Source organism: Streptomyces sp. RB17 (assembly GCF_009604455.1).
GTDB lineage: Bacteria > Actinomycetota > Actinomycetes > Streptomycetales > Streptomycetaceae > Streptomyces.
The window spans coordinates 167,071-222,920 of the sequence record NZ_WEGL01000005.1 but is presented as its reverse complement, the minus strand read 5'-3'; the positions used below and the strand labels follow the sequence as shown (position 1 = coordinate 222,920).

Sequence of the window (55,850 nt, the reverse complement as noted above, 5' to 3'; positions counted from 1 at the left end):
TACGATGCCGCGCTCGGCTGCGGCCGCAGCCGGCGGCACGGTCACGACGGGTACGGGCCCGGACCGTGCTCCGGGCCGCTCCGGGCGATCCGTGTCAGGTCGGTCACCAGCGAGTCGAGCCACGACTCGGTCGCGTAGTACAGGCACGGCGCGCCGGGCGGCTCGGTCACGGACCCGACGAGCTCCGGATCGATCAGCGGAATCCGCCCGGTCGGGGTGTCCGACCCGGGATCCAGCGCCGCCGAGATCAACAGCATCCGCCCGGCCACCCGGTCCCCCAGCCCGCTGACCGAATCGGCCGCCACGGAGCCGAGGCCGGTCAGCGGCGGCGCCAACAGCCGTTCGGAACCCCACAGGGTGTGATGCCCCGCCATCAGCGTGGCCTGCCAGTCCACGCTGCGCGGAGCGGGCCGGCGCGGCGCGCCGCCGAACGGTGCCGGCTCGCTCTGGAACTGCGCGTACGCGGACTCGGCGAGGATGACCGCGCGCTGCAACGAGTGGTGTCCCGGCACCCCGGACGGCGCGGTCACCGCGCCGCCGCCCGCCACCGCGGCGCCGGTCGCCACCACGATCTCGGCCGCCCTGCGCAGGAGTTCCGCCGTCGCGTGACGCAGTTCGTCATGGGCGCCGCGCGGCCAGGCCAGCAGTCCGAAGACGGCGCCGATCGCGCTGCCGACCAGCACGTTCAGCACCCTGACCTCCGCCAGCCGCCAGGTCGGCGGGGCCAGCTGGGCGAAGACCAGGGCCACGAGCACGGTGAACAGGCCCTGTGCCCAGCCGACGCCCTTGACCGGCCCCACCGTGAAGGCGAACAGCATCCACACCGGCAGGACGACGGCGTAGACGGCGGTGTCGGTCCCGGCCAGGCTGAGCGCCGCGGCGGTGACGAGGGCCCCGGCCAGGGTGCCCGCGAGCGCCCGACGGATAGTGTCCCAGGTCTCGTCCATGGTGGTGCGGGTGAGGGTGAGCGTCGCCAGCGTGGCCCAGAATCCATGGGGCAGCGTGTCCACCCCGGCCACGAGCCGCGCCGCGGTCAGCGCCAGGGCGATGCGGGCCGCGTTCTGGAAGCACACCGACCGGCGCCCGGTGTGGCCGCGCAGGCGGTGCCACCACAGGACAGGCGCCCATGTGCCCGCGTACCAGAACCGGCCTCGCGCGGCCTCGATCGCGGCATGCCTTCCGTGTACGGCCAGATCGGCCGCCGTGGCCATGGCGAACGCGGCGTCGGCGATCTCCAGTACGTCGGCGTGCCGGCGCAGTACGGCGGGCGGGAGGTCCGGCGGGCGAGCGGTTCCGGGCGCCGGAGTCCCGGCGGGGGCCGGGCCCGCGGACACTGCCGACAGGTGTGCACGGGCCTTGACCAGGTCCTCGTACGGCTCCACCGACGACGGGCCGCCGCCCAGGCACTCCGCGGTCGCGGTGGCCAGCCGCGCGACGGCCTGCAGCACGGCGGTCACCTCGGGGCCCGGCTGCCCGCACGGCGCGGCGGGCAGTTGCGCCAGGCGGCTGAGGAGCGTGCGCGTGGCGAGGCCGGTGTGGGCGAGGGCCCGGTCGCGCATCCCCGCACCGGCCGGCCGTTCGGCCTCCGGCACGGTCAGGGACCGCAGGCACCAACCGGCCTCCCAGGCCGCCCGGATGTCGCGGTCGGTCAGGGCGTACGGCGGTGCGGCGAGGAGGGTCGCGCCGTGTGCGGCGGTCCGTACGGCGTGGGCGGCCCGTTCCCGGTACGACGGCGGGCTGGGCTCGGGGAAGATCAGCGCCTCGGCGGCGATGAAGAGGACCAGTCCGGTGGTCGTCCCGATCAGGCGCTCGCCGAGCGTGCCGGGGGCGTAGGGCGGGAACGACGGGAGGATGTACAGGAGTTGCAGGCCCGGCGCCGCCCCTGCCGGGCGTGGACCGCCCACGGCGGCGAAGGCCAGCGCGAAGCCGACCGCCAGCATGCCGACGACGGCGCTCCAGGTCCGCACCGAAAGATACGTGCCGACGACGACCAGCAGCCAGCACACCGGCAGCAGCCGGAGCACCGTCGCGGCCCGCTGCCGGCCGGTGCCCGGGATCTTGGCGAGTCCGCCCAGTGCCACGGCCGCGAACAGGGCGTAGGTGGCCGCCACGGGACGGTCGAGGCCGTAGCGGAAGAGGTAGAAACCGGCCGCGGCGACCAGCGTCACGCGTACCGCCCGGCGGCCCGAGACGGCGTAGTCGGCCGGAATCCGACGGCCTGGGACACCACCCACCCCTCCAGAATCACCCACCACCGAAGCCCAGGCATCTCACCGCTGATGGCCAGGCCCGTCACCGCTGACGGCCCGGCACCTCACCACCAACGCCCGACACCCCACCCCCGAACGCCCGGCACGTCACCACCAACGCCCGGCATCCCGCCACCGGGCGTTCGGCGGAGGGCAGCAGCGGGCGGTCACCCCGGGGTGAACCGGATCGGCGTACCGGCCGCGGCCTGCGCGGCAACCGCCAGGGCGGCCTCGGCGACGACGCCGATCACCGGGTAGCCGCCGGTGGTCGGGTGATCGTGCAGGAACACCACCGGGCGCCCGTCCGGGGGCACCTGCACCGCGCCGAGCACCATGCCCTCGCTGGGCAGCTCGCCCGCCGACACCCGCTCCAGCGCCGGGCCCTCGGTGCGCAGGCCGATCCGGTTGCTGCGCTGCGACACGCGGTACGTCGCCGAGGTGAGGGTGCGCAGCGCGCCTGGGGTGAACCAGTCGGCGCGTGGGCCGAGCCGCAGCGGCAGGGTCAGTTCGGCCGGCGGCCCGGGCCAGGGAGCGCTGTCGGGGAGCGCCGGCTGCCGGGCGGGAGCGCCCAGCGGAAGGACGTCACCGTCGCGCACCGGCGCCGGGCCGAGCCCGGAGAGCAGGTCCGTCGAACGGCTGCCGAGGACCGGCTCGACGGCGATGCCGCCGGCGACGGCGACGTACGAGCGCACGCCCGCCGTCACCCCGCCCACGTCGAGTACGGCACCCGCGGGCACCCGCACGGGCACGCCCCAGGCCACCGGCCGGCCGTCCACCCGCACCGGGCAGGGTGCGCCGCCGACCACGACGCTCACACCGCGGTCGGGGCGCAGGGCGCAGCCGGTCAGGGTGGTCTCCAGGACGGCGGCGCCGGGGGCGTTGCCGAGCAGCAGATTGGCCAGTCTCAGGGCGGCGGCGTCGAGGGCGCCGGAGCGGGGGACGCCCAGGTGGGCGTGGCCGCGCCGGCCGTGGTCCTGGACCGTGGTGAGGGCGCCGGACCGTACGACGGTGAGCTTGGCCGTCACGGTGTGCCGCCCTCCGCCACGAACCGCACGCGCGTCCCCGGTGCGAGCAGGGCCGGCTCCTCCCGGCCGAGGTCCCACAGCGGTGCCGGGTCCGGCATGGTTCCGATCAGCTGCCAGCCGCCGGGGGTGGCGCGCGGGTACACCGCGCTGTAGGGGCCGGCGAGCGCGAGAGCGCCGGCCGGGACCCTGGTGCGGGGGGTGTCGCGGCGCGGTACGTGCAGTTCGGCGGGCAGGCCGGTGAGGTAGCCGAAGCCGGGGGCGAAGCCGCAGAAGGCGACGCGGAAGGTGTGGGCGGAGTGCCGGGCGGCGACCTCGTGCACGGCGACGCCCCACAGGGCGGCCACGTGGGCCAGGTCGGGTCCGTCGTAGCGTACGGGGATCTCCACGACTCCCCTGTCGTCGGCGGCCCGGGCCGGCACGTCCCAGTGGGAGATGTGGCGGGCCAGCTCCGCCGGGTGGCCGACACCATCCACGAGCACGGTACGCGCGCCCGGCACGATCTCCGCGACGGGCGGCAGGCTGCCCGCCGCGCGGCGCCGCAGGAGTTCGGCGTGGAAGGCCGCGGTGTGCTCGGCGTCCGGCAGCTCGACGAGCAGCGCGTGCCGCCCGGCGAGGCGCACCTGCATGGACCGGCTCTGTGTCATGCGAACGCCCCGACCTCGATCCCGGCCGCCTCCAGGGCTGTGCGCACCCGTGCCGCGATCCGGGCGGCGCCCGGGGTGTCGCCGTGGACGCACAGGGAGCGGGCGGCCACGACGACCGTCGTACCGTCGACGGCCTCGACCGCACCGTCCACCGCGAACGCCAGCGCGCGCCGGACCACCGCCTCCTCGTCGGTCACCACGGCGTTCGTCTCGCGCCGCGAGACGAGCGTGCCCGCCGGGGTGTAGGCGCGGTCCGCGAAGGCCTCCGGTACGGCGGTCAGTCCCGCCTTCTCGGCCGCAGCGAGCAGCTCCGAGCCCGGCAGGCCGAGCACCGACAGCGCGCCGCCCGCCAGTTTCACGCCCTCGACCACGGCCGCGGCCTGCTCGGCGTCGTGCACGGTGCGGTTGTAGAGCGCGCCGTGCGGCTTGACGTAGGCCACCTCGGCCCCGGCGGCCTGGGCGAAGACCCGCAGTGCCCCGATCTGGTAAGCCGTCTCGGCCGCCAGTTCGTCGGCGGGTACGTCCATGGCCCGGCGGCCGAAACCGGCCAGGTCGCGGTAGGAGACCTGCGCGCCGATCCGGACGCCGCGTTCGGCGGCGAGCTCGCAGACGCGCCGCATCACCGCGGGGTCGCCCGCGTGGAAGCTGCAGGCGACGTTGGCGCTGGTCACGACGGAGAGCAGGGCGTCGTCGTCGGTGAGGGTCCAGCGGCCGAAGCCTTCACCGAGGTCCGCGTTGAGGTCGATCACGCCCCACAACCTAAGCGATTGTTGAACGATCCGACAAGGGATTGATTTACCGACCGCCCCCTTGTTCGATCGTTGAACGATCCCCTAGGGTCCCTGCATCCCTCACGGATCCGGAGCCCCCGGATCCGCGCCGCTCGGGCGTCCCGCCCGCTCACGCCTAAGGCCACCGCATGATCGTTCTCCTCGGCGTCGTCGTGGTGATCCTCGGATTCGTCACGCGCCGCAACCCCGTCCTGGTGGTGGGTGTCGCCGGTGTCTTCACCGGACTGATCGGCGGAATGAACCCGCTGGAGGTCCTCGCGGCCTTCGGCCGGTCCTTCGCCGACAGCCGCTCGGTCACCGTCTTCGCCGTCGTCCTCCCCGTGATCGGCCTCCTGGAGCGCTACGGCCTGCGCGAACAGGCCCGCAGGCTCATCGGCCGGCTCGGCGGTCTCAGCGCCGGCCGGTTCCTCACCGTCTACCTGCTGGTCCGCCAGATCACCGCGGCGTTCGGCCTCACCAGCATCGGCGGTCCCGCGCAGTCGGTACGGCCGCTCGTCGCGCCCATGGCCGAGGCCGCCGCCGAACGCTCGACCGGTGCCGCACTGCCCGAGCGACTCCGGGAGAAGGTGCGTTCCTACGCCGCGTCCGCCGACACCGTGGGCCTCTTCTTCGGCGAGGACTGCTTCATCGCGATCGGCTCGATCCTCCTGATCACCGGCTTCGTCGACTCGACGTACCACCAGAACCTCGAACCGACCCAGCTGGCCCTGTGGGCGATCCCGGTCGCCGCCTGTGCCTTCCTCGTCCACGGTGCCCGCCTGCTGCTCCTGGACCGGCAGTTGCACCGGGAGATGGCACTCGCCACCGCCGAACACGATCTGCCGCTGCCGAAGGAGTCCAACAAGTGATCAAGGTCGAATGGCTCTACTGGCTGGTGGGCCTCGTCTTCGTCGTCATGGCCGCGCAGATGGCCGCCGACCGCAGCAACCCCAGGCGGTGGACGTCCGCCGCGTTCTGGGGCCTGCTCGGCCTCACCTTCCCCTACGGCACCGGCGTCGCCAACGCCACCGCGAAGAACGGCGGCTGGACCCTGCCCGCCGAACCGCTCGGCGTCGCGGTCCTCGCCCTGATCGTGCTCGCCGGATTCAACTTCCTCGGCAAGGGCGTGCCGGTCACCAGCAGCACCGACGAACGGGAGGCCTCCGCGACCCGCCTGGGCAGCAGGATCTTCATTCCCGCCCTGACGATCCCGCTGGTCGCCATCGTCTGCGCCTCCTTCCTCGACACGTCCGGACTGTTCGAGACCGGCAAGGCCACCCTCCTCGGGCTCGGCGTCGGCTGTCTCGTCGCGCTCGTCGTCGGCATGCTGGTCACCGGCGAGCGGAAGCTGTCGGTGCCGCTCCACTCCGGGCGCTCCATGCTGGAGGCGATGGGCTCCGCCCTGCTGCTGCCCCAGCTCCTCGCCGTACTCGGCTCGATCTTCGCGCTGGCCGGGGTCGGCACCCAGGTCGGCAAGATCGCGCACGACGTCCTGCCGGACCACTCCAGGTACCTCGCCGTCATCGCGTACTGCGTCGGTATGTTCCTGTTCACGGTCATCATGGGCAACGCGTTCGCCGCGTTCCCGGTGATGACCGCGGCGATCGGCTGGCCCGTCCTCATCGGGCAGCTGCACGGCAACCCGCCGGCGGTCCTCGCGCTCGGCATGCTGGCCGGCTTCTCCGGCACCCTGTGCACCCCGATGGCCGCCAACTTCAACATCGTCCCGGCGACCCTGCTCGAACTGAAGGACCAGTACGGCCCCATCAAGGCCCAGATCCCGACCGCCCTCCCGCTCCTGGTCTGCTCCACCGCGATCATGGCGCTGTTCGCGTTCTGAGTGCCCCTACCGTCGACTCCCGCGAGGAAGTGCCATGACCCGCGTGCTGATCACCGGTTTCGCCCCCTTCGACGGCCAGACGGTCAACCCGTCCTGGCAGGCGGCCTCCCTCGTGGCCGCCGAGCCGCCAGCCGGGCTCACGGTCACCGCCGCCGAACTCCCGTGTGTCTTCGGCACGTCCGTCGACACCCTGCGCGACGCCATCCGCGCGTCCACGCCCGACCTGGTCCTGTGTCTGGGCCAGGCGGGCGGCCGGCCCGGCGTCACCGTCGAACGCGTCGGCGTCAATGTCGACGACGCGCGTATCCCCGACAACGCGGGCAACCAGCCCGTCGACGAACCCGTGGTCCCGGGCGGCCCGGCCGCGTACTTCTCCACCCTCCCCGTCAAGGCCTGCGTCGCCGCCCTGCGCACGGCGGGCGTGCCGGCCGCGCTCTCCAACACGGCCGGCACGTTCGTCTGCAACCACGTCGCGTACGGTCTCGGCCATCTGATCGCCACCGAATTCCCGTACGTCCGCGGCGGTTTCGTGCATGTACCCTGGGCGCCGGAACAGGTCACCGACGGCACCGCCCCGGCCCTGGAGCCCGCCACGGTCGCCCACGGACTGCGCGCCCTGCTGGTCAGCGCCGCCGGCACCCTGACGGAGCACGACCTGAGGGTCAGCGAAGGGGCCACCCACTGATGCCGCTCGCCGCACACGCGGCCGGTTTCGCCCGGCTCGCCCTGGCCAACGTCACCCGTGAGTACCCCAATTTCCCCGCTCACCTCGTGACGTCACCGGAGGAGCGGGTACGTCCGAGCACGCTGCACCCGGCCTTCCACGGCGCCTACGACTGGCACTCGTCGGTCCATATGCACTGGCTGCTGGTACGTCTGCTGCGCCGCCACGGCGCCACGCCCGCCTTCCCGGAGACGGCGCCGGTCATCGCCGTACTCGACCGGCACCTCGCTCCCGACAACATCGCCGTCGAAGCCGCCTATCTCCGCGCGCACCCCTCCTTCGAGCGGCCGTACGGCTGGGCCTGGCTGGTGGCGCTCGCCGCCGAGTGCCGAGCGTACGGGGGCACGGCCGGCACGCGCTGGGCCGAGGCCCTGGCACCGGCCGTCACCGCCGTGGACATGCTGCTCGCGGACTGGCTGCCGAAGGCCACGTATCCGGTGCGTCACGGGAACCATCCCAACAGCGCCTTCGCCCTGGGCCTTCTGCTCGACGCGGGCGAACTGCCCGCCGCGACCACCGAGGCCGTACGGCAGCGGCTCCTGACCTGGTTCGCGGACGATCGCGACGCGCCCGCGCACTGGGAACCGTCGGGCCAGGACTTCCTGTCCCCGGCGCTCACCGAGGCCGACGCGATGCGCAGAGTGCTGACGGGGGAGCGGTTCGCGTACTGGCTCGACCGCTTCCTGCCCGCGCTGCGCTCCGGTGCCCCGTGCCCGTTGCTGGACGTGCCCGTCGTCTCCGACCACGCCGACCCGCAGATCGGCCATCTGCTGGGGCTCACCCTCAGCAGATCCGCCGCGCTGCGCTCGGTCGCCGCCGCGCTGCCGGACGGAGGGGTCCGTACGCGCTTGGCCGAGGCCGCCGAGGCCCACCTCGTGGCGGGCCTGCCCGCCGTGGAACGCGCCGACTTCACGACCGACCACTGGCTGGCCACCTTCGCGGCGCTGGCCCTCGACCCGGCATCCGGTCCCGCCCCGGCCCGCATGTCCCGCTAGCGCCTGCTGTCGGCGACGCGCTCCACGACCGGGCGCCAGGCCCGGAGCGGAGCCACCGCCAGGCCCACGACCTTGCCCGCGTCGTCGGCGCGGCGCAGGGCGATCGCCGCCGGGAAGTCGGGGTCCGCCTCGAAGGCGGCCGCTTCCGCCGGGGTCATGGGACCGCCCTGGCGGCCGAGTGTCCGGGCGCTCTCCGGTGACAGCACCAACTGCGGGTCTGCGGCCGCCAGATAGCGTTTGGCCGGAATGTGCGCGGCGACCAGACCGGCCACCCGCGGCCCCAGCAGGCCCTCGACCGCGGCCGCGGCGTGTGCGCCGTGTCCCGCTTCGTCGGCGGGCACGAGGTAGTGGCCGATGTCATGGACGAGCCCGGCCACCTGCAGCTCCTCGTCGTCCGGGTGGCTCACGGCGAGCAGGGCGGCCACCTGGAGTCCGTGGTCCAGGATGTCCACCGGGTCACCCGACCGGTCCGGGGTGTCCCAGGTGTCCGCACAGTCGGCCAGCAGCGCCATGAGCTCGTCCACGGAGGGCAGGGGTTCGTACGTCATGGGGCCCAAGGTGCCGCGCCGAGACGTACGGCGGGTGTCGGCGGCGTGTACGGCCGCATCGATGCGCTGCCGTAGGGCCGGCCGCCGAGCTCGACGACCGGCCGGCCGGGGTCGGTCAGCCCAGTTCGGTGTCCAGCCAGCGCAGGACGTCGGGGGTCACGGGGTCGGTGATGTCGGCGAACTCCTCGTGTTTGTTCAGGAATTTGGCCACGTACGGGCAGACGGGCACGATCCGCTTGCCGGACTCGCGCACGTCGGTGAGCGCCTCCTGGACCAGGCGGGAGGCCAGGCCCTGTCCGGCGAAGGCCTCGTCGACCTCGGTGTGGTAGAAGACACGCTGGTCACCGCGGTCGCGGTAGGCGGTCAGTCCGGCGCGCTCGCCGTCGACCAGGATTTCGTACCGGTTCTTGACCGCATTGCGCTCGACGGTCGGAGCGGCGGAGGGCTGGCTCATGGGATGCCTTTCGGACGGGGGTCGGTACACGCGTCGGACGGTTCAGTGGCGCGGTGGATTCCTGCGCGGTGTGATGACGGCGTTCGGCAGGGCCGGGGCGGGCAGGCGGTCCCCCGGATACCCCTCCACGACGCCGAACCGGTCGGAGGAGTTCTGCCAGTCCTCCCGGGCCTTGGCGATGTCCTCGTGGCTGCGCCCGATGAAGTTCCACCACATGACGATCTCCTCCTCGAAGGGGGTTCCGCCGAGCAGCACCGTCCGTGCGACGCCGTCCGACTCGTTCGTCAGCGTCAACGCGTCGGCGCCCGGCGGGACATAGCCCAGCTCCGACGGTTCCACCAGGGTGTCCGCAAGCCGCACCTCCCCCCGGTCGACCAGGAGGCCGTGCTCGAAGCCGGGGTCCACGGCGAGCGTGAGGGTCGCGCGCGGCTGCAGCACGATCTCGGCGCCGAGCAGGGGCGTGAAGGTCGGCACCGGAGAGACCCGGCCGGCGAGGGAGCCCAGGAAGACCCGGATCTCGGCCCCGTCGGTCAGCACCGGCTCGGGTGTGTGGTGCTGGAAGTCCTTTTCGGTGTCGCGGTGTTCCTCCGGCAGCGCCACCCACAGCTGTACGCCGTGCAGGATCGTGGTCCGCGGGGTGGAGACCTCCGAGTGGCTGATGCCGTACCCGCCCGTCATGAGGTTCAGCTCGCCGGGCCGCACGAGCGCGTGGTTGCCCATGCTGTCCCGGTGCTCGATCTCCCCGGTGAACAGCCAGCTCACCGTCTGCAGCCCGGTGTGGGGGTGCGGGGCGACGTCCATGCCGCCCGTCACCGAGACATCGTCGGGGCCGTAGTGGTCGGCGAAGCACCAGGCGCCGATCAGGGTCCGGGCGCGCTGCGGCAGTGTCCGGCGCACGGTCATCGCCCGGGGACCCCCGAGGGGGACGTCGCGCGGGGTCAGTACGTCGACCCGGGCCGCCTCGGTGGGCCGCTCGGCGTCCACCGCGCCACCGCAGCGCAGTTCCGTGGGTTTCGTTTCGACGTTGCTCACCGTGGACCGCCTCCGGAGGGGTAGTTCTATATTCAACTATCATGCCATGATCATGGCCCGTCCGCACGGATCTCCATCGATGCCGAGATCCGCCTCGCCCGGGCGCTCGCAGTTCTGACCAAAGTACGCGTTCCGGTGGAAACCGTCCGCCGCGGTCACCGAAGCCGAGCCTCGGTCATCTCCAGTAGAGATGACCGACATCCCGAATCATCGCGATCAAAAGGGAAGCGAGGGGGCGCCCCCGGCGCTTGTGCCCAGGAGAGCAGCGAGGAAGCTGCTCGATCGTCGCCAGCCATCCCGCCGAGCCGGCCTCCCCGGCTCCCGGCCCCGAAGAAGGTCCACGTGCCCCAGTCCTGCGAACTCCGGAGCTCGCACCAGGGTGCGACCGGCGCCGCGCCCGCACACGGTGTGCCCGGCCGGCTGATCGCGCTGCTGGCCGTCGCCGCCGGCATGACGGTCGCCAACCTGTACTACGCCCAGCCCCTGCTGTCCTCGCTGCGCGAGGTCTTCCACACCAGTACGGCGGCGGCCGGCTGGCTGATCACGCTCACCCAGATCGGCTATGTGATCGGCATGCTGTTCCTGGTCCCGCTCGGCGACCGGCTTGAGAAGCGGGGCCTGATCACCGCTCTGCTGACGGTCACCACGGTCGCCCTGGTGACGGCCGGGCTGGCACCGGACTTCCCCGTGCTGCTGATCGCGTCCCTGATCAGCGGCGCCACCTCGGTCGTCGCCCAGGTCCTGGTCCCGTTCGCCGCGAGCCTCGCCCCCGACCACGCCCGCGGCCGGATCGTGGGCCGGGTGATGAGCGGCCTGCTCACCGGGATCCTGCTCTCGCGGACCCTCAGCAGCCTGGTCTCCGACATCGCCGGCTGGCGCGTGGTCTACCTGGGCTCCGCCGTCCTGATGGCCGTCCTCGCCGTGACCCTGCGCTCGGCGCTGCCCCGGCACGCGCCCACCACGACGATCCCGTACCTCCGCGTGCTGCGCTCCACCGTGCAGCTGATCCGGACCCACCCCGCACTGCTGCGCCGCGGCCTGTACCAGGCGGCGATGTTCGGCGCCTTCAGCGCCTTCTGGACCACCGTCTCCTACCTCCTCACCGGCCCCGGGTTCCACTACTCCCCCATAGGCGTCGGTGTCTTCGCCCTGGTCGGAGCCGCCGGTGCGGCCGTGGCCCCGCTCGCCGGACGGTGGGCCGACCGCAAGCTGACCCGGCCGATGACGGGCGCCGCGTTCGTCCTCGCCGCACTGGCCTTCGGCATCGCAGGCTTCGGCGGGCACCACATCGTCCTGATCGCCCTCGCCGCCGTCATGCTCGACATGGCCGTCCAGGCCACCCTGATCCTCGGCCAGCACACGATCTACCAGCTCGACCCGCACGCCCGGGCCCGCCTCAACAGCGCCTTCATCGCCACCTTCTTCCTCGGCGGCGCCCTCGGCTCCCAGCTCGGCTCGCTGACCTACCACTCCGGCGGCTGGACGGCGGTGACGGCCCTCGGCGCAACCCTGCCCGTCCTCGCGCTCCTGTACTGGCTCACCGAACACCGGCAGGAAAACCGGAACCGCACCCAGGACGCCGCATGAGGGATCGCAACCGCGGAGGTCCGGGCCCGGCGAACGGCGCCCGTCCACCGGCCGCCCGCATACCATGCAGCGAAGATCGATGCCCTGCGTACGGGCACTGCGTCACCGGGAGCGGATGATGGACCTGCGGCAGATGGAAGCCGTCGTCGCGGTGGCGGACGCGGGCGGGTTCACGGCCGCGGCGAGGCGGCTGCACGTGGTCCAGTCCGCCGTCTCCGGCACGGTCCGCGCCCTCGAACGCGAGCTGGGCACCCCGCTGTTCACCCGGAACACCCACCGGGTGGCGCTCACCCCGGCCGGCGAAGCCTTCGTACCCGCGGCACGGGCCGCACTGCGCGCCGCCGAGCTGGCGCGCGAGGCGGTCGACGCGGCCAAGGGCGAGCTGCGCGGGCGGGTGACCGTCGGCATCATGCAGGGCGTCTGGGCGGGACTGCACCACGCGCTTGCCGCACTGCGCTCGGAGCATCCGGGGGTGGTGGTCCAGCTGCGGCAGGCGGCGGTGACCGACATCCGGCAGGCGTTGCGCGAGGGCACGGTGGACCTGGCGGTGGTGGCACTGGACCGCCAGCAGCAGCGGGGGCTCGTGACCCGGCTGCTGTCCCGCGAGGAGATGGTCCTGGTCGTCGCCCCCGGCCGGGATCTCACCGGCGGCACTCCCGAGGGCACCGTCGAACCGGAGACGGTCGCGCGGTTGCCCCTGGTGGACTTCACCCCGGGCTGGGCGATCCGCCACGCCGTCGACCGGGCCTTCCGTGCCGCCGGCGTCGACCGCACCACGACCTTCGAGGTGAACGACATCGTGGCCGCGTCCGAACTGGTCCGAGGCGACCTGGGCGTCTGCATCATGCCCCCGTCCATCGCCGGCCGATTCCCCGACCTGACGACGTATCGGTTCACCCGGCACGCACCGAGCTGGAAGGTGATGGTGGTACGTCCCCACGGTGAGCCGCCCGCGGCGGTCGCGGCGTTGCTGCGGCACATCACCTGACCGACGGACGGCGGTGGGACGAGCCGGCGGAGTCGAGGTCGGTACGCAGCACGGCCCGCCGCCCGCGCAGTTCCCCCTTCTCCATCCGGGCGTGCACGTCCGCGGCCGCGCCGAGCGGGAACACCTCGATGCCGCGCGGGCACAGAGCACCCTGAGCGAGCAGGTCGTTGACGTACGCGGCGGCTTCCGCGAGTTCGCCGGATGTCGCGTGGGAGATCACGAACCCCACGATGGAGCGGTCGTTCATGTACAGCGCCCCGGCGGGCAGCACCGGGCGGGTCCGGGCGCCGGCCAGCAGCACCACCCGGCCCCTGCGGGCGAGCAGGTCGACCGTGGTCTCCAGGTCGTTGACACCGGCCGTGTCCAGGTACAGGTCGAGCCCCGACGGCGCCGCGCCGCGGATGCTCTCGGTCAGTTCCGGGTCCCGGTAGTCGAACACCTCGGCCGCGCCCAGCTCCGCGCAGTACGGCGCGTCGTGCGCGCCGGCCGTGGCGAGGACGCGGGCGCCGGCCCGCACCGCCATCGTCACCAGGGCGCTGCCGACGTTGCCCGCGGCGCCGGCGACCAGCACGGTCTCGCCCACGCGGAGCCGGCCATGGACGAACAGAGCCAGATAGGCGGTCGCCGCCGGATGGAACGCCGCCACCGCCGCGTACGGATCGACTCCCGCGGGCAGGTGGTACAGCCGGTCGGCCGCCACCACCGCCTGCTCCGCCGCCGCGCCCTGCCGCCCTCCGTGTCCGAGGCTGTTGCACCACACCCGGTCCCCGGCGCGGAAGCCGGTCGCACCGGGGCCCGTCCCGGCGACCATGCCGACCAGATCGCGGCCCACGACGAAGGGAAAGTCGACCTGCGTGCGGAAGAGCCCCGACCGCACCAACGTGTCCACCGGGTTGACCGCGGTGGCCAGGACATCCACCAGCACGTCGGTGGGGCCGGGGCGGGGCGCCGCGATCTCGCCGTACCGGATGACGTCGGCGGGTCCCAGCTCCTCGATGTACGCAGCACGCATGGCACCAGATGGTTCCACCTCACCATGGAAACCGCTCATCCGAGACCCGCGGCCGGGAGCTGTCGAACACGCCGGTTCCCGATCGACGAGAGAGTGAAGGGTCGGCCTCGACAACCCGGGGGCGACGGCGCCGAGCCCCTCTTCGAGTGGATCCACAACCTGGCGAGCCGGCGGGAGCGCCAGGGCATGACCGGCGGGGAGGAGAACCGCGACTCCGAGCTGATCCGGGAGTGGTTCGACGCCACCGGAGCCGTGGTCATGGGCCGGATGATGTACGGCACGGGCGAGGAGTTCTGGGGCGCCGATCCGCCGTTCCGGACCCCGGTCTTCGTACTCACCCACCGCCCGCGGCCGACCCTGGTGAAGGAGGGCGGTACGACCTTCACCTTCGTCACCGACGGCATCCACGGCGCCCTGGACCGGGCGAAGGCCGCCGCGGGCGACAGGAACGTCGACATCACGGGCGGGGCGAGCACGGTGCAGCAGTACCTCCGGGCAGGGCTCGTCGAGAAGTTGCAGCTCCACGTGGTTCTCGCGCCGGGCGCGTCGACGGCCGGCGCGGTCAGCGCCTCGGCTCCGCGCTCTCCACGCCGAGCGCCCAGGCCCCGTAGGCCGTCCCGGTGGTCTCGAAGGAGAAGATCACATGGGACGCGGCGGTGTTGACGTCGCGCCAGAACCGCTGGACCGGGTCGGACTCGAAATGGCCCGTGGTGCCGGTGCCCCGGAAGAGCCGTTCGACGGCCGACACCGACAACTCGACCGCCAGCGCGAGGTCCCGCGGGCCACGGACCGCCGCCTCGCCCTCCTCGGTCTCCTCGATGCCGTCGGCGACCCGGGCGGCCCGCTGGACGAGGAGTTCCGCGGCGTCCACCTCCCCGGCCGAGCGCGCCAGGTCGGTCTGGACCGACGGCTTCTCGCGCAGCGGGGCGCCCCGCCGGTCGACGCGCCGCAGGTTCTGCTCGGCCGAGGCACGCACCGTGCCGCGCGCGGCACCCACCACCGGCACGGCGAGCGGCAGCGCGTTCACCGCGTTCACGGGGACCGTGTGGCAACGGGCCTCGGAGGCGGTCGCCCGCCCCGCGTTGATGTCGAACCTCGACAGGGTCAGATGCTCGGGCACGAAGACGTCGTCCAGGACCATGGTGTCGCTGCCGGTCCCGCGCATGCCCAGGGTGAACCAGGTGTCCTTCACGGTGATGTCCGCCCGCGGCACCGCGAAGAACCGCACCTCGCCGCGCCCGTCGGGGCCCACCGTGCCGGGTACGGCGGAGCAGGCGAAGACCCAGTCGGCGAAGCGCACCCCGCTGATGTACTTCCACTCACCGCTGAGCCGCCAGCCACCGGAGACGGGCTCGGCCTTCCCGGCCGGCATGAGCGCGCCCGCCATGAGGGCGTCCGGCCCGTCGCCCCAGAGCACCTCTTGCCCTTCGACGGGCAGGAACGCGCCGTACCGGGCCGCGTAGGCGGACAGCGAGGCGGCCCAGGCGGCCGAGGCGCAGCCCTCGCCGACCAGGGCCACCGCCGAGGTCATGTCCACGAACCGGCCTTCCGTACCGCCGAAGGCCGCGGGGACGAAGTGCCGGGCGAACCCGGCCTCTCGCACCGCCTCGACCACCTCGGGCGCAAGGCACCGGGCGGCCTCCGTCTCGTCGCTGCACCGCGCCGCGATCTGCGCCACGCGTGGAGCACCGGCGACCACCGTCGCCACGCTCGGCCTCTCGGCAAGGATCGTCGCTGTGCTGTCGCTGAGCATATGTTCGCCACCTCCGTTGGGATGGCCGCAGTCTCTCCGGCCGCGCCCGCGAGAGACCGCACCCGAGCCGGGACCGGCCCGTCGATCACCCGACCGGCTTCACTTCACCCGCATCCGGTTCGCCCCGGGCCCCGTGGTGGCGGGCCGTGCACTCGGCCGGCAGGTGCAGCGCATGCGGGGTCTCCGCCGTGCCGCGGCAGCGGTACGGCTCCACGGCCTCCCACAGTTGCCGCCCACGGCACTCCGCTGGTGGGGGCCGATACCGAGACCCTTCCTCCGGTTCCTCCCGGCCTGAGACCACCCGAAAACCTACAATGGCGACATCACCTCTGTCCGTCGGCCGCCCCGGACCCGGCCGCGGTGGACGGGAGGGGTGCGGCTCGCCGTGATGGCCTGCGACGACAGTGGAGGCCGCCGTGCAACTGGAAGAATTCCTGGCCCAGGTCCGCGACCGGGGCGAGTACCGCAGCCGCGAGGAGACCGAGCACGTCTGTGAGGCCGTCCTGTGGGCGCTCGCGACCCGGATCGCCCCGGAAGAGGCCGACGAACTGGCGGCGCGCTTGCCCGCACCGCTGGACGAGGCCCTGCATCTGGACCGGGGGCGCCCCGAGAGGTTCGACTGTGACGAGTTCCTCCGGCGGGTGTCCGTGCAGACCGGCGCCCGGCCCCGTACGGCCGAGTGGGACGCGGACGCCGTACTGTCCACGGTGGCAGACGCGGTGCCGGCCCGGCAGATCGACCACCTGCTGTCCGGTCTGCCGGCCCGCTACGCCGAGTTCTTCGGCAGGCCGAGTCCCGCCTGACGCGGCCACGTGTCCCGCCGCGGGGTTGTCCTGCTGCGGGTCCCGGCCGGTCAGGCGGTCGTGCCGGTCAGCCGCTCGTCACACCACTGCCTGGCCACCTCGGCCACCTGTTCCAGGGCTCCGGGCTCTCCGAACAGGTGGGTCGCACCCTCGACGATGTGCAGGGTGTGCGGGGCCCGCAAGTACGCGGCCGCCTCCTCGTTCAGCTCCTGGACCTGCTGGTCCTGGCCGCCGACGATGAGCAGCACCGGGGCCCGCACCTGTCCCAGGGCGTCGCCCGCCAGATCGGGCCGGCCGCCCCGCGAGACCACGGTCAGCACCCGGTCGGGGCGCTCGGCCGCGGCCACCAGCGCCGCGGCGGCGCCCGTGCTGGCGCCGAACAGGACGACCGGGAGACCGCGGGTGTCGGGCTGTGTGTCCAGCCAGTCGATCGCGGCCACCAGCCGCCGTCCCAGGAGTGGAATGTCGAAGCGGTGCTCGCCGGTCAACGCGTCGTGCCGCTCCTCCAGTTCGCTCAGCAGGTCCATCAGCAGCGTGCCGAACCCGGCGGTGCGCAGCTCCGCGGCGACCATCCGGTTGCGCGGGCTGTGCCGGGAACTGCCGCTGCCGTGTGCGAAGAGCACCACGGCCCGCGCCGCCGCCGGGACCACGAGGTCACCGGAGAGGGTGGCGTCGCTGGTGGGCACCAGAACCATGTCGGAGATCATCGGCATCACTTCTTTCCCGCCTGCCGACCCGGCGGATCGCGACGACGTGATATACCCCCGCGTACCCACCATATCCACGTAAAAAGCCCATTGCAGGGCCGGCCGGCCCTGCGGCTGCCAGGGGCGGGATGCCTTCGGCGCGGCGGTCAAGGTCGCCTGGGACGCGCTGCGTCCGCTCGGGGCCGGCCTGCGCGAGGCGGAACTCACTCGCGGCCCGCGGTCGCGCACCCGGACCGGGTGGCCGCGATCGAGGCACTGCGGGACGGCGGCACGGTCCACGACTGGTTCGTGCGCCTGGTCGCGGTCCTGGAGGACCCGGACGGCGAGGGGCACCTGGCGACCGTCTACCACCGAACCGGCGGGCCCCGGCCGGCCGCCGCCGCCGAGGCGGGACAGGCCATTACTGGAATCGCGAGGATCATTGCCCTCGGGAGGTGACCTGTCGCCAGCGCGGAGCCTCGCCAGGCGACCGCTACGCCCGCCCCGAAACGGTTGATGTGCACTACACGTATATGCATAATGAGGTTATGCATAAGCAGGTTATGGATCCTGCCGGCCCCCTGGACACATCGGGCGAGCACCTGATGCTCGCCGTGGAGGAGATCGTCCGGTACGTGCGCCGCAGCGCCACGACCGGCGGTCTGAGCCCCGCGGCCTCGTCCGCGCTCGGCCGGCTGGGGCGCGAAGGACCCCAGCGGCTGACCGAACTGGCCCGCGCCGAGAACGTCTCCCAGCCCAACATGACCCAGCTCGTCACCCGCATGGAACGGGCAGGGCTGGTGCGCCGCACCGCCGACCGCGCCGACGGCCGCGGGGTGCTGGTCGAGGCCACCGACTCCGGCCTGGAGGTGTTCCGGCAACGCCGGGCCGAGCGCGCCGACGCCCTGGAGCAGCTCGTCGAGGAGCTGACCGAGCCGGAGCGGCGTGCCGTGGCGATCGCCCTGCCCGCGCTGGCCCGGGTGATCCAGGACCGCCAGGCACGGTCCTGAGCCTGCCCGTCCCCTCGCACCCTCCCCGGAGAGAACTGGAGATGAAGCGGTCATGAGCGCACCGCACGGCACGACCGCCGGCCCGTTCCGGCAACCCAAGGCCGTCTGGGCCGTGGCTTTCGCCTGCGTGATCTCGTTCATGGGCATCGGACTGGTCGACCCGATCCTGCCCGCCCTCGCCGAGAGCCTGCACGCCTCACCCAGCCAGGTCTCGCTCCTGTTCAGCAGCTACCTGATCGTCACCGCGGTGGCCATGCTGATCGTCGGCTGGTTCTCCAGCCGGTTCGGTGCCAAGCGCACCCTGGTCATCGGCCTCGCCGTCATCGTGGTCTTCGCCGCGCTGGCCGGCTCCTCGGGCTCCATCAACGGCATCGTCGGCTTCCGGGCCGGCTGGGGCCTGGGCAACGCCCTCTTCATCGCCACCTCGCTCGCGGTCATCGTCGCCTCGGCCAGCGGCGGCTTCGGCGGCGCGATCATCCTCTACGAGACCGCGCTCGGCCTCGGGATCGCCGTAGGGCCGCTGCTGGGCGGCGAGTTGGGCGCCATCAGCTGGCGCGGCCCGTTCTTCGGCGTCGCCGTACTCATGGCGACAGCCCTCGTCGCGACCCTCGCCTTCGTACCGTCACTGCCCAAGCCCGCCCGGCCCACCTCCCCCATAGCGCCGCTCAAGGCGTTGCGCCACCGCGGTCTGCTGACCATGGGCATCATGGCCCTGCTCTACAACTGGGGCTTCTTCACCATGCTCGGCTACGCCCCCTATCCGATGAAGCTGAGCGCGCACCAGCTGGGTCTCGTCTTCACCGGCTGGGGCCTGCTGGTGGCGGCGTTCAGCGTCTTCTTCGCCCCGCGCCTGCAGGCCCGCTTCGGCACCGCCCCCGTTCTGTACGTCAACCTCGTCGGCCTCGGCATCGTGATGGCCGTCATCGCCGCCGGCGTACAGAAGCCGGCCGTGGTCATCGTCGCGGTCATCGTCAGCGGCGCCTTCATCGGCATCAACAACACCCTCACCACGCAGGCCGTCATGCTCGTCTCCCCCGTGGAACGCCCGGTGGCCTCCTCCGCGTACGGCTTTCTGCGCTTCATCGGCGGCGGCCTGGCGCCGTACGTTGCCGGCAAGCTCGCCGACGCCACGGACCTGAGCGTGCCCTTCTACCTCGGTGCCGCCACCTTTGTCCTGGCCGTCCCCGTCCTGGCCGGCGGGCACGGCCTGCTGCGCCGGGCCGAGACGGACACCGGTGAGAGCGAAGCGATGGTGTCGCCTTCACTGACGCCCGTCGGCACCCCGGCCGCCACGGACACGCCGCCGGTCATCGTCGCGGTGGGCGCGCACGACCGGGCCGCCGCCATCGTCGACGCGGCGGCCCGACTCGCCCGGGACACCGGCAGCCCGCTGGAGGTCGTCCACGTCCAGCAGACGGCGGTGGTCGAGGAGCAGGCCGTCGAGACCGAGACCACCGAACAGGCCCGGGCCGCCGTGGTCGCCCACCTGGACCGTCTCGCGGGCCACGGCATCCCCGCCACCGGTCAGATCCTCTGCAGCGTCGGCGACCATGCGGCCGCCGGCCGCGCGCTGGCCCAGCACGCGGCGCGGGTGGGCGCCCGCGCGGTCGCGGTCGGCCGCTCTCCGCGTGGCCCGCTCGCCCAGTTCGCCGACGGCAGCCTCACCACGGCGCTCACGCACAGCGCCCACTGCACGGTCGTCCTGCTCGACGCCGACGACAGCCGCCGGCACCTGACGCCGGCCACGCTGGCGGAACTACGCGAGACCGCGGCCTGAGGCCGGCTGGAGGGCCCGCGGCGGCGGTGCCTCGGTACCGGTGGGTCGGGCTCCACGGCATTGACCAGCACCCCGTGCCCGTGAGGACGAGAGGCCTTCCATCCGGGTGTGTTCCGGATTGCGCTCGTGTTTCCGGCCGCTCATGGTCGGAGGGTGAGCATGTCACCCGCGCTGCGGCCGCCCGACAGCCCTCGTGAGACCGGCCGCGGTCGGGTGAAGGGTGCCCCGGGCGTTCTCCGGGCGCTCGCCGTCTTCGCGGCCGTCCGCCTCGCCGGGGTCGCCCTGCTGATCCTGGTCGACGCAGTGGCCGGCCGCCCGTTCGGGAAGAGCCTGGTCCATGCGTGGGACTCCGTCTGGTATCTGCACATCGCCGAGCATGGATACGGGACCCAGCTGCGCATCACCGGCACGGGCGCGGTCCAGACCGACTGGGCGTTCTTTCCCCTGTATCCGGCGCTGATCCGAGCCCTGCGCGGCGCGCTCCCGCTGACCGCCGGGCAGGCCGGGCTGCTGATCGCCTGGGGTTGTGCGGTGCTCGCCGTGTACGGCATCCACACGATCGGGCATCACCTCTACGGGCGGACGGTCGCCACCACCGTCGTCGCCCTGTGGGCCGTGCTGCCGCAGTCGGTCGCCCTCACCATGGCCTACACCGAACCGCTGTTCACCGCGTGTGCCGCCTGGTCCCTGTACGCCGTGCTGCGCCGCCGCTGGCCGGCCGCGGGCGCGCTGGCGCTGCTGGCGGGCCTCGCCCGGCCGAACGGGATCGCGGTCGCCGCGGCCGTCGCCGCCGCGGCCGGGCACGAGGTCGTACGGCAGCGGGGCCGCGCCTCCCCGGGGCTCCTGTTCGGCACGGTTCTGGGTCCCCTGGGCTGGATGGCCTATGTGCTGTGGGTGGGGCGGCAGACCGGTGACCTCTGGCACGGCTACCTGCAGGTGCAGAGTGCCTGGAACTCCCGCCTGGACCTCGCGGTCGGACCCATGCGTCTTCTGGATTCGATGCCGTTGCAGGGCAGTTGGGTGACCTATCCGGTGTCCGTGGTCCTCGTCGTGGCGGGCATCGTGTCGCTCTGCCTGCTGTGCCTGGACCGCGCCCCGCTGCCGCTGGTGGTCTTCGCGGGCGCGCTGCTGCTGTCGGTGGTCGCGGTGTCCGGCCCCTTCTCCTCCAAGCCGCGGTTTCTGCTTCCGGCGTTCCCCCTGCTCATCCCGCCGGCCCGCGCCCTCGTCCGGGTGTGGCGCGCGGGCCCGTCGCGCCGTGCCCGCCTGGTGTGCGGCGGTCTCACGACCGTTTCCCTGCTCTACGGCACCTACCTGGCGGCCCTCGCCAGCCAGCCGCTGTGAGCGGGCCACGACGTGACCGTCTCACCGGGGCTGAAGTGTCCAGCGGTTGAGCGTCTCGGTGCCGGCGTCGTAGGTGAGCCAGGTCCCGTCGCCGAGGGGGCGCACCTCCGCGCCGGCAGGTCCCTGGGGATAGGCCACCGTGCCACGTATCTCCAGGGTGTGGGCGTCGAGGATCCAGTGCCGGTTGTTCTCTTCGTCCTCGTCGGGGTCGACCGTCGAGCCGATGACGATGCCGGCGTCGACGAAGCCGCAGAAGTAGTTCCAGGAGTGCGGGTCCTCGTCGTCGGCCGGCTCGACCGGCTCGGTCGGCTCGGCCGGTCGCTCGGCGAGCACGGCGCCGTCCAGGGCGTGCAGGCGCAGGTCCGCGCCGTAGTGCTCCGCCGTCAGGAAGCCCTCGTGTCCGGCGTGGACGTCCATCAGGATGCGGTCCATGGTCTCGTTCAGATTCCAGCCGGTCAGCTCCGTGCCGTCCCAGCGTGCCCAGTACAGCAGGATGCCGTCCTGGCCCATGCCGATGCACAGGCCCATGTGAACGCCGTCCGGGTGGGAGAGGTGGTGCGATCCCGCGGCCATGCTGTCCAGCGGCAGCGCGGCCAGCTCGCGTCCGTCGAGGGCGTCCAGCACGACCCAGCGTTCCTCCCAGTGGTCCTTCTCCGGTTCGGTCACGATGTGCGCCCACACCAGCCTGCCGTCGTCCGAGACCCGGCAGGAGCCGTGCTCGAGCCCCCGGCACACCTCCTGTTCGTCCCCGCTGTGCGGATGGCCGATCTCCGGGCCCCAGCAGGCGTGCCGGTACTCCCACAAGGTCTCCCCGCCCGCGCCCACGGCCCGCACCGCGCGCTGGCCCGAGAACACCGCGAACGTGCCGTCCGGACTCACCGAGTGGACACCGTGGTCCCAACCCGGCCAGGGCAGCGGGAAGACGGCGCCGGGCGCGCGCTCTCCGGCGAACACCTCGTCCAGGTCGTACACCTCCAGCTCATGGCCGTTCCGGAGGAGGGCGCGGCGCGAGTCCGTCCCGCGGCTCTCGAAGGCGAAGCCGTTGACCAGGGCGTGTCCGCCGGGCAGGCGGACCGAGCCGCGCAGTCGTGCGTTGATCGACATGAGTCCGAAGGTAGCGGAGCCCACTGACAGCGGGACCGGTGCCGGGCAGCCGGGCGGCACGGCTCACTCGGGGGTCGTCGCGTCGGATCGCCGTGCCTGGCGGCGCCACGCGGAGGGGGTGGTGCCGTGGCGGCGCTTGAAGGCGACGCTGAACGCGAACGGGTCCTCGTAGCCGACCCGGTGGGCCACGGCCGCGACGGTCGCCTCCGTGTCCCGGAGGAGGTCCGAGGCCACGGCCATGCGCCAGCCGGTGAGATACGTGAGCGGCGGCTCACCGACCAGACAGGTGAAACGTGCGGCGAACGCGGCGCGGGACATGCCGAGACGGGCGGCGAGTCCGGCCACCGTCCAGCGCTGCGCGGGATGCCGGTGCACCAGGCGCAGCGCCTCGCCGATGGCCGGATCGGAGAGCGCGCGGTACCAGGCCGGGGGCGTCGCGTCGGGTCCGGCGCACCAGACGCGCAGGGCCAGCACCAGCACGAGGTCCAACGCGCGGTCGATGACGGCATCCTGTCCGGGTTCGTCACGCGCGATCTCGGCGGCGAGCAGTTCCAGTGCCGGCCCGGTCCGCGGTCCGGCGGGCACGATCGCCGAGGGCGGCAGCAGCCCCAGCAGCCGGTCCCCCACATCGCCGCGGAGTTCGTAGGCGCCGCGGAGGAGGACCGTGGCCCCGGGCAGGCCGTCGCCGTACGTGCGCGGAGCCAGGCCGCGTCGGACCCCCGCCGCCCTCTCGTCGCCGTCGACCACCTGCTTCTCCCGGCCGCGGATCACGACCTGGGGCGGGGTGGTCGGAGCGTCGGCGATCGTGTACCTGCTGGTTCCGCTGATCAGGGCGATGTCGCCGGCGGCAAGGCGCACCGGTGCGGCGTCCGGGTCGTCGAGCCGGACCGAGGCGTGTCCGGCGAGCGTGGCGACGACCGTGAGGGGCGGCGCGTCGACGAAGCTCAGCGACCACGGTGGCCGCTGGACCAGTTTGCGGACCGGTGCGTTCCTTGCACGGGCTCGGTGCAGCAGATCGCTCAGCACGTCCATGCCCGCCCCCGACTCTGGACGATCACAAAGGTCTTGGCGATTGTCTCCCATGGATCGTCTGCGGCGCACGGTGTTCGCTCGAGGGCATGAAGAGCATCCTCATCATCGGCGGCACCGGCAAGACCGGCCGCCGTATCGCGCGGCGCCTCGAGGCCGCCGGCCAACCGGTACGCACGGCGTCCCGCACCGGCGCCGACGCCCCCTTCGACCTGGACGATCCGTCGACCTGGGCCCCGGCCCTCGACGGCGTCACCGCGGCCTATGTGGTCGAGCCCGACCTGCGCTCCACCGTGGACCGTGAGGCCCGGATCCCCCGCTTCGTCTCCGCCGCGGTGGACGCCGGCGTACGACGGCTGGTGCTGCTGTCGGCGTACGGCGTGGGCGAGGCCGACGACGGTCATCCCCTCAAGGCCGCCGAACGCGCCGTGATGTGCTCCGGCGTCGGCTGGACGATCCTGCGGCCCGACTGGTTCTCGCAGAACTTCAGCGAAGGTCCCTGGCTCCAGGCGATCCGGACAGGGACCCTCTCCTTGCCGACCGGTGACGGACGCACGCCGTTCGTGGACGCCGAGGACATCGCCGAGGTCGCCGCGTCGGCGCTGACCGAGGACCGGCACAGCGGCCGGACGTACCGGCTGACCGGTCCACGGGCGGTCGGCTTCGGGGAGGCGGCCGAGCTCATCGGCAGGGCCACCGGACGTGTCGTCCGCCATGTCGACGTCGATCCCGGCGTGTTCACCGAGCGGCAGGCCTCCGCCGGTGTTCCGGAAGACGTCGCACACCTGCTCACCGGCCTTCTCGTGGCGGTCCGTTCCGGCCGGGGCGCCACGGTCGCCGACGGCGTGGAGCGAGCCCTCGGCCGGCCCCCGAGGCCGTTCGAGGACTACGTCGCCGAGACCGCCGCCGCGGGCCTCTGGAGCTGATGATGCGGGGTCAGCCCTCGATGTCCAGGTCCGTCCCGTACAGCGGGTCGGGCCCGGCGGCATGCGGGAGCCTCGCGAGGAGTTCCCGCCCGACCGCCTCGGGGTACCACGTGTGGAGCATGGTGGGGTGTCATGCGGTGATCAACTCCCGCCCGCAGAGCGGCACTCCGGCTCGTGCCGAGCCCTGCCCGACGCCGTCAGTTCGTGTACGCCTCCGCCCGGTCCACGCTTACGAACGCCGCCTGCGACTGGGCGTCGTGTTCGCCGGTCACGCGGATCCGCAGGGTGTGCCGGCCGTACGTGAGCCGGGGGCTCACGTACTGGAGGGTCTCGCCGGTGCGGATCGCCCCGTAGTAGTCGACGCGTTGCTCCGCCGCGCCGTCGACGCTCACGCCCGCGATGCCGTTGCCGGTGTCGCGGACGGACAGCAGGGCGATGCGGGTGCCGGTGAAGGTGAAGGTGGCGGTGTTGCCGGCCTGGTCGCTCCAGTGGTCGTCGCCCCAGAAGCACTGGGTGGCGCAGCCGGTGCCGGAGTTCCAGGTGCCGGTGTAGGTGACGGTTCCGGCGCCGCTGGAGCGGCCGTCGTCGTTGATCCAGTAGGTGCCGGATCCAGGGTCACCGGAGGGCAGCTCCTGGGTCGCGCCCATGGCGAGCGGCCGGCCGAGGCCGGGGCTGCCGTCCGCGTTCCAGGTGATCTTCTGGGCGCGGGTGGTGCGGTCGGTGTAGGTGTACGCCGAGGTCGACTTGGCGTGGTAGACCATCCAGTCCTCGGTGCCGTCGGGCGAGCGGAAGAAGGCGTGGTGGCCGGGGCCGTAGACACCGTGGTCGTCGGCGCGCGAGAAGACCGGACCGGAGTGCTGGGTCCAGTCGGCGGGCACCAGCGGGTCGGCGCCGTTCGACAGGGACATCATCCAGATCTGGTAGTCCGGTTTGCCGGTGTCACACGTCGAATACGTCATCCAGGTACGGCCGTTGCGGTTCAGGAACTCGGGCCCCTCGCGGACCTCGGGGCAGCCGCCGGCGGCGTCGATGGCGACCGCGTCGCCGGAGACGGTGTACGGGTTGGACAGCGGCGCGATGTTCAGGCCGTTGTGCTGGTAGGGGTTGATGCCGCTGTAGGCGAGGTAGAGACGGCCGTCGTGCTGGAAGACACTGGGGTCGATCGCGAAGTCGGAGGCGTGGTTGGGCGGTGCGAGCCTGGCCTTGAAGTGGTACGGGCCTGCGGGGTCGTCCCGGTCGGACTCCAGGACGTAGACACGGTGGTGGTCGTCGACGCCGTCGTCGGCGGTGTAGTAGAGGTACCAGCGGTCACCGAAGCGGTAGAACTCCGGGGCCCAGATGTCGCGGTTGCGGGAGGGATCGGTGTCGGTCCAGACGGTGACCGGGTCCGCGGTGAGCAGGGTGCCCAGGGACGGCGAGCGCCACATGCGGATGCTGTCGCCCTGGGTGGTGGTCAGGTAGTAGTTGCCCTTCCAGTAGGTCAGGTAGGGGTCGGGGCCGGGGTTGAGCGGGTTGCGGAAGGTGCCGGTCGCCGCCTTCGGCCTGGCCGTCGGGGCGGGCTTCGCCGAGGGGGCCGCGGTGGCCGCGGGCACGGTGGCGAGGCCGAGCAGCAGGGCCAGGAGGAGGGCGAGGAGGGGGGTGCGGATGCCTGTGCGCATGAGCGGCTCCTTGGACGGGCGTCGTCGGGCGGAACAGGGGTCGTACCGGCTCACTGGCCGCCGAGGCCGGTCGTCGCCACGGACTTCACGATGTGCCGCTGGAAGAACATGAAGACCAGGACGAGCGGCAGCGCGGCCAGTACGGCCGAGGCCATCGACTGGGCGTACTGGATGCCGTAGGCGTCCTTCACGGAGGTGATGCCGACCGGCAGGGTCATCAGGTTCGGGTCAGACGTCGACACGAACGGCCACAGGAAGTTGTTCCACGCCCCGATGAACACGAAGATCGCCACGGCGGCGAGCATCGGCCGGGACAGCGGCAGCAGCACCGACCAGAAGATCCGCCAGTGGCCCGCGCCGTCGATGCGGGCCGCCTCCTCCAACTCGTGGGGCAGTGAGTCGAAGTGCTTCTTCAGGATGAACACCATCACGGGGGCCACGGTCTGCGGAAGGATCACCGCCGCGTAGGTGTCGAGCAGATGCAGGCTCAGCATCTGCTGGAACCAGGGGACGATGAGCAGTTGGGGCGGTACGACCACGGCGGCCACGGTGAGCGCGAACAGGGTGCGGCGGCCGGCGAACAGGGTGCGGGAGAAGGCGTATCCGGCCATCGCGGAGACCAGGACCGTGATCACCGTGACCGCGGCGGCGATGAGGAAGCTGTTGAGCATCCACAGCGGCAGGTCCCCGCGTTCCCAGACCGTGCTGAAGCCGTGGAGGGTGAGGCCGTGCCGGGGCCAGAACCAGTGCAGGGGGTCGCTGGCGTCCTGCTCGGACTTGAAGGCGGTCAGCAGCGCCCAGGCCACGGGCAGCAGCCATACCAGCGCCATGACCGAGAGGGCGGCGAGGGCGAGTACGCGCGCGGTCCGGCTCTCGCCCAAGGAGAGGTGGGCGGTGCGCCGCCGCATCGCCACTTCCCTTACGGGGGGCCGGAATTGGGGGGCGGTGCGGACGGGCAGGTCGGTGGAGGCCATGTCACTTCTCCCGGCGGCGGAGGGCGGCGTACTGGGCGGCGGAGGCGAGGACGACGAGGGCGAAGAAGATGTAGCTGATCGCCGAGGCGTACCCGAGCCGGTAGCCGGTGAAGCCGACGTCGTAGACGTACTCGACGACCGGACGGGTGGAGTTGTCCGGACCGCCCTTGGTCAGCAGGTACACCTGGTCGAAGACCTTCAGCGAGGCCAGGATCTGCAGCACCGTGATGACGGCGGTGATCCGGCGGAGCTGGGGCAGGGTGATCGACCACAGGCGCCGCCAGGCCCCGGCGCCGTCGATGGCGGCCGCCTCGTACAGGTGGTCCGGGATGGACTGCAACGCGGCCAGACAGAGCAGGAAGTTGAAGCCGACGGTCCACCACAGGGTGGTCAGGACGATCGCCCACATGGCGACCGACTGGTCGCTGAGCCACGCCACCTGGCCGAGGCCGAGCGCGTCGAGGAGGTGGTTGTAGAGGCCGAGGTCGGGCTGGTAGAGCCAGATCCACAGCAGGCTGACGACGCCCACGGGCAGAAGGTAGGGGGCGAAGAAGGCCAGCCGCCACACCCACTGCCCGGGCAGGCCGGTGTGCACGAGCAGGGCCATGGCGAGGGCGACCACGACGAGCGGGACGGTCGACAGGGCGGTGAACCACACGGTGTGGCCCAGGGCCCGCCACATCTCCGCGTCCTTCAGGGCCTCGGTGAAGTTGTCGAGGCCGACGAAGGACGGGGCGTGGGCCGACAGGGAGGTGTCGGTGACGCTCATCCACAGTCCCTGGACCAGCGGCCAGAGCATGAAGACGGCGAACAGCACCAGGAAGGGGAGCGCGAAGAGCAGGCCGGGCGGCAGCAGCCGGCGCGCCGGCAGAGCGCCGTTGCGGGGTGAGGACATCGTTGTGCCTCCTGCGCGGATCGTTCGCAGCCGGGTCAGGCCGGGCTGGGCTTGGAGAGGAAGGTGTTCAGGCGCCGCACCATGGCGCGCGCCGCGCGGTCGGGGGCGAGCCCGTCGAGGAGGGCCTGCTGGAGAACCTGGGACATGGCGTTCTGGAAATCGGATCCGGCACCGGCGAACCAGACCGCGGGGTCGAGGACGACGTGGCCCGCCGCCTGTGCGTAGTGGGACTGCGGCTGCAGGTTCTGGTAGGCCTTCGTACGGGTCACCGGGCGGTAGGCGGGGATGTGCCCGGCGGTGGCCCAGATCTGGCCGGCCTTGAGCAGGGCGGCGACGGCGCGGTGGGTGCGGCGGCGGTGCTCGGCGTCCGGGTGCGGGTGGTGGGGCAGGACGAAGGAGTGCGAGTCGGCGTACACGGCGGGCGTGCCGAACACCGTGGGGAACGGCGCCGCTCCCACGTTCTTGTCGGCGGCCCGGAAGGTCGCGAGCTCCCACTCCCCCGACAGGATCATCGCCGTCTGCCGGTTGGCGAACGCGGCGATGGCCGCCGCGTAGTCGAGCTGCCTGGGGTTGACCCGGCCGTCGACGAGCTTGGCCATGAACGCGATGACCTCGGCCATCCGGTCCACGTCGACCTCGGCGGGTCCGCCCGCGGGGAGCCGGAAGGCGCCTCCGGTCTGCCGGTACAGGCCGTAGAACAGCCGCCAGCCCTGGGCGGTGTCGGTGACGTAGCCGAAGGCGATGCCCTGCTTGCCCGAGGCCTTGGCCAGTTCCCGGCCGGCGGCGAGGAACTTGTCCGGCGAGTCGAACGCCTCCGCGTCCAGGGTGCCGTCCTTCGTCAACAGTCCCGCCTTGGCGGCCGGTTCGGGATGGAAGAACACGATGAACGGGTGGGTGTCCAGCGGGACGGCGTACGTCCTGCCCTCGAACTGGGTACGGGACCACACCGCGTCGGCGAAGTCCTCGCGCCGGATGCCGTACTCGGCCAGGGTGTCCAGGTCCCACGGGTCCAGCAGACCCGTGGGCGCGTACCCGGCGAGGCGGGACATGTGGGCGACCGCCACATCGGGGCCCCGGCCGCCGGCGGAGGCCATGGCGAGCTTGGTGTAGTAGGGGGTGCCCCACTCCAGGACGGTGCGCTCGATGCGCGTACCCGGCATGTCGGGTCGCGCGGCGCGCACCATGTCGTTGAGCAGGCCGCCGTCGGCGCCACTGAACAGGTCCCACAGGCGGACGGTGGACTCGTCGGCGGCGAGCGCGGATCCGCAGCCGGCGAGCGCGCCGGCGCCGAGGACCGCGCCTGCGGAGACGAGGGCCGCGGTCAGGGCGCGGCGCCTGGTCGGGCCGGGAGGATCGACGGGTGCGGGTGTGCCGGTCATACGGCTCCTTCCCTCAACATGTACATCGATGTAAATCTTGGGCAGGGTACGCTGCTTCCGCTCACGCGGAGCCCCGAAGAGGTGCTATGGCGTTCCGGCTTCGAAGGCTGCCGGACGATGCTGGGCGTCCCTCAGCCGCGCGGTGTCGACCTTCTCGGAGCGGTCGAAGCGATAGACGCCGTTGCGCTCCTGGAAGACGTCGGTGAGCTGGGTGTAGCAGTAGCCGAACATGTCCGGGTCGTCGAGCAGGACGCCGGTGAGGCCGGTGAAGCGGTCGACGAACTCCTCAGGGATGCGCGGCCGTTCGCCGTAGCCCCAGGAGGTGCCGGGCTCGTTCCCGGCCGCCTCGGCCGCCGCCTCCGGATCCCACCAGATGCCGCCGAACTCGCTGCAGAAATAGGGCTGTCCACGGTATGCCACCGACCACGGCCGCCCGTCCGGCGCCGCGTTGACGTACGGCCGGCCCTCGGCCAGACCGTCCATGGTCTTGGCGAACACGGCCGGATCCTGCTCATAGCAGTGGGAGTCGTACACGTCGGTCTCCGCAACCCGGTGGGCGTAGCCGGAGGCGTCGAGCACGGGCCGGGTGGGGTCGGCCTGCTTGGTGGCCAGGAACATCGCGCGGGTGACGTCGTCGAGTTGGGTGATGCGGTCGTGCAGCGGCTGGTACGTCTCGTTCAGCGGGCACCAGCCGACGATCGAGGGATGCGAGTGGTCGCGTTCGAGGGCCTCCAGCCACTGGGCGACGTACGACGCGTCGGGGCGCTGGTTGTCGTCGCGGACACCGACCTCGCAGCCCCAGTCGCCGAACTCGCCCCACACCAGGTAGCCGAGCCGGTCGGCGTGGTACAGGTACCGCTCCTCGAACACCTTCTGGTGCAGGCGGGCGCCGTTGAAGCCGGCGGCGAGGCCCAGTTCGATGTCGCGGGCCAGGTCGGCGTCGCTCGGGGCGGTCATCAGGCCGTCCGGGTAGTAGCCCTGGTCGAGCACCAGGCGCTGGAAGACGGGCTTTCCGTTCAGCAGCAGCCGCTTGCCGTCGACGGCGACGGAGCGCAGGCCGGCGTAGGAGCGTGCGGTGTCGACGGCCGTGCCGCCGGCGTCGAGGAGTTCCAGGTTCAGGCCGTACAGGTGCGGATCCTGCGGGGACCAGGGGCGGACCCGGTCTGCGGGCAGGGTCAGCACGAGCCGGGGGCACAGGTCGAGGTCCGCGCGGCTCTCGGCGGCGGTGATCGCACCCTGGCCGTCGGTGAGCGTGGCACGGACCCGGTGTCCGGGCCGGTTGGCGGTCAGCGGGAGTTCCAGGAAGAAGGCGCCGGAGGCCAGGTCGGGCGTGATCCGGGGCCGCTTGAGGGCGACGGCGCGGGGGACCGGCTCCAGCCACACGGTCTGCCAGATGCCGGTCGTCCGGGTGTAGTGGCAGTGGGAGTTGGCGTACCAGGTGGACTGCTTGCCGCGCGCCTGGACGCCGTGCCGGCTGTCCCTGGCCCGTACGACGATCGTCAACTCCTCGCCGGGTCGGGCGACTTCGCCGAGGTCGGCGGTGAACGGGGTGAAGCCGCCGCGGTGCCGGGCGACCTCGCTGCCGTTGGCCCAGACGGTGGTGTCGTGGTCCACGGCCCCGAAGTGCAGCAGCACCCGGGCGTCGCCCCATGCGGCGGGCACGGTCACCGTCCGCCGGTACCAGACCGCCTCCAGGAAGTCCGCCTCCCCGATCCCGGACAGCGCCGATTCCGGACAGAACGGGACGAGGATCCTGCCGGCGAGTTCACGCGCCGCCAGACCGCGCTCCAGGCCGGTGTCCGAGCGGTCGATCTCGAACTGCCACTCGCCGTTGAGATTGAGCCAGGCCTCGCGGACGAACTGCGGCCTGGGGTGTTCGGGACGGGGCAGATCCGGGGCGTGCGGGACAGGCATGGGGCTCCTTGCATCGAGGGTGCGGGTCGGTGCGCGACACATGGCACCATGGGCTTACATCGATGTAAAGACGTCGGGAGAGGATGACCGGGCCCGAAATCCATTCGTGACGGTCGGTACGATCACGGCGAGCGGAAGGACGGAGCAGCGTGGCGGCCAGACCCAGGATCAAGGACGTGGCGGAGTACGCCGGCGTCTCCCCCAAGACCGTCTCCAACGTGATCAACAACTTCGAGCACGTGTCGGAGCGGACCCGGGCCGCCGTCCAGGAGGCCATCGACGCTCTCGGCTACCGCGTCAACATCGCCGGCCGGCAGCTGCGGCAGGGCCGCACCGGCGTGATCACCCTGGCGGTCCCGGAACTCGACGTCGCCTACTTCTCCGAGCTGGCCAAACACGTCATGGCCGAGGCCGACCGGCGCGGCCGCACGGTGCTGCTCCACCAGACCGGCGCCGCACGTGAACGCGAGCTCGCGGCACTGCACGGCTTCGACGCACAGTTCTCCGACGGCGTCATCCTCAGCCCGCTCTCGCTGCTCCCCCGCGACCTCGTCACCCGCGATCGGCGCCTGCCCGTCGTGCTGCTGGGCGAACGCTCGGCCAAGGGCAGCACCGATCACGTCGGCATCGACAACGTCGTGGCGGCCCGCGAGGCCACCGAGCACCTCCTGGCGCGCGGACGCCGCCGGATCGCCGTCGTCGGCGGCGCGCTGCGCGGCCCCCAGGGCACCGACCGGCTGCGCACCGACGGCTACCGCGAGGCCCTGACGGCGGCGGGGCTGCCCTTCGACGCCGATCTGGTGGTGCCGGTGGAGGCCTTCCACTGGCAGGACGGTCTGCGCGCCGCCGGCGCGCTGATGGCACGGGAGCACCGGCCGGACGCGCTGCTGTGCCTGAACGACCATCTCGCCCTCGGCGCGCTGCGGGCCCTGCACGAACAGGGCCGCTCGGTGCCGGGCGACCTCGAGGTGATCGGCTTCGACGACATCGAGGCCTCCCGGTTCAGCGTGCCCAGCCTCACCACCGTCGCCCCCGACAAGGAGGAGATCGCCCGGGTCGCCGTATCGCTGCTGCTGGAGCGGATCGACGACCCGGACGCCGCTGCCGTGCACGACCATGTGGCCGGGCACCGGATCATCGTGCGGGAGAGCACGGGCGGCTGAGCGGACGGGTCTCAGCCCTCGGTGGGACGGTACGGGCCGGGCTCGAAGACCAGGGCGTCGCCCACGGCCCGTTCGGTGGGCCCGCTGGGGTGGTTCACCAACGTGCCCTCGACGGACATGGTGGTCGAGCCGCCGCCGTCCAGGTTGACGGCGTCGGTCAGGCCCAGGGCGTCGGCGACGGCCGCCGTCTCGTCCATCGTGGTGCCGACGCTGCTCGTCATGCGGCCGTCGATGGTCGCCAGGACGACCTTGCCCGCGCGGGTCGTACCGGCGATCGTGCGCGGGTTGCGGTCGAAGAAGCTGCCCGAGCCGGCCGGGACCACGATCCGGCCGTGCGCGGTGAGACGATAGCGGCCGTTCACGCCGAACAGTCCCGGGCGGACGTGCAGTTGCCGGCCCTGCTCGTCGGTGAGCTCGGAGTCGGTACGCAGGCAGCCCCCGTCGGCGGTGTGCAGCAGGGCCGCCGCGCCGGTGCCCGTGGCCTGTACCGAGGTCTGGCCGGTGGTCAGATGCGTGCCGCGCGCCATCTGCGTGCGTACGACGCATCCGTTCCGGTCGAGGACCACCTCGACGCCCGCGCCGGCGGGTGTGCTCTCGGCGAACTCGGGGGTGAAGCGCACGACGTCGCCGGGCACGCTGCACTCGGTCGGATCGGTCAGGTCGGCGCAGGCCGCCGGGACGACGGGCGGGTGGTTCACGTACGTCAGCGGCAGCGTGGCTCCGGTCCGCCGGTTGTGCAGGCTGCCCGACCAGCTCAGCCGGCCCGTCAGGGCGCGGTTGTCGTGGGCGTCCACGACGAAGTCGGCCTCTGCCGGGTCGCCGGTGGGCTCACTGAGCAGCCGCCCGTCGTAGAGGCCGAGACCCACCGGGTCGCCGGGATACTGCGCGCTGGCGGTGAAGGTGAAGAAGGAGCCGTTGACGCCGGCCAGGGCCTTCGAGGAGCGCACCAGGTCGGTCGTCTTCTCCGTGTGGGCCAGGTCGGGGCCGTACGTCGCCCGCAGGTGCCCGTGCGCCCTGCGCGGGTCGATGGTCAGGACGTCGACCACCCAGGGGCCGCGTGTCGTGGTGTTGATCCGGTCGGCCGGGGCGGGCTCGGCCCCCCGGACGATACGGGTGAGGGTCACACCGTCGGCCAGGGTCTGTGTCGTACGGGTCTCCGCGAGGCCCCGGTCGCCGAGCGGGAGCGTCGTCTCGGCGGCGCCGGCCCGGCCGGCGGGCGGCGCGAGCAGCAGGAGCAGGGCGGCCACGGTGAGCGTCGCCGCGCGGTTCAAGCCGGGTCTGTACGAGGTGAATGCCATGCAGGCGAGCGTGCTCGCCGTGACGGACGTTTACCCGTGCGGCGGTTGATGCGCCGGTCCCGGTTGGGTTAATTGCCGGTTACACGGGTCGAGTTGGCGGGGATTCGGCGGGCGGGAGCCGGGCCGCTGCCGCGACGCACGACCGGCTCCACCGGGACCAAGGGCACGGGAACCCTCGGGTGAGGATGCCGAAGTCGCCATCGGTTCAGGGGCGTTCGGAGGTCGGGGCGGGCTGCTGCGGCGGACGTCGTCAGCGGGCGAGCAGCGCCGCCGCCGGGCTCGGCGACCACCGTGTCCAGGTGTAGGGCATGCACTCCCCCGCCCCGGACGATGTCGACGCAGCCGACCGGCGAACCGTCCTGCCGTACGCGGATCCAGCCGAGACCGTGCTGCTTCGGCCCGGTGACACGGCACGTGGGTGTGGGAGCGTCGGCCGTATCCCACGCATCGCGCCGACGGGGCGTCCCGCCAGGCCGTATGACCCGGCGGGACGCCCCGTCGCGACCCGCACCGCCGCTAGTTGCGGCGCCCCGCGGGATCGTGGGCGCGGGAGTCCCGGTCCTCGTCGGGCTCCGCTGCGGAACCGGTCACGCCGGTGCCGGCGCCGGCCGCCGCGGTCTCGGCCCGGTCGCCGTGCCCCGGCCACCACGCGGCGTGGCCGATCAGCGCGGTGAGGCTCGGGGTGAAGAACATCGCCATGACGAAGGCGGCGACGGCGATGCCGAAGGAGACCGCGAAACCCATCTCCGTGAGCAGCGAGTTGCCCGCCAGCATCATCGTGGCGAAGGTCGCCGCCAGGATGAAGCCGGCCGCGGCGACCGTCGGACCGGCGTGCCGCAGCGCCATGCCGGCCGCCTCACGCGGCTCGCGGCCCTCGCGGGCCTCCTCGCGCAGCCGGGCGATCATGAGGATGTTGTAGTCGGTGCCGATGGCGACGACGAACAGATACATGATCACCGGGAGCATGAACATCAGACCCGAGTGTCCCTGCCCCTTCTGGAAGATCCACACGGTGGCGCCCAGGGTGGCGCCGAAGCCGAGACCCACCGAGGCCATCAGGTACCAGGGGGCGACGACGCTGCGCAGCAGCAGACCCAGGATCACCATGATGAGGACGGCGGCCACCGGGAAGACCGTCTTGTAGTCGTGGTTCACCGCGGTGTTGATGTCCTTGTAGATCGAGGACATGCCGCCGACGACCGCCTGGGTGCCGTCAGGGGCGTCGCCGTGTGCCACGTCCCGCACCCGGCCCACGGTGTCGATCGCCTTGTCCGTCGACGCCTCGTACTTGAGCGTGACGGTGAAGTCCGCGGTGTTTCCCCCCTTGTTGAGCTGCGTCATGCGGGCGCCGGCGACCCCGTCCACGGCCCCGAGCTTGCGTGCGTACGTGCCGAAGTCGGCCTTGTCCAGCGGCCTGCCGTCGGTGCTGGACAGATAGACGTCGGTGGGGGCCGCGGCGCCCGCCGAGTACGCCTTCTGCATCTGGTCCTGGACGACCATGGACTCCTTGGTCTTCGGCATGGAGCCCGCCGCCAGGTCGAACGTGGCGTGGTAGCCCAGGATGCCGAGCGACAGCACGACCAGTACGAGACCGGACGCCGCGGCGGTCAGGTACGGACGGCGCTGCACACCGCGGCCGAGCGCGGCGAACCGGGCATTCTCCGGCTCCTTCTGCCAGGACTTGGAGGGCCAGAAGATCTTCGGCCCGATCAGCGAGACCACGGCCGGGATCAGGGTCAGGCCCGCCACGAGGGTGGCGGCCACCGCGATCGCGAGCGCCGGGCCCATCTGCTTGAGGAAGCCCAGTGTGGACAGCGCCAGGGCGAGGAACGCGATGATGACGGCGCCGGCCGCCGAGGCGATGGCCTCACCGACCCGGTCGACCGCGTTGACCATGGCCTGCTTGGGTTCGTCACCGGCCCGCAGGCGCTCGCGGTAACGGAACATCAGGAACAGGAAGTAGTCCGTGCCCACGCCGAAGAGCACGACGATCAGGATCGACGAGATCGAGCTGTTGGCCTGCAGGTCGAACAGCTTGGTGGCGTAGGCGATCAGGCCGTTGGCGACGGCCGACACCAGGCCGATCAGCACCAGGGGAAGGACGGCCAGGATCGGTGCCCGGAAGATGATCAGCAAGGTCACCAGGATGATCGCGAAGGTGCCGAAGCCGATCAGCGCCTGTCCTCGCTTGGACGAGTCCTGCTGGTCGAGCGCCTGGGCGGCGGAACCGCCGAGCTTGACGTCGAGATGCGTGCCCTTGGCCAACTGCTTGACGTCGTCGCGCAACACCTTGGCCGCGTCCGCCTGTTTGGGCTGGCCGGCGTTCTTGCTGTCCATCTGCACCAGGGTCAGGTCATACCTGCCGTCCTTGGACGGCGGGCCGGGGACGACCTTCTGCACCTGGTCGATGTGCTTGTCGCCCAGTTCGGTGGTGATCCGGGCGATGTCCTGCTTGTCGGCGGCGGTCAGTCTGCCGCCGTCCGTGCGCTGGTACAGCGCGATCGCGGACGGGGTGAAGGCGCTGGGGAACGCCTTCTGCTGGAGGTCCGCGGCTTTGATGGATTCGTAACTCTTGGGCAGGAAGCTGCTCTCGTCACTGTTCGAGGGCAGACTCGGAGCGGTGGCGACGATCGCCACCGCGGCAATCAGCCATGCCACGATCGTCCAGACAGGATGTCGGACGACAGTGGTGCCAATACGTCGGAACATGCGGAAGGTCCTCCTGGACAGGAAGATCACCGCAGCCCGGGGAGCGGTCCCTGGCATCGGCGACCCCGTCCGGCCCGCTGCGAACGGGCCGGTCGAACGGTTGTCTTGTGGCCACATGGTAGTGACCGCATACGAAGATCATCTCATCACGTGGTCTCGCTTCCGGCCCCGCCCGGGTGCCCGGGGGCGGTCGGAGCACTCTTCCGGCGAACGACGACGCGCCGGTCGGCCCGGTCAGGCCGCTCAACCGAGCACGAACGGCAGCCTGTCGGCCAAGTCCTCCCCCAGCGCGGCCCGCTCCGCGTCGGTCGCCGTGCGGCGTCCGGTACCGACCAGCAGCGCGTCCTCGTCGGAGAACGCGGCGGGGAAGGAGACTCCGGCGATCTTCTCCAGCGACACGCGCGCCGCGGCGAGCGTCTCGGCGGGCGGCCCGGCGGCCGAGGGCAGATGGGCGATCAGGTCGAGGTGGTGCAGGGTCCACTCGACGACGTACGCGGTCAGGTAGTCGGCGACGGTCAGCACTTCGTCGCGGGTGCCGACGCGGACGGCGGGATCGGCCAGCTCGGCGGCGCGGCCCGCCGCGGAACCGACGTCGTCCAAGTGGAACTTCAGCCATCGCGGCTCGCCGTAGGCGGCCGCCAGCCGAGGGATCAGCGCGTCGAGCGGATCCTCGCCGGTCGGGGCTTCGACCAGGTTCCAGTAGGTGACCGCGTCCACGGTCGGTTCGGTGTCGGCGGGTGTCACCAAGGTGATCAGGACGTCCTGGGCGTCGATGACCAGGTGGCACACCAGATCCCGCACCAGCCAGCCGGTGCAGCCGGACGGCCGCTCGAAGTCCTCGTCCGGGAGCTCGGCCACCGCTGTGCGCAATGCCGTCCAAGAGTGTGCGAAGAGATCCACTGACCGCACGCTAGGCCCTGTCGTCAAACTCCAGCCGTCCGCCCGAAGGGCGGGCCCTGCGGCGTCAGGTGCGTGCTCTCGGCGTGCCGGACCCTGGCCCTCGTACTGGATGTACTTGGGCCTGGGTCCGGTGCGGCGAGAGTGCGTGCATGGCGTCGCGGGGCAGGCGGGAGTTTGACGACAGGGCCTAGTGCGGGGCCGGCGCGGCGGACAACCGAATTCGGATCGGGCGTGTCCGACGCGGGCCGGCGGCTCACCGCGCGGACGGCGAAAGCCGGTAGGAGGCGGCGAGGTCGCGTACCTCCACCGAGAAGAACACCTGTTGCTCACCACGGTCGTCCACCGGCAGATGCTTGGCGAGCAGTGCCAGCACGCCCTCGGACAGGCGTGCCTTCTGCGCCTCGGGGCGGCCGGGCATCAGGCCGACTTCCACGTGGACGAAGACGGCCTGTCCGCTCGCCCCGTCGCCGACGTACGTCTGCGCCGGCCGGAGCAGCGTCTTGCACACACCCGACGTACCGGATTCCTCGACCACGAGCGGATGCAGCTCCTTCACCAGGGCGCAGGCGTCGAAGGCTCCGGCCAGGTGGGAGGAGTAGTCGATGGTGAGGTACGGCATGGCGGGCCTTTCACTGCGTTCCCCGTAGTTTCACTAGGCAACTATTCTCCCCCATGTGAGCGGCGGGCCCCACCTCGCCCCCTGCTCCCGGGCGCTTCGGTGCCGGGCAAGATCAAGACGTGTTCCACCACGGGGTCACCGGCGTGTACGGCTGCGGCCCGAGCATCCCAAGGGTTCGGCATGACAGGCCGTTCACGACGGAAGGCCCGGCCTCCTGGAACGACGTGCACTCGCCGCCTGCCTCGCCGCCGCGCTCGCCGCACCGGCTGTCCTCGACATGCCCCCGGCCGAGGCCGCCGAGCGGGCGGGTTCCGGTGCGGACGCGGGGCTCGCGGGCGGGAATCGACGACCGGGAGACGGCGCGGGCACTGGTGCCGGGCCTGTCCGACGTCGGCTTCGACTGGCATCCGGAGACCGCCGAGCTGGACCGGTTCGACTTCGTCGTCGCCTGCTCCTTCGGCAACCGGCCCGCGAAGTCGGGCGATCCGGCCCTCACGCTCCCCGAACCCGGCCCGGTGAACCAGGAGTTGGCGGACACGGTCGCCCGGATCCGCGAGCAGCGGAAGGTGCCCGTCTACGCGCCGTGGGAGATCGCCCGGTTCCTGCGGTCCACCTACGGCATGGACGACGTGACGTCGATCGAGCCCGTCGTCGCGGAGGACGGCACGACCACCTGCCTGAGCCCGGACGGGGTCGCCGGGCAGGTGCTGGAACACCGGCGGCGTCCGGTGGCATCGGCACCGCCTGCGCGGTCGGGTTCCGTGATCACCACAAGCGGTGTGTGCAGACCACCCGGGACCGGGGGATGGCCGCGTACGCGCCGCGTGGCATCACCATGCCGGGCACCTACGACCCCGAGTCGGGACAGGCCTGGACGCGGCGCCGGGACCTGTACCTGGTGCACGGCATGGCGGCCCGGTGGCAGGCGGTGCGGGCCAGGCTCGTCGCGCCGGCCTACCCCAACGGGTGAGGCGGAGCGTGGCGCGCCGGGCGACGGCTCGGCCGGGGCCCACGGGGCGGCGGTGCGGCGGGCCTCGGTCGTGCGACCGGTGTCAGCGTGCGCCGGCCGGTCCGCTCGGAGTGGGCGCGCGCGGACCGGCCCGGGTGGGCGTCTTCGGGTGCGGCCGCCAGGCACTCTCCCTCGAGGGCGCGGGCGGGCAGCAGCCGGTCGAGCCATGCCGGCAGCCACCGGCCGGCGAGGCCGACGAGCGCGAGCACCGCCGGGACGAGGGTCGTGCAGACCCCGAAGGCGTCGACGAACACGCCGACGGCGAGCGCGAAGGGGATCGGCTTGAGCATGGCGCTGCCGCCGGGGACGCAGCTCCCGAACACGCGAACATGATCAGCGACGCGTTCGGCCGGCGCCGAGCGCGTCGCCGAGGCCGCCCCCGAGGAGTCGGCCCACCGGCGTGCCCTGCGCGCGTCGGTCCTGGCCAAAGCCCAGGTCGGCGCCGTGCGCGCAGCCCGGGTCAGCTGCACACACGGCGGCGAGGGGACCGGTCCGCGCCGGCTGAAGGACGTCACGGCGTTGCTGGACCAGGCGTTCGCGGTGCTGCGGACGCAGGGCGGCGGGTGGCGCCGGACCCGTGGTTCCTCCAGGCCCGGTTCCCTGCGGCGGGTTCGGCTCAGCGGGTGGCGTCCATGCGCTGGGTGCCGATGACCGACAACAGCCGCAGCGCCTCCTCGGAGGGCGTGCCGGGGACCGCGGTGTAGATCACGACCTGCTGGTCCCGGCCGGTGAGGTCGAGGGCGTCGCAGTTGACGGTGACCGGCCCGACCAGCGGATGCCGGAACGTCTTGCACAGTGTGGGTTCACCGTGCACGTCGTGGGAGTCCCACAGCCGGGCGAACTCCTGGCTTCCGGCGCGCAGTTCGTGGAGCAGCCCGGTCACCTCGGGATCGTCGGGGTAGCGGGCGGCGGCCGTGCGCAGCCGGCTCACCGCGTGCCGGGCGAACGCGTCGGCGTCGGACACGCCGTACAGCCGCCGTCCCTGCGAGTGCGGCCCGAGGAAGGCGCGACGCGCGAGGTTGCGGTCGTGCCGCGGCAGCGCCGAGAAGTCCTCCATCAGGGCGGCGGCGAGCTCGTTCCAGGCGAGCACCTCCAGCGTGGCCGAGGTGACGAAGGCGGCGGACTGCGGCAGCCGGTGGATCAGGTCGAGGATGCTCTGCCGCACCTCGCGCGGGGGCCCGGGCGCGGGGTCCGGCGGGGCGCCGGCCAGCAGATGCAGGTGCTCGCGCTCGGCGTCCGACAGCCGCAGGGCGCGGGCCAGGCCGGCCAGTACCTCGCGGGACGGGCGTGGGCCGCGGGCCTGCTCCAGCCGGGTGTAGTACTCGGTCGAGATGAACGCCAGGTGCGCCACCTCCTCGCGGCGCAGCCCCGGCGTGCGGCGGCGCGGCCCGGCGGCCAGGCCCACGTCGGCAGGGCTGATCCGCTCGCGCCTGCTGCGCAGGAATCCCGCCAGTTCCGTTCTGTCCACGCCTCCAGTGTGCGCGGGTGCCACGGGAGCCATCCAGGTACTCCCGGTGCCTGGATGGCTCCGACGCCCGGGCGCAGGCTCGCTGCCATGGACAACACACCGAACACGGACCGGCCTCCGTACAGCCTGCTGGGGGGCAAGGTCGCCTTCATCACCGGTGCCGGGCGCGGGATCGGTGCCGCAGCGGCGCGGCTCTTCGCCCGGGAGGGGGCTCGGGTCCTGCTGGCGGCTCGCACCGAGGCCCAGCTGAAGGCCGTCACCGAGGAGGTGCGGGCGGCGGGCGGCACCGCGGACTACGTCGTGTGCGACCTGGCCGACACGGCGAGCGTGCGGGCCGCCGTGGACCGTGCCGTCGATCTCTACGGCCGGCTCGACATCGCCTTCAACAACGGGGCGACGATCCAGCCGCCCGGCCCCATGGACCAGTTGCCGGAGGCCGAGTTCGACCATGTGTACACGGTGAACCTCAAGAGCGTCTGGCTGGCGATGGTCGCCGAGGTCGCCGCCATCCGGGCCACGGCCGGGACGGGCGCCATCGTCAACAACTCGTCCGTCGGCAGTCTGCGGGGCAACCCCGAGCTGCCGGCCTACGGTGCGATGAAGCGGGCCGTGAACAGCCTCACCGAGTCGGCCGCCGTGACCTACGGCCCCGAAGGCATCCGCGTCAACGCGATCGCGCCCGGCAACACCCTGACGGAGATGATCCGGGCCTGGGAGGCGGAGGCTCCCGGCCTGCAGGACCGGCTGACGGCGCTCACCCCGCTGCGCCGTGCGGCCGCCCCCGAGGAGATCGCCGAGGCCGCGGCCTGGCTGCTGAGCGACCGTTCCTCCTTCGTGACCGGCACGGTGCTGAAGGTCGACGGGGGCGCCCGCGCCTGAAGCGCGGGCGCCGAGGGTCAGCCGAGACCGAGAACACTCATGGTGTGCTCGGCCATGCGCTGCTCGCCGAGCGCGTTGGGGTGCACCGGGACGATGTTCTGCCCGAAGAGGAGCGGCTCGATCCATCGCGTGCCGACCGCCTGGCAGGCGTCATGGCCCTCGGACACCTGGGAGAAGTCCACGTACGTGGCCCCGGTCTCCTCGGCGGCGCGCTGCACGACGGCGTTGAGATGGGCCTGCAGCGCGTGCAGGTACGGCACGTCACCGGAGGCGACCGGCATTTCGGCGTAGCAGGACGGGTCGGCCGTGGCCGGCGTGATCCACGGGTAACCGAGCACCGCCACACGGGCGTCCGGCGCCTTGGCCCGCACGGCGCGCAGCGCGGTCTTCAGCGCGGGGTAGGTCTTCGCGTCGATCGCGTCGTCGAAGGAGGTGCCGTACGTGTCCTTGCACGGGCTGCCCTTGCCTCCGCTGAGGATGCCCGCGGTACCGCAGGCGAGCATGGCACCGATGAAGGTGCCGTTGTCGTTGCCGCCGATCGTCAGCGTCACCAGGTTCGTGTCCGCGGTGACGGCGTCCGCCTGCGGGGCGACCCCGGGGTACTGCGACCCGGTGAAGTCCTTGGTCTGGGCGGCGCCACAGGTGACGTCCGTCAGGCGGGATCCGGTGCGGGCGGCGATGACGTGCGGGTAGTCGGCAGTGGAGCGCAGGCAGATCAGATTGCTCGTGTCAATGGGCAGCACACCGGAGGCGGCGCTGTAACTGTCGCCGAGGGCGGCGTAGTTCAGGGGGGTGGAGGCCTGGGCGGGTGCGGCGGTGAGGCCGAGGGCCAGCACACCGGCGAGTGCGGATGTCGCTGCCATGACACGACGGAGGGCAGGGGTGGGCATGGGCGTGGGGCTCCCTGTTCTCGGGATGGGGACACCAGGCAGGCGGGCATGGGGGTGCCCGCCCGCGTGCCGGTGCACGAGAATGCGGCGGCTCAGAGCGTGGGGGGTGCTGTACCGCGGGGTTACCGCTAAGTACTACCGAGAAGTAATGTGCGGGCGGCGCACCCAGGAGTCAACGTTGTTGACAGAAATTCTTGAACCACGGCCTCCAGCAGTCAGGCGATCATGGTCGAGGGCCTGATCCTCCTCGCGGGCGTGTACGCGGCGATCTCGCCCTGGGTCGTGCACTTCTCGGCGGGCGAGCCGAACATCACGGTCAGCAACCTGATCGTCGGCATCACCGTCGGCCTGATCGGCCTGGGTCTGACCATGGTCCCGGAACGGATGTTCCGTATGGCCTGGGTGATCGCGCCGCTCGGTGTGTGGCTGCTGATCTCCCCCTGGGTGGTGACCGCCGCCCACGGTGCGCGGGCCGGCATCATCTGGAACAACTGCTGGCTGGGCGCGATCACCCTCCTGCTGGGATGCGCGGCCATGGGACTGACCGTGGGCGTCACCCGCCGTGGTCCCCGGTGAACACGGGAATCACGTGAGTACGTGAAGACGTGAACGCCGACAGCGTGCCGCATCAGCGGACACCGTTGCTGCGGCACGCTCCCTTACGAAGTCATGACGCGGCGGCCGTGTCACCCGGCGCCGGTGCCGTCCGCGTCTAGCGTGGCCGTATGCGTGTACTGGTCACCGGCGGTGCCGGGTTCATCGGGTCCCATGTCGTCGAGGCGCTGCGGGCGGGCGGGCACGAGCCGCTCGTGTACGACGTCCGTGCGGACACCGGCGCGGACGTGCGCGACCCGGTGTCCGTGGCCCGGGCGCTCGCCGGAGTGGACGCCGTCTGCCACCAGGCGGCGATGGTCGGGCTCGGCAACGGTGTCGCCGACGCGGCGGAGTACGTCTCGCGCAACGACCTCGGCACGGCCGTGCTGCTCGCGGCCATGGCGGAGGCAGGGGTACGGCACCTGGTGCTGGCCGGGTCGATGGTGGTGTACGGGGAGGGGCGTTACGAGTGCCCGCGCCACGGGGTCGTACGGCCGGGCCCACGGGCCGTGACCGATCTGGACGCGGGCCGGTTCGAGCCCTCCTGCCCGCGCTGCGGCGCCGAGTTGAGCCCCGGGCTGGTCGGGGAGGACGCTCCGGCCGATCCCCGCAACGTGTACGCGGCGACCAAGCTGGCCCAGGAGCACCTGGCGGCGGCCTGGGCGCGCAGCACGGGCGGGTCGGCGGTGTCGTTGCGCTACCACAACGTGTACGGGCCGCGGATGCCGCGGGACACGCCGTACGCCGGGGTCGCCTCCTTCTTCCGCTCGGCGCTGGCCCGCGGCGAGGCACCGCGGGTCTTCGAGGACGGCCGGCAGCGGCGGGACTTCGTACATGTGCGGGACGTGGCCGCGGCCAACGTGGCGGCGCTGGAGACGGAGGCGGTGCCGGGTGTCCTCGCGGCGTACAACACCGGGAGCGGTGAGCCGCGCACCGTCGGCGAGCTGGCACGGTCACTGGCCGCGGCGTGCGGCGGGCCGGAGCCCGTGGTGACCGGGGAGTACCGGCTGGGGGACGTACGGCACATCACCGCGGACTCGTCCCGGCTGCGGGCGGCGCTGGGGTGGAAGCCGCAGGTCGGGTTCGAGGAGGGTATGCGGGAGTTCGCGGAGGCCGGGCCCGTGTAGGGGAGCCGGGTGCCGCAGGGTGGCGACGTGCGGGGCATACGGCAGTTCCCGGCGCGCGAGCCGGCCGAGGAGAGGGGGCAGCCGAACCCGCCCGACGGCGGCTGCTGAACCTGCCCCGCGGACCGGTGCGGTGCGCCCGCCCGGGGCGTGGCGGCAGCGGGAACGGCCTGGGGTGCCGTTCACCTGCCCGCACCGGCGCGTTCCGTCCCCCCGACTCTCGGCTTCGCCCGCCCGAGGGCCCCACCGCCAACCTGTGCCGTCCGGCCGCAGGCCCTTGAGCCACGGGGGGAGGCACGACCGCCTGCAGCCGGCACGCCCGCTGCCCCCGCCCCGAGGACGCCCCAGCCCCCGGACTCCCTACGATGCGGCAGCCCCGGCCTCTGCGGAATGCCGCCGCCCCGGTCTCCCCCAGGACGCCGCAACCTCCGGCCCGCTCAGGAATCGACACCCCCCCGCACCGCCCAGGACGCGGCGCCGCTCAATCTCCGCAGGGTGCCGCAGCCACGCAGACTCCCCAGGATGCCGCACCCCCACCCCCCTAATGCGCCGCGGGCAACGTCACCTCGAAGCGGCAGCCCCCCGGGATGTTGCGGACAGTGGCTCGGCCCTGGTGGGCCTCCACGATGCCGCGGACGATGGCCAGGCCGAGGCCCGCGCCGGCCGGTGGGGTGCGCGCGTCGCTGCCGCGCCAGCCGGTGTCGAAGACGCGTGGCAGGTCCTCCTCGGGGATGCCGCCGCAGCCGTCGGTGACCGAGAGCAGCACTCCGTCGTCGGTGCGTTCGGCGGCGATCGCGACCGTGCCGTCGGGCGGGGTCCGGCGGATGGCGTTGACCAGGAGGTTGCCGAGCACACGGGTCATCTCCTTGCCGTCCACCTCCACCGGTACGGGCTCGACGCGGTCGCCCACGAGCCGTACCCCGTGTTCCCGGGCCAGCGGGTCGGCGCCCGCCAGTGCGTCACCGACCAGGTCGTACAGGGAGATGCGGGCAGGGCTCAGCGGGAGGGTGCCCGCGTGGATGCGGGAGAGTTCGAAGAGGTCGCCGACCATGTCGTTGAGCCGTTCGACCTCGGTGCGGATCTGCTTGAGGTAGCGGCCGGGGTCGGCGGCCACGCCGTCCTCCAGCGCCTCCGACATGGCGCGCAGTCCGGCGAGCGGCGTGCGCAGGTCGTGCGATATCCAGGCGACCAGCTCGCGCCGGGACTTCTCCAACGCCCGCTCCCGCTCGCGGGATTCGGCGAGCCGTGCGCTGGTCGCGGCCAACTCGCGGCTGAGGGCGTCCAGTTCGGCGGTGGCGGGGCCGTGCGGGGCGGCGAAGGCGCCTGCGTCGCCGAACGAGCGGGCGGCATCGGTGAGTTCCCGACTGCGGGCGCCGACCCAGCGGCCCAGGAGCAGCGCGGTGGCCAGGGAGACCACGGCCGCCATCGCGACGACCGTGGTGACCACGGTCAGGTCGTGCGAGGACAGGAACATCGCCCAGGCGACGGCGAGGGTGCCGGCGAGCATGGCGAGGACGCCGACCGCGGCGACGACCGAGATGGAGGCGGTGAGCGAGCGGCGCCGGATCAGGCGCAGCACGCCCGCTCCGGCCACCCCCGCTGCGGCGGCGCCGGCGAAGGCGTAGAGGGCGATGAGGAGGGCGGCAGGCATGGTCAGTGCACCGCCTCGCCGGGCTCGAAGCGGTAGCCCACGCCCCACACCGTCTGGATCAGGCGGGGCCGGGCCGGGTCGTCCTCGACCTTGCCGCGCAGCCGGCGGACGTGGACGGTGACGGTCGACAGGTCGCCGAAGTCCCAGCCCCAGACCTCGCGCATCAGGTCCTCGCGGCTGTAGGCCCGGCCCGGGTGCCGCAGGAAGAAGGCGAGCAGGTCGAACTCGCGGAGCGTGAGGGCGAGTTCGGTGCCGTTCTTGGTGGCCCGGCGGGCGTCCGGGTCGACCGCGAGTCCGGCCGCGGCGAGCCGGTGCCCGGTGGGGGCGGGGCGGCTGCGGCGCAGCACCGACTCCACGCGCAGAACCAGTTCGCGGGGGCTGAAGGGCTTGGTGACGTAGTCGTCGGCGCCGACCTCCAGACCCAGGATGCGGTCGTCCTCGTCGCCGCGGGCGGTGAGCATGATGACCGGCACGGGACCGCCGTCCCGCATCCGCCGGCACACCTCCAGGCCGTCCATGCCGGGCAGCATCAGGTCGAGCACCACGAGGTCGGGCCGGTGCGCGGCGGCGCGGGTGAGGGCGGTCGGGCCGTCGTCGGCGCGGTCGACCACGTAGCCGGCGCGGTGCAGGTATCCGGTGACGACCTCGGCGACGGTCGGATCGTCGTCCACGACCAGGATCCGGGCCGTCCCGCCTGCGGCTTCGGTCCCATGGGGCTCGTACAGCGATTGCATGCCCCCAGCCTCGCACCGCGCGGCCACCGGTGTCCGGCCGCTGCCCTGGCGTCCGCGTTTCGTAAGGACCATGAGTCCGATATGCCCGATTGACGTTCGTAGGGTGAGACCGTGACGACCACTTCAGCGGACGTCGACGTGGTGCTCCCCTGCCTGGACGAGGCCGAGGCCCTGCCCTGGGTGCTCGGCCGGATCCCGGCCGGCTGGCGCGCCCTCGTCGTCGACAACGGTTCCACCGACGGCTCCCCCGGCATCGCCCGTGCGCTCGGCGCGACGGTGGTGCACGAGCCGCGGCGCGGTTTCGGCGCCGCCTGCCACGCCGGACTGACCGCGGCCACGAGCGACATCGTGTGCTTCTGCGACTGCGACGCCTCCCTCGACCCCGCGCTGCTCGTTCCGTTCGTGCGGGAGATCCGGGAGGGCGCGGCCGACCTGGTGCTCGGCCGGCGGCGCCCCGAGGGCCGGGGCGCCTGGCCGGCGCACGCCCGCGCGGGCAATCTGGCGCTGGCGCGGATGCTGCGGCGTCGTACCGGGCTGCGCCTGCACGACCTGGGTCCACTGCGCGCCGCCCGCCGCGAGCCGCTGCTGGCGCTCGGCCTCACCGACCGCCGCAGCGGCTATCCGCTGCAGATGGTCGTCCGCGCGGCCGACGCCGGCTGGCGCATCGCCGAGCGCGACGTGCCCTACCGGCCGCGCACCGGCGCCTCCAAGGTGACGGGCACCTGGCGCGGCACCTGGCAGGCGGTGCGGGACATGAGCCGCGTGCTGGCGGAGACCCCGGCCGACGGGGGGCTCGTACGGTGACCACGCTGCTCGTCATCGCCAAGGAACCGCTGCCGGGGCGGGTCAAGACCCGGCTCACCCCGCCGTTCACCCCGCAGGAGGCGGCCCGTCTGGCGGAGGCTGCCCTCGTGGACACCCTGCACGCCGTGCTGGCGGCCCCCGCGACCCGGCGGGTCCTCGTCCTCGACGGGGCGCCGGGACCGTGGCTGCCGGCCGGCTTCGAGGTGCTCCCGCAGTGCGCGGGCGGCCTGGACGAGCGGCTGGCGGACGCCTTCGCGCACTGCTCGGGACCGGCGCTGCTCATCGGCATGGACACCCCGCAGGTCACACCGGAGCTGCTCACCGTGGACTTCGCGGGCTGCGACGCCTGCCTCGGCCCGGCGGAGGACGGCGGCTTCTGGGCCCTCGGCCTGGCCGTGCCCGACCCCGCGCTGCTGCGGGGCGTGCCGATGTCGACGCCCGTGACCGGGGCCGCGCAGCGGGAGCGGCTGCTGGCCGCCGGGCTGCGGGTGCGTGAGCTGCCCCGGCTGCGGGACGTCGACACCGCGGCCGACGCCCACGCCGTCGCCGCGCTGGCCCGGCACGGCCGGTTCGCCGCCCAGCTGGCCCGCTGTACGCCGGTCACCCCGCGATGAGGGGGACCGCCGTCGCCTGGGCGGCCGCCGACCCCTACGCGGCCGCGCTGCGCACCGGCCGCGGCCCGCTGTTCCTGCGCCGTACCGACGGCTGGCTGCTGCCGCTGGAGGTGGAGCGCTGGTGCGGGCAAGCCGATCAGGTCGACAGGGAGGTTCTGGACCGCTGCGAGGGCGCCGTCCTGGACGTCGGCTGCGGGCCGGGCCGGCTGGTGACGGAGCTCGCCGCCCGGGGCCGTACCGTGCTCGGCATCGACGTCAGCGAGGCCGCCGTCGACCACACCGTGCGGCTCGGCGGGCAGGCGCTGCGGCGCTCGGTCTTCGAGCCGGTCCCCGGCGAGGGCCGCTGGGACACCGTGCTGCTCATGGACGGCAACATCGGCATCGGCGGGGAGCCGTCCGCGCTGCTGGAGCGGGTGGCCGCGCTGCTGCGCCCGGGCGGCCTGCTGATCGCCGAGACCGTGCCCGGACACGTCGACGAACGCGCCCGGGTGCAGGTGGTCGACACGGTCGGCGCGGCCCGCGCCACCGGTGCGCCGTTTCCGTGGGCGCGGCTCGGCACCCCGGCCCTGCTGCGCTACGCGCGCGGGGCCGGGTGGCGGTCCGTCGCTCAGTGGTCGGCGGGCGGCCGGTGCTTCGCCGCCCTGCGCACCCGCCACGCGAGGAGCACGGCCGAGCCGCCGAAGAGCACGGCGGTGATCAGCAGCCAGCGGGTGAGGAAACCGTCCGGGGACAGGCCGGTGGCGGACCGGTAACGCCGGTCCGCCATGCCGCTGATCAGCGGGAACCAGACGAGCAGGAGCAGTCCGGACAGCAGGGCCGGGACGCGCACGTACGGCGTCCAGCCGCGCCGTCCGGCCGCGCCGAGACCGCCGGTGACCGCCCGGTCGGCCGCCGTGTACAGCGGCAGCAGGACGAGATCGTGCAGCAGGGCGGCGCCGACGATCCACAGCGCCACCCCGAACCAGTCACCGGCGAGCAGCCGTACCCCGGCGTACGCGGCGAGGGCGAACGAGCAGGCGAGCAACAGCAGTTGGAGCGGACTGCCGAGCCGTACACGACGCTGCATCACAGGTCTCCGAAGGTCAGCCGGGCCACCCACTTGGTGTTGAGCACACCGGGTGCCGCGGGGACGATGATCCGCGCCGGCCGGCCGTGGTCGGGGGACAGTTCCTCACCGTTGACGAAGAGCGCGAGCAGGGAGCGTCCGTCGGCCACCTGGTTGGCGCGCAGGGCCGCACGCCGGAACGCTCCGTGCCGTTGCAGGGACTCCACGAGCACGTCCGGCGGATCGCCGTCGTACCCGACGAGCGCCGCGAGGTCCCGCAGCCGTACCCCGCGCCACCACTGGTCCGCGGTCGACCAGCCCTCCACGCAGGCGATGGGCAACGAGGCGCTGTGCTGCGGCAGTTGCAGCAGCTGGGCGCGGCTGAGCCGGACGGTTCCGGTACGACCGGTGACGACGAGCCGCCAGGCGTCCTCGTGGGTGTCGGCCGTCGTGATGCCGGCGTAGGCGGCGGTCTTGTTGATCTGGAACCCGTTGGGGCCGCCACCGGGATCCGCCGTGCCGTGCGGGGCGAGCAGGGCGGTGCGGCGGAAGGGCCCGCCCAGGCTCTGCCCGACCGTGGTCAGGAACAGCAGCAGGGAACCCCCTCCGACCAGCCCGAGGGCGCCGCGCCGGGAGACGGTGGGTGCCGCGGGGCGCGGGGAGACCAGGTCGTTCGGTTCCTGTCGGCGGCTGCGTACGGCCCGTACCGCCGTGGGTGTCTTCAGCGCGGCGTGTGCGACGAACGCGGCGAAGAACACCCAGGCACCGTAGAAGTGCAGCGGGTAGAAGGAGCCGGGGAAGACGTAGTCCAGCTGGACGTTGAGGACTCCGGTGGTGAACTCGAACAGTCCTCCGCCGACCAGCAGCAACAGCGAGATCCGCTCCAGCGCGTGCGCGAGGGAGCGGGCCGGCGGCAGGGTGAAGAGCCTCGGCACCACCGACCACAGCTTGGCCAGCAGGACGGGGATCAGGGTGATGCCGAGGGTGACGTGGACGCCTTGGGTGAGCCGGTACAGCCACACCGGGCCGGTGGGCCAGGCGAAGAGGTAGAAGCCCAGGACGCCCTTGTCCGGGGTCGTGTCGTTCACCCGGGACAGGCCCGGGTTGTAGGCGGCGTACGACACCAGGCCGGTCACGAACAGCACGGTGATGCCGACGAGCAGGACGAGTCCGAGCACCGAGGTGAACCAGGGGCCGCGCAGCGGGCTGCGCCAGAATCCTGGGGAAGTGGGAAGCCGGGGATGGTCGCGCATGTCCCGACCGTAGGCCGGGGGACCCCCGGAAATGGGCCCGTGACCGGTGACGAAACGCTGACGTCCGGTCCGTTCGGCGGCCGGTGGCCGCTCCCCCGGCCTAGCGTTCCGGTGTGACCCGATCTCTCCGCCGTGACCTGTACGCCGCCGGGGCCGCCGCCCTCCTCGTGACGGCGGCCGTCCTGGTCGGCCGGCACATCCAGGACACCCGCCACACCCTGTTCGTGCACTGGCCGCCGCTGTTCGCGGACTGGGACCCGCACGTCGGCCCCGGCACCCCGGCGGCCCTGGCGGTGGCGGCGGCCACCGTGGCGTACGGCCCCGCCCTCGCCGTCCGGCTGCCCTGGCGCGGGCTGCTCGCGGCGAGCTGGGCGGCCGCCCTGGCCTGGATCCTGTCCCTCGCCCTGGTCGACGGCTGGCACCAGGGGATCGCGGTCAGGCTGACCACCCGCAACGAATACCTCCGGGTCATCGGCCGCTTCCACGACATCCCGGCCACGCTGCGCGACTTCACCCATCACATCGTCAGCGGCACCCCCGACCCGTGGCCCGCCCATATCGCCGGCCATCCGCCGGCCGCCACGCTCACCTTCGTGCTGCTGGACCGGATCGGGCTGCGGGGCGGCGGCTGGGCCGGGATGTGGTGCATCACCGTGGGTGCGACGGGCTGCGTGGCCGTGCTGATCGCGCTCCGCGCGCTGGCCGGCGATGCGCTCGCCCGCCGGGCGGCGCCGTTCCTGGTGCTGGCCCCGGCCGCGGTGTGGCAGGGCACCTCCGCCGACGCCTACTTCGCGGCTGTCGCCGCCTGGTCCCTGGCGCTGCTCGCCCTCGCCCTGACCCGGCGGTCCCACGGGTGCGCGGCTGCCTCGGGCCTCCTCTTCGGCCTGACCTGCTACCTCTCCTACGGCCTCACGCTGTTCGTGCTGATCGGCGCGGCGGTCGTCGTTCTGGCGCGCCGCGAACTCCGGTCACGCCCGACCGTGCTGCTGTCCCTGCTCGGCGGACTGGCCGTGGTCCCGGTGGTGTTCACGCTCGCCGGCTTCGACTGGTGGCACGCCTACCACCTCCTCGTCACGCGCTACTACCAGGGCGTCGGCGGCACCCGCCCCTACGGCTACTGGGTCTGGGCCAACCTCGCCTGCACCGCCCTCATCACCGGCCCGGCCACGGCGGCGGGCCTGCGCCGCACGACCGCGACCCTGCTCCCCGGGACCGGCCCCCGACTCCGGGCGGACATGCGCCTGGCGCTCCTCGTCACCGCCGCGCTGCTCGCCCTGCTGGTCGCCGACCTGTCCGGCATGAGCAAGGCGGAGACGGAGCGCATCTGGCTGCCCTTCGCCCTCTGGCTCCTGCCCGCCTGCGCCCTCCTCCCGCGCCCCCGCCCCTGGCTCACCGCCCAGGCCGTCCTGGCCCTGCTCCTCAACCACCTGCTGCTGACCGGCTGGTGAGTGTTCCCGAGCCGTCGGCACGACAGGGTGACCCCCCGTGACCGCCGAGCGGCCCGGGCGTTGCCCTGGGCGTGGGACCGGGCCGGTGTGGCCGGAATGGCGTACTGGTGCGGGGCGTACCTCTGCCACTTCGCTGGACGCAAACGGCAGGAGGGACAGGGGATGGACTTCGGCGGGGTAGGACGGCGCGGATTTCTCGGGACGGCGGCGGCAGGGCTGGTCACAGCGGCCTCCGCACGGGCGGCGCGGGCGGTCGGGCTGCCGGTCCGGTCCGGTGCGCGAGCCGGCGGCAGGGAGCGGTTCCTCACCTACACCCGGATGACAGGGGGTTCGGTCACCGGCAGCCGGGCCGGCGGTGACCTGATCGCCGAGATCCAGGGGGTGCTGTGGCGGGTGCCCCGGGACGGCGGGAGGGCGGTGCAGGTGACGGGCTGGGAACTGGAGGCGACGCGCCCCGCGCTGTCCCCCGACGGGAGGACACTGGCCGTGTGCGGCTATCGCGGCGGTGGCTTCCATCTGTGGTCGCTGCGGCCGGACGGCGGCGGGCTGCGGCAGTTGACGGACGGGCCGTGGGACGACCGCGGGCTCGCGTGGTCGCCGGACGGCACCCGGCTGGCCTTCTCCTCCGAGCGCGGCGGCGACGCCACGGCCGGTTCCTCCTACGGGCTGTGGGTGCTGGACATGGCCGACGGCCGGCTGCGGCGGCTCACCGGCGGTGACCACGAGGACTTCGATCCGGCCTGGTCGGCGGACGGACGGTCGCTGGTGTGCGTGCGCGCCACCCACACGCCGGGCGGCGGCAACGACGGCGGGCTGTCCCTGGTCCGGGTGCCGGTCGCGGGCGGCCCGGCCGACGTCCTGCGCACGGTGACCGGGGGGCGGCTGCTGTGCCCGTCCGTCTCGCCCGCGGGGCGGATCGCGTATGTGCACCTGACCGGCGCGAGCAGCCCCGGCCTGCCGGCCGACACGGCACGGCTGATGGTCGACGGTGAGCTCGTGACGGCCGACGAGGACCTGGCGGCCGCTCCGCCGTGCTGGCTGAGCGAGGACGCGCTGCTGTACGTCGGGGACGGCCGGATCCGCGTCCGCTCCCTCGCCGGATCCTCCGTGCGCGAGGTGCCCTTCGCCGCCCGGATGCCGGTGCCCGGTCCGTCCCGGGGACCTCGACGGGCGCCGCTCGCACCGGAGTTGCCGGTTCCGGTGCGCGGTCTGCACCGGCCGGCCCTGTCCCCGGACGGCCGCAGCGTGGCGTTCGTGGCGCTGAACGCCCTGTGGCTGATGCCGGTCGGCGGCACCCCGCGCAAGCTGCTCCAGGCAGCCGACGTGCACCTGGTGCAGATGCCGGCGTGGGCACCGGACGGGCGCAGCCTGCTGTACTGCACGGACCGGGACGGGCTGGTGGCCGTACGCCGGTACCACCTGGGCAGCGGCGCCGACGAGCCGTTGACGGAGGGCGGCCGGCTGTATCCGGCGCTGTCCCCGGACGGCTCCCGGCTGGCCTGTCAGGACGTGACCGGGAACCTGTTGCTGCGCACCCTGGCCACGGGCGCCGAGCAGGTGCTGGCCCGGCCGCTGGCCACCGACGGGCCGCCCGGCGCGCCCACCTGGTCGCCCGACGGCCGGTACGTGGCGTTCTGCGACCGCAACCGGCTCAACCAGCGGTTCCGCGAGGGATACAACCTCATTCGTGTCCTCGACACCCGCACCGGCGGTGAACGCCGTCACCTGCCCGCCGAGCACCAGTCGCTGTCCGACCGGGTCGCCTCCGGGCCCGTGTGGTCGCCCGACGGCCGCTGGATGGCGCTGGTCGCCGAGTCGGCGCTGTGGCTGCTGCCCGTGACGGCCGCCGGCACCCCGGCAGGTCCCGCCCGCCGGCTCACCGACGAGCCGGCCGACCACCCCAGTTGGTCCGCGGACTCCGGCACACTCCTGTACCTGTGCGAAGGCCGGCTGCGCCTGCTCTCCCTCACCACCGACCGGGCCCACACGCTCCCGCTCCCCCTGACCACCGGGCGCGGCGCGAGCGGCTCCGCCGAACCACTGCGGATCCACGCCGGCCTGCTGTGGGACGGCACCGGAGCGCCGCCACGGCACGACGTCGACATCCTCGTCACCGGCAGGCGGATCACCGCCGTCGAGCCACACCGTCCCCGCCGCCCCGGGCACCGCACCCTCGACGCCTCCGGCCGGACCGTCGTCCCCGGTCTCGTCGACAGCCACACCCACCCGTACGCGGCCACCTACGGCGCCCGCCAGAGCCTCACCACGCTCGCGTACGGCATCACGACCACGTTCTGCCTGGGCAGTCCGCTGTACGACGCGGTCCGGCTGCGCGAGGCGGCCGGCTCCGGGGCCCTGCTCGGCCCGCGGCAGCTCGCCTGCGCCGAGCTGATCGACGGCGCGCGCACCGCGTACAGCATGGGCCGCGCCCACCGCACCCGGGACGGCGTGCGGCGCACGCTGCGGCGCGCCGCCGCCCTGGACGTCGACTTCGTGAAGACGTACGTGCGCGCCCCGGGCGAGGTCATGGCCGAGGCGGCCGCGGCGGCCCACGCGCTGGGCGTGCCCAGCGGCAGCCATCTGTGCGCGCCCGGCCGGGCGGCGGGGCAGGACCTGACCACCCATCTGCAGGCCACCCAGCGCCTGGAGTACGGGCACGCCACCACCCCGCTCGGCCGCGTCGGCCAGGATCTGGTGCAGCAGTACGCCGACGGCTCCTTCGCCCTGGTCATCACGCCGTTCAGTGCGCAGATCCTGCTCGCCGACGACCCCGGGCTGGCCGAGGATCCACGCGTGACACGCCTCATGCCGCCCTGGGACGTCGCGGCTGTCCGGGAACACGCCCGCACCGCGCCCACCGACGCGCAACGGCAGGCCCTGGTCACCGAGATGGCGGACTACCGGCGGCTGGCCTCGCACGGCGCCCGTATCGCCCTGGGCACCGACGCGCCCCTGGTCCCGGTCGGTCTCTCCCTGCACCTGGGCCTGCGCGCCCTGCACGCGCACGGGTTCACGGCCGCCGAGGCCCTGCACACCGCGACCGTGGCGCCGGCCCGGCTCCTCGGCCTCGACGCCGACCTCGGGACGGTGCAGGAGGGCAGGATCGCCGACCTGACGATCGTCGACGGCGACCCGTTCTCGGACTTCGACTCCCTTGTCCGCATCCCGGTCGTCGTACGCGAGGGAGTCCCCCATGCGCAGGGCGACTTGACATCGGCTCACCGGTCGGCCGTGGTGCACGAACCTCCGCGGACCATGTCGTGGCTGGAGGTGGCGGAAGGGCTCCGGCGGGGGTCGTGCTGCCATCCCGGCGCGGACGGGTGAGGCCGCCCCGGCGGTGGCTCTCGAAGGCGCCGGCCGACAGGGCGAAGTCCTTGTCGCGCAGGGTGTGTCAGGCGTGCTCGTCGTCGGTGGCGGTGCGGTCGGCCAGTCGTTCGTAACGCTGTCGGGCGGCCTGCGGAGTGCCGAGTCCGAGGCCGAAGGCGATCTCGGGCCAGGTCATGCCCCGGCCGCGGGCCATCTGCAGGAGCGAGGCCTCCAGTTCGTCCAGTTCCGCTCGCACCAGCGGCACGAGGCTCAACGCGGCCGTGATGTCGGCGCGGTCCACCTCCGGCTCGCCCTCGTCGAGCAGCGCGGCCCCGCTCAGCAGGAAGGTCACGAGCCGGACGGCCTCGTGCGGCGCGACGACCGACGGGTGGGTCTGGCGGCGCCGTTGCCCGTCCGTCGCCGCATGCCGCCCGGCGATGCGGAAGAGGGAGGCGTGGACCCGTTGGGCCCGCGCCTCTTCCGGCCGCGGAGGGTTGAAGGGGTCGGTGTGATCGGCGGTGGACGACATGCGACAAGGGTGGCCTCCCACACGACATGTCGTCAACTGTTTATTGTGAACAATGCGTTCACCTCAGCGAGCCGGTGCGGTGATCTCCCGCTTGAGGATCTTGCCGCTCGGGCCCATCGGCAGTGCGTCCGTCAGCCAGACCCGGCGCGGGTACTTGTAGGCCGCCACCCGGTCCCGGACGAACTGCTGCAACTCCTCGGCGTCCGCCTGGGCGCCCGGGCGCAGAACGACCGCGGCGGCCACCTCCTCCCCGAGCCGTTCGTCGGGCATCCCGAGGACGGCGGCGAGGGCGACGGCGGGATGCTCGTGCAGCACCTCCTCGATCTCGCGCGGGTAGACGTTGTAGCCGCCGCGGATGATGAGGTCCTTCTTCCGGTCGACGATGTACAGATAGCCGTCCTCGTCCCGGCGGGCCAGGTCGCCGGTGCGCAGCCAGCCGTCGGGGACGGCGGCGGCCGTCTCCTCGGGGCGGCGCCAGTACTCCTTCATCACGTTGGGCCCGCGCACGGCCAGTTCACCGACCTCCCCGGGTGCGACGTCCCGGCCGGTCTCGTCCAGCAGCCGGACCTCGACGTCGCGGACGGGGGTGCCGACGGATCCGGGCTTGCGCGGGCGGTCGGGGTGGTTGAAGGAGACGACCGGGCTGGTCTCGGACATGCCGAAGCCCTCCAGCACCATGCAGCCGAAGCGCCGCTC

Annotated in this window: 53 protein-coding genes (1 of these 53 running past the window's edge); 23 read left to right on the top strand and 30 right to left on the bottom strand. The window is 73.0% G+C overall.

Features of this window, described 5'->3' with window-relative positions; all coding sequences use genetic code 11:
• Positions 1-41 precede the first annotated feature (41 nt).
• The 4 genes from SRB17_RS22725 to SRB17_RS22710 form a co-directional block, all read right to left on the bottom strand.
• Entirely contained in the window at positions 42-2,234 is a 2,193-nt protein-coding gene (locus SRB17_RS22725) for an FUSC family protein (protein WP_323376112.1), read from the bottom strand.
• A gap of 182 nt (positions 2,235-2,416) precedes the next feature.
• The gene (locus SRB17_RS22720) at positions 2,417-3,274 is read right to left on the bottom strand and encodes a biotin-dependent carboxyltransferase family protein (protein ID WP_194294137.1); all 858 of its coding nucleotides are present in this window, start codon (positions 3,272-3,274) and stop codon (positions 2,417-2,419) included.
• Positions 3,271-3,918, bottom strand: a complete 648-nt coding sequence (locus SRB17_RS22715) for a 5-oxoprolinase subunit B family protein (protein WP_153541651.1) — start codon at positions 3,916-3,918, stop codon at positions 3,271-3,273. Before SRB17_RS22715 ends, SRB17_RS22720 begins: the two co-directional genes overlap by 4 nt.
• Positions 3,915-4,667, bottom strand: coding sequence for a 5-oxoprolinase subunit PxpA (locus SRB17_RS22710; protein WP_323376111.1), 753 nt, complete (start codon positions 4,665-4,667; stop codon positions 3,915-3,917). The genes SRB17_RS22715 and SRB17_RS22710 overlap by 4 nt, the downstream gene beginning before the upstream one ends.
• Before the next feature lie 170 nt (positions 4,668-4,837).
• Here SRB17_RS22710 and SRB17_RS22705 point away from each other — a divergent pair, with 170 nt between their 5' ends.
• The 4 genes from SRB17_RS22705 to SRB17_RS22690 are packed head-to-tail and all read left to right on the top strand — an operon-like array spanning position 4,838 to position 8,247.
• Positions 4,838-5,557 carry a DUF969 domain-containing protein gene (locus tag SRB17_RS22705; protein ID WP_153541647.1) on the top strand — a complete coding sequence of 240 codons (720 nt, stop codon included), beginning with the start codon at positions 4,838-4,840 and terminating at the stop codon, positions 5,555-5,557.
• Positions 5,554-6,528, top strand: a complete 975-nt coding sequence (locus SRB17_RS22700) for a DUF979 domain-containing protein (protein ID WP_323376110.1) — start codon at positions 5,554-5,556, stop codon at positions 6,526-6,528. Before SRB17_RS22705 ends, SRB17_RS22700 begins: the two co-directional genes overlap by 4 nt.
• A 34-nt stretch (positions 6,529-6,562) precedes the next feature.
• The gene (gene pcp / locus SRB17_RS22695) at positions 6,563-7,213 is read left to right on the top strand and encodes a pyroglutamyl-peptidase I (protein WP_153541645.1); all 651 of its coding nucleotides are present in this window, start codon (positions 6,563-6,565) and stop codon (positions 7,211-7,213) included.
• Positions 7,213-8,247 carry a DUF2891 domain-containing protein gene (locus SRB17_RS22690; protein ID WP_153541643.1) on the top strand — a complete coding sequence of 345 codons (1,035 nt, stop codon included), beginning with the start codon at positions 7,213-7,215 and terminating at the stop codon, positions 8,245-8,247. Before pcp ends, SRB17_RS22690 begins: the two co-directional genes overlap by 1 nt.
• Here SRB17_RS22690 and SRB17_RS22685 read toward each other — a convergent pair.
• The 3 genes from SRB17_RS22685 to SRB17_RS22675 form a co-directional block, all read right to left on the bottom strand.
• A complete protein-coding gene (locus SRB17_RS22685; RefSeq protein ID WP_153541641.1) occupies positions 8,244-8,795 on the bottom strand; it encodes an HD domain-containing protein in 552 nt (183 codons plus the stop codon). The genes SRB17_RS22690 and SRB17_RS22685 overlap by 4 nt on opposite strands.
• Positions 8,796-8,910: 115 nt before the next feature.
• Entirely contained in the window at positions 8,911-9,249 is a 339-nt protein-coding gene (locus SRB17_RS22680) for a GNAT family N-acetyltransferase (protein WP_153541639.1), read from the bottom strand.
• Between the two features lie 42 nt (positions 9,250-9,291).
• Positions 9,292-10,281, bottom strand: a complete 990-nt coding sequence (locus SRB17_RS22675; RefSeq protein WP_323376109.1) for a pirin family protein — start codon at positions 10,279-10,281, stop codon at positions 9,292-9,294.
• Positions 10,282-10,689: 408 nt separating this feature from the next.
• Here SRB17_RS22675 and SRB17_RS22670 point away from each other — a divergent pair, with 408 nt between their 5' ends.
• The gene (locus SRB17_RS22670) at positions 10,690-11,868 is read left to right on the top strand and encodes an MFS transporter (RefSeq protein ID WP_416237082.1); all 1,179 of its coding nucleotides are present in this window, start codon (positions 10,690-10,692) and stop codon (positions 11,866-11,868) included.
• A gap of 79 nt (positions 11,869-11,947) precedes the next feature.
• Complete coding sequence (locus SRB17_RS22665; protein ID WP_228396199.1) at positions 11,948-12,856, top strand: LysR family transcriptional regulator; 909 nt, start codon at positions 11,948-11,950, stop codon at positions 12,854-12,856.
• Here SRB17_RS22665 and SRB17_RS22660 read toward each other — a convergent pair.
• A complete protein-coding gene (locus SRB17_RS22660) occupies positions 12,849-13,868 on the bottom strand; it encodes an NADPH:quinone reductase (RefSeq protein WP_153541635.1) in 1,020 nt (339 codons plus the stop codon). The genes SRB17_RS22665 and SRB17_RS22660 overlap by 8 nt on opposite strands.
• Positions 13,869-13,961: 93 nt before the next feature.
• Between SRB17_RS22660 and SRB17_RS22655 the strand changes: the two genes are divergently transcribed.
• A complete protein-coding gene (locus SRB17_RS22655; RefSeq protein ID WP_323376107.1) occupies positions 13,962-14,531 on the top strand; it encodes a dihydrofolate reductase family protein in 570 nt (189 codons plus the stop codon).
• Here the strand turns inward: SRB17_RS22655 and SRB17_RS22650 are convergent.
• Positions 14,431-15,621, bottom strand: a complete 1,191-nt coding sequence (locus tag SRB17_RS22650; protein WP_153541631.1) for an acyl-CoA dehydrogenase family protein — start codon at positions 15,619-15,621, stop codon at positions 14,431-14,433. The two genes, SRB17_RS22655 and SRB17_RS22650, sit on opposite strands and share 101 nt — an antisense overlap.
• Positions 15,622-16,037: 416 nt before the next feature.
• On the opposite strand from SRB17_RS22650, the gene SRB17_RS22645 reads away from it, so the two are divergent.
• Positions 16,038-16,424, top strand: a complete 387-nt coding sequence (locus SRB17_RS22645; protein ID WP_323376106.1) for a DUF2267 domain-containing protein — start codon at positions 16,038-16,040, stop codon at positions 16,422-16,424.
• A gap of 50 nt (positions 16,425-16,474) precedes the next feature.
• Here the strand turns inward: SRB17_RS22645 and SRB17_RS22640 are convergent, their stop codons facing one another.
• Positions 16,475-17,131 carry a dienelactone hydrolase family protein gene (locus tag SRB17_RS22640; protein WP_153541629.1) on the bottom strand — a complete coding sequence of 219 codons (657 nt, stop codon included), beginning with the start codon at positions 17,129-17,131 and terminating at the stop codon, positions 16,475-16,477.
• A 237-nt stretch (positions 17,132-17,368) separates the two neighbouring features.
• On the opposite strand from SRB17_RS22640, the gene SRB17_RS45495 reads away from it, so the two are divergent.
• The 4 genes from SRB17_RS45495 to SRB17_RS22620 all read left to right on the top strand — a co-directional run bounded on the left by SRB17_RS45495 (position 17,369) and on the right by SRB17_RS22620 (position 21,238).
• A complete protein-coding gene (locus SRB17_RS45495) occupies positions 17,369-17,569 on the top strand; it encodes a hypothetical protein (RefSeq protein ID WP_194294101.1) in 201 nt (66 codons plus the stop codon).
• A gap of 89 nt (positions 17,570-17,658) precedes the next feature.
• Positions 17,659-18,120, top strand: coding sequence for a MarR family winged helix-turn-helix transcriptional regulator (locus SRB17_RS22630; RefSeq protein ID WP_153541628.1), 462 nt, complete (start codon positions 17,659-17,661; stop codon positions 18,118-18,120).
• Positions 18,121-18,172: 52 nt separating this feature from the next.
• Positions 18,173-19,897 (top strand): MFS transporter, encoded by a 1,725-nt coding sequence (locus tag SRB17_RS22625; RefSeq protein ID WP_153541626.1) that lies wholly within the window; start codon positions 18,173-18,175, stop codon positions 19,895-19,897.
• A 159-nt stretch (positions 19,898-20,056) separates the two neighbouring features.
• Positions 20,057-21,238, top strand: a complete 1,182-nt coding sequence (locus tag SRB17_RS22620; RefSeq protein WP_153542363.1) for a mannosyltransferase family protein — start codon at positions 20,057-20,059, stop codon at positions 21,236-21,238.
• A 21-nt stretch (positions 21,239-21,259) separates the two neighbouring features.
• Here SRB17_RS22620 and SRB17_RS22615 read toward each other — a convergent pair whose 3' ends face one another.
• Together SRB17_RS22615 and SRB17_RS22610 are read right to left on the bottom strand one after the other, a co-directional pair.
• Positions 21,260-22,342, bottom strand: a complete 1,083-nt coding sequence (locus SRB17_RS22615; protein ID WP_153541624.1) for a hypothetical protein — start codon at positions 22,340-22,342, stop codon at positions 21,260-21,262.
• A gap of 63 nt (positions 22,343-22,405) precedes the next feature.
• Positions 22,406-23,374 carry an AraC family transcriptional regulator gene (locus SRB17_RS22610; protein WP_153541622.1) on the bottom strand — a complete coding sequence of 323 codons (969 nt, stop codon included), beginning with the start codon at positions 23,372-23,374 and terminating at the stop codon, positions 22,406-22,408.
• Positions 23,375-23,460: 86 nt separating this feature from the next.
• Here SRB17_RS22610 and SRB17_RS22605 point away from each other — a divergent pair, with 86 nt between their 5' ends.
• On the top strand, positions 23,461-24,297 hold the full coding sequence (locus tag SRB17_RS22605) for an NAD(P)H-binding protein (protein ID WP_153541620.1): 837 nt from the start codon (positions 23,461-23,463) through the stop codon (positions 24,295-24,297).
• A gap of 197 nt (positions 24,298-24,494) precedes the next feature.
• Here the strand turns inward: SRB17_RS22605 and SRB17_RS22600 are convergent, their stop codons facing one another.
• The 5 genes from SRB17_RS22600 to SRB17_RS22580 all read right to left on the bottom strand — a co-directional run bounded on the left by SRB17_RS22600 (position 24,495) and on the right by SRB17_RS22580 (position 31,117).
• Positions 24,495-25,955, bottom strand: coding sequence for a glycoside hydrolase family 43 protein (locus SRB17_RS22600; RefSeq protein WP_153541618.1), 1,461 nt, complete (start codon positions 25,953-25,955; stop codon positions 24,495-24,497).
• A 50-nt stretch (positions 25,956-26,005) separates the two neighbouring features.
• Positions 26,006-26,929, bottom strand: coding sequence for a carbohydrate ABC transporter permease (locus SRB17_RS22595; RefSeq protein WP_153541616.1), 924 nt, complete (start codon positions 26,927-26,929; stop codon positions 26,006-26,008).
• Position 26,930: 1 nt separating this feature from the next.
• Positions 26,931-27,824, bottom strand: coding sequence for a carbohydrate ABC transporter permease (locus tag SRB17_RS22590; RefSeq protein WP_153541614.1), 894 nt, complete (start codon positions 27,822-27,824; stop codon positions 26,931-26,933).
• A 35-nt stretch (positions 27,825-27,859) separates the two neighbouring features.
• Entirely contained in the window at positions 27,860-29,203 is a 1,344-nt protein-coding gene (locus SRB17_RS22585; RefSeq protein WP_153541612.1) for an ABC transporter substrate-binding protein, read from the bottom strand.
• Positions 29,204-29,287: 84 nt separating this feature from the next.
• Entirely contained in the window at positions 29,288-31,117 is a 1,830-nt protein-coding gene (locus SRB17_RS22580; RefSeq protein ID WP_153541610.1) for a glycoside hydrolase family 2 protein, read from the bottom strand.
• Positions 31,118-31,266: 149 nt separating this feature from the next.
• Between SRB17_RS22580 and SRB17_RS22575 the strand changes: the two genes are divergently transcribed.
• Positions 31,267-32,280 (top strand): LacI family DNA-binding transcriptional regulator, encoded by a 1,014-nt coding sequence (locus SRB17_RS22575; RefSeq protein WP_323376105.1) that lies wholly within the window; start codon positions 31,267-31,269, stop codon positions 32,278-32,280.
• 11 nt (positions 32,281-32,291) lie between these two features.
• Here SRB17_RS22575 and SRB17_RS22570 read toward each other — a convergent pair whose 3' ends face one another.
• The 5 genes from SRB17_RS22570 to SRB17_RS22550 form a co-directional block, all read right to left on the bottom strand.
• Complete coding sequence (locus tag SRB17_RS22570; RefSeq protein ID WP_153541607.1) at positions 32,292-33,578, bottom strand: phosphodiester glycosidase family protein; 1,287 nt, start codon at positions 33,576-33,578, stop codon at positions 32,292-32,294.
• A gap of 516 nt (positions 33,579-34,094) precedes the next feature.
• Positions 34,095-36,287: an MMPL family transporter gene (locus tag SRB17_RS22565; protein ID WP_153541605.1), complete on the bottom strand. Its 2,193-nt coding sequence runs from the start codon at positions 36,285-36,287 to the stop codon at positions 34,095-34,097.
• Between the two features lie 243 nt (positions 36,288-36,530).
• Positions 36,531-37,187: a maleylpyruvate isomerase N-terminal domain-containing protein gene (locus SRB17_RS22560; protein WP_323376104.1), complete on the bottom strand. Its 657-nt coding sequence runs from the start codon at positions 37,185-37,187 to the stop codon at positions 36,531-36,533.
• A 253-nt stretch (positions 37,188-37,440) separates the two neighbouring features.
• Positions 37,441-37,806 carry a 5-carboxymethyl-2-hydroxymuconate Delta-isomerase gene (locus SRB17_RS22555; RefSeq protein WP_153541601.1) on the bottom strand — a complete coding sequence of 122 codons (366 nt, stop codon included), beginning with the start codon at positions 37,804-37,806 and terminating at the stop codon, positions 37,441-37,443.
• Between the two features lie 112 nt (positions 37,807-37,918).
• Positions 37,919-38,344: a hypothetical protein gene (locus tag SRB17_RS22550; RefSeq protein WP_153541599.1), complete on the bottom strand. Its 426-nt coding sequence runs from the start codon at positions 38,342-38,344 to the stop codon at positions 37,919-37,921.
• Between the two features lie 243 nt (positions 38,345-38,587).
• Between SRB17_RS22550 and SRB17_RS22545 the strand changes: the two genes are divergently transcribed.
• A complete protein-coding gene (locus SRB17_RS22545) occupies positions 38,588-38,776 on the top strand; it encodes a hypothetical protein (protein ID WP_153541597.1) in 189 nt (62 codons plus the stop codon).
• Here the strand turns inward: SRB17_RS22545 and SRB17_RS22540 are convergent.
• Positions 38,761-39,138 carry an MMPL family transporter gene (locus SRB17_RS22540; RefSeq protein WP_153541595.1) on the bottom strand — a complete coding sequence of 126 codons (378 nt, stop codon included), beginning with the start codon at positions 39,136-39,138 and terminating at the stop codon, positions 38,761-38,763. The genes SRB17_RS22545 and SRB17_RS22540 overlap by 16 nt on opposite strands.
• A 293-nt stretch (positions 39,139-39,431) precedes the next feature.
• Positions 39,432-40,283, bottom strand: coding sequence for a helix-turn-helix transcriptional regulator (locus tag SRB17_RS22535; RefSeq protein ID WP_323376103.1), 852 nt, complete (start codon positions 40,281-40,283; stop codon positions 39,432-39,434).
• An 87-nt stretch (positions 40,284-40,370) separates the two neighbouring features.
• Between SRB17_RS22535 and SRB17_RS22530 the strand changes: the two genes are divergently transcribed.
• Positions 40,371-41,162: an SDR family NAD(P)-dependent oxidoreductase gene (locus tag SRB17_RS22530; protein WP_153541592.1), complete on the top strand. Its 792-nt coding sequence runs from the start codon at positions 40,371-40,373 to the stop codon at positions 41,160-41,162.
• Between the two features lie 17 nt (positions 41,163-41,179).
• On the opposite strand, the gene SRB17_RS22525 is transcribed toward SRB17_RS22530, so the two are convergent.
• Positions 41,180-42,052 carry an SGNH/GDSL hydrolase family protein gene (locus SRB17_RS22525; RefSeq protein WP_153541590.1) on the bottom strand — a complete coding sequence of 291 codons (873 nt, stop codon included), beginning with the start codon at positions 42,050-42,052 and terminating at the stop codon, positions 41,180-41,182.
• A gap of 225 nt (positions 42,053-42,277) precedes the next feature.
• Here SRB17_RS22525 and SRB17_RS22520 point away from each other — a divergent pair, with 225 nt between their 5' ends.
• Together SRB17_RS22520 and SRB17_RS22515 are read left to right on the top strand one after the other, a co-directional pair.
• Positions 42,278-42,628, top strand: coding sequence for an SPW repeat protein (locus SRB17_RS22520; protein WP_153541588.1), 351 nt, complete (start codon positions 42,278-42,280; stop codon positions 42,626-42,628).
• Positions 42,629-42,777: 149 nt separating this feature from the next.
• Positions 42,778-43,773, top strand: coding sequence for an NAD-dependent epimerase/dehydratase family protein (locus SRB17_RS22515; protein WP_153541586.1), 996 nt, complete (start codon positions 42,778-42,780; stop codon positions 43,771-43,773).
• Positions 43,774-44,311: 538 nt separating this feature from the next.
• On the opposite strand, the gene SRB17_RS22510 is transcribed toward SRB17_RS22515, so the two are convergent.
• Both SRB17_RS22510 and SRB17_RS22505 read right to left on the bottom strand, forming a co-directional pair.
• Positions 44,312-45,421 carry a sensor histidine kinase gene (locus tag SRB17_RS22510; protein WP_153541584.1) on the bottom strand — a complete coding sequence of 370 codons (1,110 nt, stop codon included), beginning with the start codon at positions 45,419-45,421 and terminating at the stop codon, positions 44,312-44,314.
• A 2-nt stretch (positions 45,422-45,423) separates the two neighbouring features.
• The gene (locus tag SRB17_RS22505; protein ID WP_153541582.1) at positions 45,424-46,155 is read right to left on the bottom strand and encodes a response regulator transcription factor; all 732 of its coding nucleotides are present in this window, start codon (positions 46,153-46,155) and stop codon (positions 45,424-45,426) included.
• Between the two features lie 111 nt (positions 46,156-46,266).
• On the opposite strand from SRB17_RS22505, the gene SRB17_RS22500 reads away from it, so the two are divergent.
• From SRB17_RS22500 to SRB17_RS22490, 3 genes are read left to right on the top strand one after another with little or no spacing between them, the layout of a single operon-like run.
• Positions 46,267-46,959, top strand: a complete 693-nt coding sequence (locus SRB17_RS22500; RefSeq protein WP_323376102.1) for a glycosyltransferase family 2 protein — start codon at positions 46,267-46,269, stop codon at positions 46,957-46,959.
• Positions 46,956-47,573 (top strand): TIGR04282 family arsenosugar biosynthesis glycosyltransferase, encoded by a 618-nt coding sequence (locus tag SRB17_RS22495; RefSeq protein ID WP_323376101.1) that lies wholly within the window; start codon positions 46,956-46,958, stop codon positions 47,571-47,573. Before SRB17_RS22500 ends, SRB17_RS22495 begins: the two co-directional genes overlap by 4 nt.
• Complete coding sequence (locus SRB17_RS22490) at positions 47,570-48,325, top strand: class I SAM-dependent methyltransferase (protein WP_153541580.1); 756 nt, start codon at positions 47,570-47,572, stop codon at positions 48,323-48,325. The genes SRB17_RS22495 and SRB17_RS22490 overlap by 4 nt, the downstream gene beginning before the upstream one ends.
• 313 nt (positions 48,326-48,638) lie before the next feature.
• Here the strand turns inward: SRB17_RS22490 and SRB17_RS22485 are convergent, their stop codons facing one another.
• Entirely contained in the window at positions 48,639-49,871 is a 1,233-nt protein-coding gene (locus tag SRB17_RS22485) for a molybdopterin-dependent oxidoreductase (RefSeq protein WP_153541578.1), read from the bottom strand.
• A gap of 113 nt (positions 49,872-49,984) precedes the next feature.
• Here SRB17_RS22485 and SRB17_RS22480 point away from each other — a divergent pair, with 113 nt between their 5' ends.
• Both SRB17_RS22480 and SRB17_RS22475 read left to right on the top strand, forming a co-directional pair.
• Positions 49,985-51,319 carry a hypothetical protein gene (locus tag SRB17_RS22480; protein WP_323376100.1) on the top strand — a complete coding sequence of 445 codons (1,335 nt, stop codon included), beginning with the start codon at positions 49,985-49,987 and terminating at the stop codon, positions 51,317-51,319.
• A gap of 162 nt (positions 51,320-51,481) precedes the next feature.
• Positions 51,482-54,643 carry an amidohydrolase family protein gene (locus SRB17_RS22475; RefSeq protein ID WP_153541576.1) on the top strand — a complete coding sequence of 1,054 codons (3,162 nt, stop codon included), beginning with the start codon at positions 51,482-51,484 and terminating at the stop codon, positions 54,641-54,643.
• A 67-nt stretch (positions 54,644-54,710) separates the two neighbouring features.
• Here SRB17_RS22475 and SRB17_RS22470 read toward each other — a convergent pair whose 3' ends face one another.
• Together SRB17_RS22470 and SRB17_RS22465 are read right to left on the bottom strand one after the other, a co-directional pair.
• Positions 54,711-55,154, bottom strand: coding sequence for a DNA-binding protein (locus SRB17_RS22470; RefSeq protein WP_153541574.1), 444 nt, complete (start codon positions 55,152-55,154; stop codon positions 54,711-54,713).
• A gap of 63 nt (positions 55,155-55,217) precedes the next feature.
• Positions 55,218-55,850, bottom strand: partial view of a long-chain-fatty-acid--CoA ligase gene (locus SRB17_RS22465; RefSeq protein WP_153541572.1) — the 3' end only. 861 nt of this gene lie beyond the right edge of the window; only the last 633 of its 1,494 coding nucleotides appear in the window; its start codon lies off the right edge, out of view; the stop codon is at positions 55,218-55,220.

Bases quoted from the DNA above. Each gene is read 5' to 3' on its own strand.
- SRB17_RS22715 (WP_153541651.1), bottom strand. From the start codon at position 3,918: ATGACACAGAGCCGGTCCATGCAGGTGCGCCTCGCCGGGCGGCACGCG.
- SRB17_RS22705 (WP_153541647.1), top strand. From the start codon at position 4,838: ATGATCGTTCTCCTCGGCGTCGTCGTGGTGATCCTCGGATTCGTCACG.
- pcp (WP_153541645.1), top strand. From the start codon at position 6,563: ATGACCCGCGTGCTGATCACCGGTTTCGCCCCCTTCGACGGCCAGACG.
- SRB17_RS22690 (WP_153541643.1), top strand. From the start codon at position 7,213: ATGCCGCTCGCCGCACACGCGGCCGGTTTCGCCCGGCTCGCCCTGGCC.
- SRB17_RS22685 (WP_153541641.1), bottom strand. From the start codon at position 8,795: ATGACGTACGAACCCCTGCCCTCCGTGGACGAGCTCATGGCGCTGCTG.
- SRB17_RS22680 (WP_153541639.1), bottom strand. From the start codon at position 9,249: ATGAGCCAGCCCTCCGCCGCTCCGACCGTCGAGCGCAATGCGGTCAAG.
- SRB17_RS22665 (WP_228396199.1), top strand. From the start codon at position 11,948: ATGCCCTGCGTACGGGCACTGCGTCACCGGGAGCGGATGATGGACCTG.
- SRB17_RS22660 (WP_153541635.1), bottom strand. From the start codon at position 13,868: ATGCGTGCTGCGTACATCGAGGAGCTGGGACCCGCCGACGTCATCCGG.
- SRB17_RS22650 (WP_153541631.1), bottom strand. From the start codon at position 15,621: ATGCTCAGCGACAGCACAGCGACGATCCTTGCCGAGAGGCCGAGCGTG.
- SRB17_RS22640 (WP_153541629.1), bottom strand. From the start codon at position 17,131: ATGATCTCCGACATGGTTCTGGTGCCCACCAGCGACGCCACCCTCTCC.
- SRB17_RS22630 (WP_153541628.1), top strand. From the start codon at position 17,659: ATGCATAAGCAGGTTATGGATCCTGCCGGCCCCCTGGACACATCGGGC.
- SRB17_RS22625 (WP_153541626.1), top strand. From the start codon at position 18,173: ATGAGCGCACCGCACGGCACGACCGCCGGCCCGTTCCGGCAACCCAAG.
- SRB17_RS22620 (WP_153542363.1), top strand. From the start codon at position 20,057: ATGTCACCCGCGCTGCGGCCGCCCGACAGCCCTCGTGAGACCGGCCGC.
- SRB17_RS22615 (WP_153541624.1), bottom strand. From the start codon at position 22,342: ATGTCGATCAACGCACGACTGCGCGGCTCGGTCCGCCTGCCCGGCGGA.
- SRB17_RS22610 (WP_153541622.1), bottom strand. From the start codon at position 23,374: ATGGACGTGCTGAGCGATCTGCTGCACCGAGCCCGTGCAAGGAACGCA.
- SRB17_RS22605 (WP_153541620.1), top strand. From the start codon at position 23,461: ATGAAGAGCATCCTCATCATCGGCGGCACCGGCAAGACCGGCCGCCGT.
- SRB17_RS22600 (WP_153541618.1), bottom strand. From the start codon at position 25,955: ATGCGCACAGGCATCCGCACCCCCCTCCTCGCCCTCCTCCTGGCCCTG.
- SRB17_RS22595 (WP_153541616.1), bottom strand. From the start codon at position 26,929: ATGGCCTCCACCGACCTGCCCGTCCGCACCGCCCCCCAATTCCGGCCC.
- SRB17_RS22590 (WP_153541614.1), bottom strand. From the start codon at position 27,824: ATGTCCTCACCCCGCAACGGCGCTCTGCCGGCGCGCCGGCTGCTGCCG.
- SRB17_RS22585 (WP_153541612.1), bottom strand. From the start codon at position 29,203: ATGACCGGCACACCCGCACCCGTCGATCCTCCCGGCCCGACCAGGCGC.
- SRB17_RS22580 (WP_153541610.1), bottom strand. From the start codon at position 31,117: ATGCCTGTCCCGCACGCCCCGGATCTGCCCCGTCCCGAACACCCCAGG.
- SRB17_RS22570 (WP_153541607.1), bottom strand. From the start codon at position 33,578: ATGGCATTCACCTCGTACAGACCCGGCTTGAACCGCGCGGCGACGCTC.
- SRB17_RS22565 (WP_153541605.1), bottom strand. From the start codon at position 36,287: ATGTTCCGACGTATTGGCACCACTGTCGTCCGACATCCTGTCTGGACG.
- SRB17_RS22555 (WP_153541601.1), bottom strand. From the start codon at position 37,806: ATGCCGTACCTCACCATCGACTACTCCTCCCACCTGGCCGGAGCCTTC.
- SRB17_RS22530 (WP_153541592.1), top strand. From the start codon at position 40,371: ATGGACAACACACCGAACACGGACCGGCCTCCGTACAGCCTGCTGGGG.
- SRB17_RS22525 (WP_153541590.1), bottom strand. From the start codon at position 42,052: ATGCCCACCCCTGCCCTCCGTCGTGTCATGGCAGCGACATCCGCACTC.
- SRB17_RS22520 (WP_153541588.1), top strand. From the start codon at position 42,278: ATGGTCGAGGGCCTGATCCTCCTCGCGGGCGTGTACGCGGCGATCTCG.
- SRB17_RS22515 (WP_153541586.1), top strand. From the start codon at position 42,778: ATGCGTGTACTGGTCACCGGCGGTGCCGGGTTCATCGGGTCCCATGTC.
- SRB17_RS22510 (WP_153541584.1), bottom strand. From the start codon at position 45,421: ATGCCTGCCGCCCTCCTCATCGCCCTCTACGCCTTCGCCGGCGCCGCC.
- SRB17_RS22505 (WP_153541582.1), bottom strand. From the start codon at position 46,155: ATGCAATCGCTGTACGAGCCCCATGGGACCGAAGCCGCAGGCGGGACG.
- SRB17_RS22490 (WP_153541580.1), top strand. From the start codon at position 47,570: ATGAGGGGGACCGCCGTCGCCTGGGCGGCCGCCGACCCCTACGCGGCC.
- SRB17_RS22485 (WP_153541578.1), bottom strand. From the start codon at position 49,871: ATGCGCGACCATCCCCGGCTTCCCACTTCCCCAGGATTCTGGCGCAGC.
- SRB17_RS22475 (WP_153541576.1), top strand. From the start codon at position 51,482: ATGGACTTCGGCGGGGTAGGACGGCGCGGATTTCTCGGGACGGCGGCG.
- SRB17_RS22470 (WP_153541574.1), bottom strand. From the start codon at position 55,154: ATGTCGTCCACCGCCGATCACACCGACCCCTTCAACCCTCCGCGGCCG.